57 protein-coding genes and 1 pseudogene (1 of these 58 running past the window's edge) are annotated in these 56,189 nt (G+C 68.1%); 13 read left to right on the top strand and 45 right to left on the bottom strand.

Annotation, left to right across the window (positions count from 1 at the left end; genetic code table 11):
• Nucleotides 1–639 carry the 5' portion of a hypothetical protein gene (locus ACH427_RS04720; protein ID WP_398867921.1) on the bottom strand. The gene continues 165 nt to the left of window position 1, outside the view, so 639 of the gene's 804 nt are visible here — the first part of the coding sequence; the start codon lies at nucleotides 637–639; its stop codon lies beyond the left edge, outside the window.
• A gap of 441 nt (nucleotides 640–1,080) precedes the next feature.
• Between ACH427_RS04720 and ACH427_RS04715 the strand changes: the two genes are divergently transcribed.
• Entirely contained in the window at nucleotides 1,081–3,096 is a 2,016-nt protein-coding gene (locus tag ACH427_RS04715) for a GTP-binding protein (protein ID WP_398867920.1), read from the top strand.
• A 663-nt stretch (nucleotides 3,097–3,759) separates the two neighbouring features.
• On the opposite strand, the gene ACH427_RS04710 is transcribed toward ACH427_RS04715, so the two are convergent.
• Nucleotides 3,760–5,460: a PucR family transcriptional regulator gene (locus tag ACH427_RS04710; RefSeq protein WP_398867919.1), complete on the bottom strand. Its 1,701-nt coding sequence runs from the start codon at nucleotides 5,458–5,460 to the stop codon at nucleotides 3,760–3,762.
• A 241-nt stretch (nucleotides 5,461–5,701) separates the two neighbouring features.
• Between ACH427_RS04710 and ACH427_RS04705 the strand changes: the two genes are divergently transcribed.
• The 6 genes from ACH427_RS04705 (at nucleotide 5,702) to ACH427_RS04680 (ending at nucleotide 14,241) form a co-directional block, all read left to right on the top strand.
• Nucleotides 5,702–6,589, top strand: coding sequence for an FAD binding domain-containing protein (locus ACH427_RS04705; RefSeq protein ID WP_398867918.1), 888 nt, complete (start codon nucleotides 5,702–5,704; stop codon nucleotides 6,587–6,589).
• Nucleotides 6,580–7,128, top strand: coding sequence for a (2Fe-2S)-binding protein (locus tag ACH427_RS04700; RefSeq protein WP_398867917.1), 549 nt, complete (start codon nucleotides 6,580–6,582; stop codon nucleotides 7,126–7,128). The genes ACH427_RS04705 and ACH427_RS04700 overlap by 10 nt, the downstream gene beginning before the upstream one ends.
• A 3-nt stretch (nucleotides 7,129–7,131) precedes the next feature.
• A complete protein-coding gene (pucD, locus tag ACH427_RS04695; protein WP_398867916.1) occupies nucleotides 7,132–9,510 on the top strand; it encodes a xanthine dehydrogenase subunit D in 2,379 nt (792 codons plus the stop codon).
• A 180-nt stretch (nucleotides 9,511–9,690) separates the two neighbouring features.
• Nucleotides 9,691–11,151, top strand: a complete 1,461-nt coding sequence (locus tag ACH427_RS04690; RefSeq protein ID WP_398867915.1) for an NCS2 family permease — start codon at nucleotides 9,691–9,693, stop codon at nucleotides 11,149–11,151.
• Nucleotides 11,152–11,203: 52 nt separating this feature from the next.
• Nucleotides 11,204–12,358, top strand: coding sequence for an XdhC family protein (locus tag ACH427_RS04685; RefSeq protein WP_398867913.1), 1,155 nt, complete (start codon nucleotides 11,204–11,206; stop codon nucleotides 12,356–12,358).
• 98 nt (nucleotides 12,359–12,456) lie between these two features.
• Complete coding sequence (locus ACH427_RS04680) at nucleotides 12,457–14,241, top strand: FG-GAP-like repeat-containing protein (protein ID WP_398867912.1); 1,785 nt, start codon at nucleotides 12,457–12,459, stop codon at nucleotides 14,239–14,241.
• 22 nt (nucleotides 14,242–14,263) lie between these two features.
• On the opposite strand, the gene ACH427_RS04675 is transcribed toward ACH427_RS04680, so the two are convergent.
• On the bottom strand, nucleotides 14,264–15,250 hold the full coding sequence (locus ACH427_RS04675; RefSeq protein ID WP_398867911.1) for an endonuclease/exonuclease/phosphatase family protein: 987 nt from the start codon (nucleotides 15,248–15,250) through the stop codon (nucleotides 14,264–14,266).
• A 522-nt stretch (nucleotides 15,251–15,772) separates the two neighbouring features.
• Between ACH427_RS04675 and mgtA the strand changes: the two genes are divergently transcribed.
• Both mgtA and ACH427_RS04665 read left to right on the top strand, forming a co-directional pair.
• A complete protein-coding gene (gene mgtA, locus ACH427_RS04670) occupies nucleotides 15,773–18,511 on the top strand; it encodes a magnesium-translocating P-type ATPase (protein WP_398867910.1) in 2,739 nt (912 codons plus the stop codon).
• A gap of 44 nt (nucleotides 18,512–18,555) precedes the next feature.
• On the top strand, nucleotides 18,556–19,341 hold the full coding sequence (locus tag ACH427_RS04665; protein ID WP_398867909.1) for an MgtC/SapB family protein: 786 nt from the start codon (nucleotides 18,556–18,558) through the stop codon (nucleotides 19,339–19,341).
• Nucleotides 19,342–19,378: 37 nt separating this feature from the next.
• Here the strand turns inward: ACH427_RS04665 and ACH427_RS04660 are convergent, their stop codons facing one another.
• The 3 genes from ACH427_RS04660 to ACH427_RS04650 all read right to left on the bottom strand — a co-directional run bounded on the left by ACH427_RS04660 (nucleotide 19,379) and on the right by ACH427_RS04650 (nucleotide 23,398).
• A complete protein-coding gene (locus ACH427_RS04660; protein ID WP_398867908.1) occupies nucleotides 19,379–20,245 on the bottom strand; it encodes a DUF2127 domain-containing protein in 867 nt (288 codons plus the stop codon).
• A 241-nt stretch (nucleotides 20,246–20,486) separates the two neighbouring features.
• The gene (locus ACH427_RS04655) at nucleotides 20,487–22,184 is read right to left on the bottom strand and encodes an IucA/IucC family protein (protein WP_398867907.1); all 1,698 of its coding nucleotides are present in this window, start codon (nucleotides 22,182–22,184) and stop codon (nucleotides 20,487–20,489) included.
• A gap of 17 nt (nucleotides 22,185–22,201) precedes the next feature.
• Nucleotides 22,202–23,398 carry an acetyl-CoA carboxylase biotin carboxylase subunit family protein gene (locus ACH427_RS04650; protein WP_398867963.1) on the bottom strand — a complete coding sequence of 399 codons (1,197 nt, stop codon included), beginning with the start codon at nucleotides 23,396–23,398 and terminating at the stop codon, nucleotides 22,202–22,204.
• Between the two features lie 189 nt (nucleotides 23,399–23,587).
• Here ACH427_RS04650 and ACH427_RS04645 point away from each other — a divergent pair, with 189 nt between their 5' ends.
• Together ACH427_RS04645 and ACH427_RS04640 are read left to right on the top strand one after the other, a co-directional pair.
• Nucleotides 23,588–24,010 (top strand): hypothetical protein, encoded by a 423-nt coding sequence (locus ACH427_RS04645; RefSeq protein ID WP_398867906.1) that lies wholly within the window; start codon nucleotides 23,588–23,590, stop codon nucleotides 24,008–24,010.
• Between the two features lie 181 nt (nucleotides 24,011–24,191).
• Nucleotides 24,192–25,070 carry a TauD/TfdA family dioxygenase gene (locus tag ACH427_RS04640; protein ID WP_398867905.1) on the top strand — a complete coding sequence of 293 codons (879 nt, stop codon included), beginning with the start codon at nucleotides 24,192–24,194 and terminating at the stop codon, nucleotides 25,068–25,070.
• 252 nt (nucleotides 25,071–25,322) lie between these two features.
• Here ACH427_RS04640 and ACH427_RS04635 read toward each other — a convergent pair whose 3' ends face one another.
• From ACH427_RS04635 to ACH427_RS04610, 6 genes are all read right to left on the bottom strand, one after another.
• Nucleotides 25,323–25,520, bottom strand: coding sequence for a DUF6243 family protein (locus tag ACH427_RS04635; RefSeq protein ID WP_398867904.1), 198 nt, complete (start codon nucleotides 25,518–25,520; stop codon nucleotides 25,323–25,325).
• Nucleotides 25,521–25,800: 280 nt separating this feature from the next.
• Nucleotides 25,801–26,178: a nuclear transport factor 2 family protein gene (locus ACH427_RS04630; protein ID WP_398867903.1), complete on the bottom strand. Its 378-nt coding sequence runs from the start codon at nucleotides 26,176–26,178 to the stop codon at nucleotides 25,801–25,803.
• A 151-nt stretch (nucleotides 26,179–26,329) separates the two neighbouring features.
• Nucleotides 26,330–27,490 carry a magnesium and cobalt transport protein CorA gene (locus ACH427_RS04625; protein WP_398867902.1) on the bottom strand — a complete coding sequence of 387 codons (1,161 nt, stop codon included), beginning with the start codon at nucleotides 27,488–27,490 and terminating at the stop codon, nucleotides 26,330–26,332.
• A 199-nt stretch (nucleotides 27,491–27,689) separates the two neighbouring features.
• The gene (gene lysA, locus ACH427_RS04620) at nucleotides 27,690–28,979 is read right to left on the bottom strand and encodes a diaminopimelate decarboxylase (RefSeq protein ID WP_398867901.1); all 1,290 of its coding nucleotides are present in this window, start codon (nucleotides 28,977–28,979) and stop codon (nucleotides 27,690–27,692) included.
• A gap of 87 nt (nucleotides 28,980–29,066) precedes the next feature.
• Entirely contained in the window at nucleotides 29,067–29,471 is a 405-nt protein-coding gene (locus tag ACH427_RS04615; protein ID WP_398867900.1) for an SAV_915 family protein, read from the bottom strand.
• 247 nt (nucleotides 29,472–29,718) lie between these two features.
• Entirely contained in the window at nucleotides 29,719–30,549 is an 831-nt protein-coding gene (locus ACH427_RS04610; protein WP_398867899.1) for a response regulator transcription factor, read from the bottom strand.
• Between the two features lie 154 nt (nucleotides 30,550–30,703).
• On the opposite strand from ACH427_RS04610, the pseudogene ACH427_RS04605 reads away from it, so the two are divergent.
• Both ACH427_RS04605 and ACH427_RS04600 read left to right on the top strand, forming a co-directional pair.
• Nucleotides 30,704–32,107: pseudogene (locus ACH427_RS04605) on the top strand (AMP-binding protein); the annotation flags it as partial.
• 104 nt (nucleotides 32,108–32,211) lie between these two features.
• A complete protein-coding gene (locus tag ACH427_RS04600; protein ID WP_398867898.1) occupies nucleotides 32,212–33,753 on the top strand; it encodes an AMP-binding protein in 1,542 nt (513 codons plus the stop codon).
• A gap of 189 nt (nucleotides 33,754–33,942) precedes the next feature.
• Here the strand turns inward: ACH427_RS04600 and ACH427_RS04595 are convergent, their stop codons facing one another.
• From ACH427_RS04595 to ACH427_RS04435, 33 genes are all read right to left on the bottom strand, one after another.
• Nucleotides 33,943–34,524: a recombinase family protein gene (locus ACH427_RS04595; RefSeq protein ID WP_398867897.1), complete on the bottom strand. Its 582-nt coding sequence runs from the start codon at nucleotides 34,522–34,524 to the stop codon at nucleotides 33,943–33,945.
• A gap of 18 nt (nucleotides 34,525–34,542) precedes the next feature.
• Nucleotides 34,543–34,845 (bottom strand): hypothetical protein, encoded by a 303-nt coding sequence (locus ACH427_RS04590; protein ID WP_398867896.1) that lies wholly within the window; start codon nucleotides 34,843–34,845, stop codon nucleotides 34,543–34,545.
• Nucleotides 34,845–35,075, bottom strand: a complete 231-nt coding sequence (locus ACH427_RS04585; protein WP_398867895.1) for a hypothetical protein — start codon at nucleotides 35,073–35,075, stop codon at nucleotides 34,845–34,847. The genes ACH427_RS04590 and ACH427_RS04585 overlap by 1 nt, the downstream gene beginning before the upstream one ends.
• A gap of 192 nt (nucleotides 35,076–35,267) precedes the next feature.
• A complete protein-coding gene (locus ACH427_RS04580; protein WP_398867894.1) occupies nucleotides 35,268–35,408 on the bottom strand; it encodes a hypothetical protein in 141 nt (46 codons plus the stop codon).
• A gap of 96 nt (nucleotides 35,409–35,504) precedes the next feature.
• Nucleotides 35,505–36,740 carry a hypothetical protein gene (locus tag ACH427_RS04575; protein WP_398867893.1) on the bottom strand — a complete coding sequence of 412 codons (1,236 nt, stop codon included), beginning with the start codon at nucleotides 36,738–36,740 and terminating at the stop codon, nucleotides 35,505–35,507.
• Nucleotides 36,741–36,793: 53 nt separating this feature from the next.
• Nucleotides 36,794–37,144: a recombinase family protein gene (locus ACH427_RS04570; protein WP_398867892.1), complete on the bottom strand. Its 351-nt coding sequence runs from the start codon at nucleotides 37,142–37,144 to the stop codon at nucleotides 36,794–36,796.
• A 10-nt stretch (nucleotides 37,145–37,154) separates the two neighbouring features.
• Nucleotides 37,155–37,433, bottom strand: a complete 279-nt coding sequence (locus tag ACH427_RS04565; protein ID WP_398867891.1) for a hypothetical protein — start codon at nucleotides 37,431–37,433, stop codon at nucleotides 37,155–37,157.
• A gap of 114 nt (nucleotides 37,434–37,547) precedes the next feature.
• A complete protein-coding gene (locus ACH427_RS04560) occupies nucleotides 37,548–38,411 on the bottom strand; it encodes a hypothetical protein (protein ID WP_398867890.1) in 864 nt (287 codons plus the stop codon).
• Nucleotides 38,408–38,689 (bottom strand): hypothetical protein, encoded by a 282-nt coding sequence (locus ACH427_RS04555; RefSeq protein ID WP_398867889.1) that lies wholly within the window; start codon nucleotides 38,687–38,689, stop codon nucleotides 38,408–38,410. The genes ACH427_RS04560 and ACH427_RS04555 overlap by 4 nt, the downstream gene beginning before the upstream one ends.
• 71 nt (nucleotides 38,690–38,760) lie before the next feature.
• The gene (locus ACH427_RS04550) at nucleotides 38,761–39,594 is read right to left on the bottom strand and encodes a hypothetical protein (RefSeq protein ID WP_398867888.1); all 834 of its coding nucleotides are present in this window, start codon (nucleotides 39,592–39,594) and stop codon (nucleotides 38,761–38,763) included.
• Nucleotides 39,595–39,721: 127 nt separating this feature from the next.
• On the bottom strand, nucleotides 39,722–40,477 hold the full coding sequence (locus ACH427_RS04545; RefSeq protein ID WP_398867887.1) for a hypothetical protein: 756 nt from the start codon (nucleotides 40,475–40,477) through the stop codon (nucleotides 39,722–39,724).
• Nucleotides 40,478–41,395: 918 nt separating this feature from the next.
• Nucleotides 41,396–41,899 (bottom strand): hypothetical protein, encoded by a 504-nt coding sequence (locus ACH427_RS04540; protein WP_398867886.1) that lies wholly within the window; start codon nucleotides 41,897–41,899, stop codon nucleotides 41,396–41,398.
• Nucleotides 41,900–41,987: 88 nt separating this feature from the next.
• Entirely contained in the window at nucleotides 41,988–43,070 is a 1,083-nt protein-coding gene (locus ACH427_RS04535; RefSeq protein WP_398867885.1) for a hypothetical protein, read from the bottom strand.
• A gap of 114 nt (nucleotides 43,071–43,184) precedes the next feature.
• Complete coding sequence (locus ACH427_RS04530; protein ID WP_398867884.1) at nucleotides 43,185–43,523, bottom strand: Lsr2 family protein; 339 nt, start codon at nucleotides 43,521–43,523, stop codon at nucleotides 43,185–43,187.
• Nucleotides 43,524–43,739: 216 nt separating this feature from the next.
• Nucleotides 43,740–43,892, bottom strand: coding sequence for a hypothetical protein (locus ACH427_RS04525; RefSeq protein WP_398867883.1), 153 nt, complete (start codon nucleotides 43,890–43,892; stop codon nucleotides 43,740–43,742).
• Complete coding sequence (locus ACH427_RS04520; protein ID WP_398867882.1) at nucleotides 43,892–44,950, bottom strand: hypothetical protein; 1,059 nt, start codon at nucleotides 44,948–44,950, stop codon at nucleotides 43,892–43,894. The genes ACH427_RS04525 and ACH427_RS04520 overlap by 1 nt, the downstream gene beginning before the upstream one ends.
• Nucleotides 44,951–45,132: 182 nt before the next feature.
• Complete coding sequence (locus tag ACH427_RS04515) at nucleotides 45,133–45,570, bottom strand: hypothetical protein (RefSeq protein WP_398867881.1); 438 nt, start codon at nucleotides 45,568–45,570, stop codon at nucleotides 45,133–45,135.
• 264 nt (nucleotides 45,571–45,834) lie between these two features.
• Nucleotides 45,835–46,140, bottom strand: a complete 306-nt coding sequence (locus ACH427_RS04510) for a hypothetical protein (RefSeq protein ID WP_398867880.1) — start codon at nucleotides 46,138–46,140, stop codon at nucleotides 45,835–45,837.
• A gap of 611 nt (nucleotides 46,141–46,751) precedes the next feature.
• Complete coding sequence (locus ACH427_RS04505; RefSeq protein WP_398867879.1) at nucleotides 46,752–47,036, bottom strand: hypothetical protein; 285 nt, start codon at nucleotides 47,034–47,036, stop codon at nucleotides 46,752–46,754.
• A gap of 14 nt (nucleotides 47,037–47,050) precedes the next feature.
• Nucleotides 47,051–47,488 (bottom strand): NAD(+)--rifampin ADP-ribosyltransferase, encoded by a 438-nt coding sequence (locus ACH427_RS04500; protein ID WP_398867878.1) that lies wholly within the window; start codon nucleotides 47,486–47,488, stop codon nucleotides 47,051–47,053.
• 376 nt (nucleotides 47,489–47,864) lie between these two features.
• Nucleotides 47,865–48,230: a hypothetical protein gene (locus ACH427_RS04495; protein WP_398867877.1), complete on the bottom strand. Its 366-nt coding sequence runs from the start codon at nucleotides 48,228–48,230 to the stop codon at nucleotides 47,865–47,867.
• A 1-nt stretch (nucleotide 48,231) separates the two neighbouring features.
• Complete coding sequence (locus ACH427_RS04490; protein WP_398867876.1) at nucleotides 48,232–48,498, bottom strand: hypothetical protein; 267 nt, start codon at nucleotides 48,496–48,498, stop codon at nucleotides 48,232–48,234.
• A complete protein-coding gene (locus ACH427_RS04485) occupies nucleotides 48,491–48,805 on the bottom strand; it encodes a hypothetical protein (protein WP_398867875.1) in 315 nt (104 codons plus the stop codon). The genes ACH427_RS04490 and ACH427_RS04485 overlap by 8 nt, the downstream gene beginning before the upstream one ends.
• Nucleotides 48,806–48,935: 130 nt before the next feature.
• Nucleotides 48,936–49,322 (bottom strand): hypothetical protein, encoded by a 387-nt coding sequence (locus tag ACH427_RS04480; protein WP_398867874.1) that lies wholly within the window; start codon nucleotides 49,320–49,322, stop codon nucleotides 48,936–48,938.
• A gap of 86 nt (nucleotides 49,323–49,408) precedes the next feature.
• Nucleotides 49,409–49,912 carry a hypothetical protein gene (locus ACH427_RS04475; protein WP_398867873.1) on the bottom strand — a complete coding sequence of 168 codons (504 nt, stop codon included), beginning with the start codon at nucleotides 49,910–49,912 and terminating at the stop codon, nucleotides 49,409–49,411.
• A 3-nt stretch (nucleotides 49,913–49,915) separates the two neighbouring features.
• Nucleotides 49,916–50,134: a hypothetical protein gene (locus ACH427_RS04470; protein ID WP_398867872.1), complete on the bottom strand. Its 219-nt coding sequence runs from the start codon at nucleotides 50,132–50,134 to the stop codon at nucleotides 49,916–49,918.
• 377 nt (nucleotides 50,135–50,511) lie between these two features.
• Nucleotides 50,512–50,943 (bottom strand): hypothetical protein, encoded by a 432-nt coding sequence (locus ACH427_RS04465; protein WP_398867871.1) that lies wholly within the window; start codon nucleotides 50,941–50,943, stop codon nucleotides 50,512–50,514.
• A 332-nt stretch (nucleotides 50,944–51,275) separates the two neighbouring features.
• A complete protein-coding gene (locus ACH427_RS04460; RefSeq protein WP_398867870.1) occupies nucleotides 51,276–51,758 on the bottom strand; it encodes a hypothetical protein in 483 nt (160 codons plus the stop codon).
• Between the two features lie 2 nt (nucleotides 51,759–51,760).
• Entirely contained in the window at nucleotides 51,761–52,060 is a 300-nt protein-coding gene (locus ACH427_RS04455) for a hypothetical protein (RefSeq protein WP_398867869.1), read from the bottom strand.
• A 110-nt stretch (nucleotides 52,061–52,170) separates the two neighbouring features.
• Nucleotides 52,171–52,497 carry a hypothetical protein gene (locus tag ACH427_RS04450; RefSeq protein ID WP_398867868.1) on the bottom strand — a complete coding sequence of 109 codons (327 nt, stop codon included), beginning with the start codon at nucleotides 52,495–52,497 and terminating at the stop codon, nucleotides 52,171–52,173.
• Between the two features lie 382 nt (nucleotides 52,498–52,879).
• Complete coding sequence (locus tag ACH427_RS04445) at nucleotides 52,880–53,179, bottom strand: hypothetical protein (RefSeq protein ID WP_398867867.1); 300 nt, start codon at nucleotides 53,177–53,179, stop codon at nucleotides 52,880–52,882.
• 293 nt (nucleotides 53,180–53,472) lie between these two features.
• Complete coding sequence (locus ACH427_RS04440; protein WP_398867866.1) at nucleotides 53,473–53,655, bottom strand: hypothetical protein; 183 nt, start codon at nucleotides 53,653–53,655, stop codon at nucleotides 53,473–53,475.
• Between the two features lie 763 nt (nucleotides 53,656–54,418).
• A complete protein-coding gene (locus ACH427_RS04435) occupies nucleotides 54,419–55,234 on the bottom strand; it encodes a hypothetical protein (RefSeq protein WP_398867865.1) in 816 nt (271 codons plus the stop codon).
• Between the last annotated feature and the right edge of the window lie 955 nt (nucleotides 55,235–56,189).

The following is a 56,189-nucleotide window of genomic DNA, read 5'->3' as shown; positions in this document are numbered from 1 at the left end:
GCCCAGCTCTTCCCTTATGCGAAGCGACTCCGCGAAGCCGTACCGGGCCTCGGCGAGCTTGCCGTCGTGCTCGGCCATGGCCGCCACATGCCGCCAGGTGAAGGACAGCAGCAGCCGCTGGCCGTGCGCGGCCGCCCCCGCGTGGGCGCGCTGGAAGGCGGCGGTGGCGTCGGAGGGGTTCTCGGAGAGGTGCTGGGCGATGAGCCCGCGCCGGAAGTTCAGCAACGGCCGCGTCGGCGAGGCGGGAGCCAGCAGCGCGGCCGCCCGGCCCAGCGCGGACCGCGCCTCGTCGGCCCGGTCCCGTACGCCCAAAAGGGTGGCCGCGTAAGCGAGATGGCCCCGCTCGCAGGCCGCCGCGCCCCGTTCCTCGTCGTCCGTGGCGAGCGCCTCGGCCGACCGGAGCGCGTCCTCCGCGGCCCCCCAGCCCCGGGCGGTGTAGACGCACTGCTCGGTCAGCACCTCCGTCCGCCGCAGCGCGGCGCCCGGCTCCTCGGCGGCGTGCGGGGCGAGCAGCGCGGCGGCGTCGTCCCAGCAGGCGCGCGACCGTAGTCGCCATACGGCTCGTTCGAGGGGATCGTCCCCTTGCGGGTCCGGCCCGTGTGACCCTGGTGGCTCCTCCGACAACCCAGAATTCCGCATGGCGGTATCCGCCACAGTGCCCTCCCCAAGCGCGCCGTCGAGCTGGAAGCCGTGACCCGAATCTCAGCACGAAGACCCGGACGCGGCCAAGGGTCAGGTGTGAAGCAATTCACAAAGGGCGGGCGACTTCCAGCAGTAGCGGAAGATTACCGGAGAGTGAACGGACCTATGAGCGGCGGGGTGCTCATGTGGTGTGCGCGGAAAGGGTGTCTGAAGTCGCCCTCCCGTTCGCCTCGGTCCGCCTCGGCGGCCCCCGGCAGCACGCCCGGCACGCGGAAAATGCCTCGCTCTAAGTGGGATACGGCTGGCAGGATGGCCGGCGCCCGCGCCACCGCGGACCGCGAAGAACACAACAGACCTCGGGAGACACGGACATGCGCGGAAGCCTCGGAAACCCCCAGCGCCCCGACCGGACGACCGTTCCCGAGGACTTCTTCGCGTATGCACACCACCAGCAGCACCTCCCGCACCCGGGCCACCGCGAGTGACACCGGCCGCACCCTCAACATCGGCATCGTGGCCCACGTCGACGCCGGCAAGACCAGCCTCACCGAGCGCCTCCTCTTCGACACCGGTGCCATCGACCGGCTCGGCAGCGTCGACGACGGCAGCACCCTGACCGACAGCGGCGAGCTGGAGCGCCGCCGCGGCATCACCATCCGTACCGCCGTCGCCCCCTTCCGCGTCGGCGACCGCCACGTCAACCTCATCGACACCCCGGGCCACAGCGATTTCATCGCCGAGGTGGAACGTGCCCTCGGCGTGCTCGACGGCGCCGTGCTCGTGCTGTCCGCCGTCGAGGGCGTGCAGGCGCAGACGCGCGTGCTGATGAAGACCCTGCGGCGGCTGCGGCTGCCCACGCTGATCTTCGTCAACAAGACCGACCGGCCCGGGGCGCGTGACGCCGGGACGCTGGCCGACATCCGCCGCCGGCTCGCGCCCGCCGTCGTGCCGATGGGCACCGTCGACGGCATCGGCACGCCCGGCGCCCGTACGGTCCCGGCCTCCCTCGCCGACCCGGCCTTCCGGGACGCGGTGGGTGAGGCCCTGGCCGAGGCCGACGACGAACTGCTCGCCCGGCTCGTCGACGGCACGCCACCCGGCGCGGACGAACTGCGGGCCCTGCTCGCCGACCGCACCGCGCGCGGCCTGGTCCACCCCGTGTACTTCGGCTCCGCGCTCTCCGGCGACGGCGTCACGGCACTCCTCGACGGCATCGTCACCTGGCTGCCGGTACGCTCGGCCGAAGGCGACGGACCGGCCGGGACGGTCTTCGCCGTGGAGCGGGGCGCGTCAGGCGAGAAGACGGCGTATCTGCGCCTGTTCTCCGGAGAGTTGACGGAACGTCAGCACGTTACGCTGCACCGCCGCGAGGGGGACGGCGCGCGGTCCGGGCACTCCGGCCGGATCACCGGCCTCGACGTGATCGGCGCGGCGCCCGGCGACCGGCACCGCCTCACCGCGGGCGGCATCGCCAGGGTCCGCGGCCTGCCGCGCGTCCGGGTGGGCGACCGGCTGGGGAGCGGCGAGGAGGGCCCCACCGCGCCGCACTTCGCGGGCCCGAGCCTGGAGACGGTCGTCCGGCCCGTACGCGCCGCCGACGCGGCCCGGCTGCACGCCGCGCTCACCGCCCTCGCCGACCAGGACCCCCTCATCGGGACCCGGGCCCTGCCCGCCGGGGGCGGCACCTCCGTGCTCCTCTACGGCGAGGTGCAGAAGGAGATCATCGCGGCGACGCTCAGCGAGGAGTTCGGCGTCGACGCGCTCTTCGAACCCAGCAGCACGGTCCATCGTGAGCGGCCGGCCGGCACCGGCGAGGCGTGCGAGCGGATCGAGCGCCACGGCGGCCACGACTTCTGGGCCACGGTCGGCCTGCGCGTCGAGCCGGGTCCGCCGGGGTCGGGCAACGTCTTCCGCCGCGACACCGAACTCGGCGCCCTGCCGCTCGCCTTCGACCGGGCCATCGAGGAGACCGCCCACCGCACGCTTACCCAGGGCCTGTGCGGCTGGCCCGTCACCGACTGCGTCGTCACCCTGACCCGCTCCGGTTTCGTGGGCCCGGTGAGCACGGCGGCGGACTTCCGCCAGGTGACTCCCCTGGTGCTGATGGCCGCGCTGGCGGCCGCGGGAACGGAGGTGTACGAGCCGTGCCACGCCTTCGAACTGGAGGTTCCCGCAGGTGCGTTGAACGGTGTGAGCGGTGCGCTCGCTTCGGTGGGGGCGCGGATTTCCGATACGGCGGTCGGGGGTGCGGTCTGCGTTCTCAAGGGGGTGGTTGCCGCGGGGCGGGTGGCGTCGCTGGAGCGGCGTCTGCCGGCGCTTTCCGGTGGGGAGGGGGTGTGGTTTTCGATGCCGGCGGAGGATCGCCGTTGCGTGGGCTCGCCGCCCACGCGGGCCCGTACGGATGGGAATCCGCTGAATCGGGCGGAATATCTGCGGCATTTGACGGTGCTGTGATTCGCCGCGCCTGCGGCGGGCTTTTCCCCACCCCGCCCCTTCCCGGCTGCGTCCGATGTGCGGCTCCGCCGCGTGGGGGCGAGCCCCCAGACCCCCACAACGTGGCGCGCCCTGGAACTGGGGCTGCGCCCCAGACCCCGACCTGCGGGCCGGTTCGCCGCCTGCGGCGGGAGCGGCCTGCGGCCGCGTCCTCAATCGCCGGACGGGCTGAATGCGAACCCTGATGCGGACACGTCCCGCACTTGCTCTCCGGTGGGAGGGGGTGGGGCTGGAGGGTGGGGTTCTGGAACGCGGTGCGAATTCGGGGCACTCAATCCGCGTGACCCGCACCGCACCGCGTTCCAGGTCCCCAGCCCGGAAGACCCGCCCCCGGCACCCACCACAAACCAAGCCCGGCCGGCGATTGAGGCCGCGCCCGCAGGGCGCTCCCGCCGCAGGCGGCAACGGACCCGCACCAGACAACGGCGAACCCGCAGGGCGCTCCCGCCGCACCAGGCAACGGAACCCGCACCAGACAACGGCGAACCCGCAGGGCGCTCCCGCCGCACCAGGCAACGGAACCCGCACCAGGCAACGGTGAACCCCACCAGACCAAACCCAGCCCGGCCGGCGCTTGAGGCCACCCGAACCCCGACCACAAACCACCCGCAGAGGACAACAGCGTCAGCTCATCCGCAGAGCCAGGAAAAAGTCCAACTTGTCCTCCAGACGCGAAAGATCACGCCCCGTGAGCTGCTCGATCCGCCCCACCCGGTACCGCAAGGTGTTCACATGCAGATGCAACCGCGTCGCACACCGGGTCCAGGAGCCGTCGCAGTCGAGGAACGCCTCCAGGGTCGGGATCAGCTCGGCGCGGTGGCGGTGGTCGTAGTCGCGCAGGGGGTCCAGGAGGCGCGCGGTGAAGGCGCGGCGGACGTCGTCGGGTACGAAGGGGAGCAGCAGCACGTGCGAGGCGAGCTCCTGGTGACCCGCGGCGCAGACGCGGCCCGGGCGGGCGGCGGCGACGCGGCGGGCGTGCCGGGCCTCCTCCAGGGCGCCGCGCAGGCCCTCCGCCGAGTGCACGGGGGCGCTGACGCCGAGCGTGAGCCGGCCGTCGCCGTCGAGCCCGCGGGAGAGGGGCTCGTGGACGGCCGCGAGGAGGGCGTCGGCGTGCAGTCCGGGTGCCGCCGCCGGGGCGCCGTCCTCGGTGCCGGCGAGGTCGGGGCGGGCGGGCAGCGCCGGGAGCGGCACGAGCGCCACGGCCTCGTCGCCGAGGTGGGCGACGGCGATCCGGTCGGACGGCTCGGTGCCGGAGGCGTCCGGGTCGGCCAGGATCTCCTCCAGCAGGGCCTGGGCGACCGGGCCGCCGGGGATCTCGCCGCCGTCCCACTCGACCCGGGCGACGACGACCTGCCAGTGCGGGGCGGTGCCGAGGCCGGGCAGCAGGACGGGCGCCGCGACCCGCAGCCGGGCGGCGATCTCGGCCGGGGCCGCGCCCGTCTGGACCAGTTCGAGGACCTCCTGGGCGAGCCGGCGCCGCACCGTGCGGGCGGCGTCCCGCCGGTCGCGCTCGACCGCGATCAGCTGGGTGACGCCGTCGAGCAGGTCGAGGCGCTCCGCGGGCCAGTCGCCCGCGTCCGCGTCGACGGCCAGCAGCCAGTCCGACAGGACGGTCTCCCGGACGTCGCGGGCGGCGCCGCGCCCGGCCCCGCTGATGGGGAAGAGGGAGTAGGTGCTGCCCGCGGCGTTCACCCGGTGCGGGCCGCGGCGTCCGGTGCGCGCGGCGGCGAGGTGCTCGCCCGCGAGCGTGGCGCAGACGGCGGCCGGCAGCTCGGGCCCGGAGCCCGCCAGCGAGGACCCGGCGATGGGGCGGCCGGTGGGGGAGAGCACCCAGGCCCGCAGGTCCAGGTCGGAGCCGAGCAGGTCGAGCACGACCTCGGGGCCGCCGCCCGCCGGGCCTGAGGTCATCAGCCGCCGGTGCCGGTCCACGACCGCCGCCAGGTCCCCGGCCCGCTCGCTGGAGACCTGCCGCACCACGTGCTCGGTGATGGACGCGAACGACACGTCCTCGACCACCGAGAACAGCGGCAGCCGGTGCCGCGCGCACGCCTGCACGAGGTCGTCGGGGATCGAGCGCATCTCGGCCTCGCCCGCCGCGAGCCCGGCCACCCCGGCCGCGGAGAGGATCCGTACGAAGCGCTCGGAGTCCTCCGGCTCCCGCCGCCACGCGAGGCCCGTGAGCACCAGCTCCCCGCCGGAGAGATACCGGCTCGGGTCGCGCAGGTCGGTGGTCATCACGCCGCGCACGGAGCGGTCCAGCTCGTCCTCGCCGCCGAGCAGCCGAAGGCCCAGTGCTTCGGTCTCCAGGAGTGCGCGCAGCCGCATCGTGGTCGCCGCCGATCTGTCTTGTAACCAGTGGAATGCAGTGGGGTTTCTGAACCCCGTCTTTCGTTCGAATCTACAAGACGGGGCGCGCAGCCAGCGAACCGCTTCATGGTTTCGGTGACTGCACCCGGGTGCCCGCCCGGCCTTGTACTGGCTCCACGCCGCGTGAACAGGACATGAACCGCCCGGCCGGACCACCCCTCGCACCACCCCGCGGGACCCGATCGAGAAGAGAAGATCCATGGACTTCCTGCGCCCCGGCAGCTGGGAGGAGGCGCTCGCCGCGAAGGCCGAGCACCCCACGGCTGTGCCCATCGCGGGCGGCACGGATGTGATGGTCGAGATCAATTTCGACCACCGCCGGCCGGAGTATCTGCTCGACCTGAATCGCATCGGCGATTTGTACGAATGGGAGATCGGTGACCGCGACGTCCGCCTCGGCGCGTCCGTGCCGTACACCCGGATCATGGAGGGGCTCCGCGATCCGCTCCCCGGTCTCGCGCTCGCCGCGCACACCGTGGGGTCCCCGCAGATCCGCAACCGCGGCAGCGTGGGCGGCAACCTCGGCGCGGCCTCCCCGGCCGGGGACGCCCACCCCGCGCTGCTCGCGGCGGGCGCCGACGTGGAGGCGGAGTCGGTGCGCGGCACCCGGCTGATCCCGGTGGAGGAGTTCTACACCGGCGTGAAGCGCAACGCCCTGGCGCCGGACGAGCTCATCCGGGCCGTACGGATCAGGAAGGCGGACGGGCCGCAGCAGTTCTCCAAGGTCGGCACCCGCAACGCCATGGTCATCGCGGTCTGCGCCTTCGGTATCGCCCTGCACCCGGCCGCCCGTGCCGTGCGGACCGGCATCGGCTCGGCCGCGCCCACGCCGGTGCGGGCCCGCGCGGCGGAGGACTTCCTGGCCGCCGCGCTGGAGGAGGGCGGCTTCTGGGAGTCGGGCGCGGCCCTCCCGCCGTCGCTGGCCCGGCAGTTCGCCGAGCTCGCCGCCGGCGCGTGCAACCCGATCGACGACGTGCGCGGCAGCGCCCGGTACCGGCGGCACGCGGTGGGCGTCATGGCCCGCCGCACGCTTCGCTGGACCTGGGACGCGTACCGCGGCAGCGAGAGGAACACCCGATGCGCGTGAGTTTCGAGGTCAACGGGCGGCCGCAGCGGGCCGACGACGTCTGGGAGGGCGAGAGCCTGCTCTACGTCCTGCGCGAGCGGCTGGGCCTGCCCGGCTCGAAGAACGCCTGTGAGCAGGGCGAATGCGGGTCCTGCACGGTCCGCCTCGACGGGGTGCCGGTGTGCGCCTGCCTGGTGGCCGCGGGGCAGGTCCAGGGCCGCGCGGTCGACACCGTGGAAGGGCTCGCCGACTACGCGAAGCGGCGGGCCGGCGGCGCGGGCGGCACCGGCCCCGACGTGGCCGCGCAGTGGCGGCCCGGCCAGGCGGCCACCGAACTCTCCCCGGTCCAGCAGGCGTTCATCGACGCGGGAGCCGTCCAGTGCGGCTTCTGCACCCCCGGCCTGCTCGTCGCCGCCGACGAGCTGCTGGAGCGCAACACCGACCCCACCGACGCCGACATCCGCGAGGCGCTCTCGGGCAACCTCTGCCGCTGCACCGGCTACGAGAAGATCCTCGACGCGGTGCGCCTCGCGGCCGCCCGCGCGGGAGAGGCGGGCTGAGAGATGGCCACCGCACGCGTCCCCACCGAGCTCACCCAGGGCAGCCGCACCCGTGGCGGCGTCGGCGAGTCCACCCAGCGCCCCGACGGCACCCTGAAGGTCACCGGCGACTTCGCCTACGCCTCCGACCTCTGGCACGAGGACATGCTCTGGGGTTTCACGCTCCGCAGCCCGCACACCCACGCCCGGATCCTGTCCGTCGACCTCTCCGAGGCGTACGCCACGCCGGGCGTGCACGCCGTCCTCACCCACGCCGACCTCCCCGCCGAGACCCGCTACGGCCTGGAGATCAAGGACACCCCCGTCCTCGCCGACGGCGTGGTCCGCTACCACGGCGAGCCCGTCGCGCTCGTCGCCGCCGACCACCCCGAGACCGCCCGCCGCGCCGCCGCGAAGATCAAGGTGGAGTACGGGCAACTGCCCACCGTCACCGACGAGGAGTCGGCCACCGCCCCCGGCGCCCCCCTGCTGCACCCCGGCCGTGACGACCACCACGCCGGGCACGTTCCCCACCCCAACATCGTCCACCGCCAGCCCGTGCTCCGCGGCGACGTCGCCGCCGCCCGCGCCCGCGCCGAGGTGGTCGTCACCGGCGACTACGAAGTGGGCATGCAGGACCAGGCGTTCCTCGGCCCCGAGTCCGGGCTCGCCGTGCCCGCCGAGGACGGCGGAGTCGACCTCTACATCGCCACCCAGTGGCTGCACGCCGACCTCCGCCAGATCGCCCCCGTGCTCGGCCTGCCCGAGGACAAGGTCCGCATGACGCTCTCCGGCGTCGGCGGGGCCTTCGGCGGCCGCGAGGACCTCTCCATGCAGGCCCACGCCTGCCTGCTGGCGCTGCGCACCGGACGGCCCGTCAAGATGGTCTACAACCGCTTCGAGTCGTTCTTCGGCCACGTCCACCGCCACCCCGCCAAGCTGCACTACGAGCACGGCGCGACGCGGGACGGCACGCTGCTGTACGTGAGCTGCCGCATCGTCCTCGACGGCGGCGCTTACGCCTCGTCCTCCCCGGCCGTCGTCGGCAACGCCGCCTCGCTCGCCGTCGGCCCGTACGTCGTCGACAACGTGGAGAGCGAGGCTCTCGCCCTCTACACCAACAACCCGCCCTGCGGGGCGATGCGCGGCTTCGGCGCGGTGCAGGCGTGCTTCGCCTACGAGTCGCAGATGGACAAGCTGGCCGCCGCGCTGGGCATGGACCCGGTGGAGCTGCGGCAGCGCAACGCCATGGCGCAGGGCGCCGTCATGCCCACCGGGCAGATCGTGGACTCTCCCGCACCGGTGGCCGAACTCCTGCGCCGGGTCAAGGCGTTGCCCCTGCCGCCCGAGCGGGAGTGGGAGAGCGCGGGCGGCCCGCCCGATGTGCGGGCCCTGCCCGGCGGCCTGTCGAACACCACTCACGGCGAGGGCGTCGTGCGGGGCGTCGGCTACGCGGTCGGCATAAAGAACGTCGGATTCTCCGAGGGCTTCGACGACTACTCCACCGCGCGGGTGCGGCTGGAGACCGTGGGCGGGCAGCCCGTGGCCACGGTGCACACGGCCATGGCGGAGGTCGGCCAGGGCGGCGTCACCGTGCACGCCCAGATCGCCCGCACCGAGCTCGGCGTCAGCCAGGTCACCATCCGGCCCGCCGATACCCGCGTCGGCTCGGCGGGCTCCACCTCCGCCTCCCGCCAGACCTATGTCACCGGCGGCGCCGTCCGGCACGCGTGCGAGGCCGTACGGGAGAAGGTGCTGGAGCTCGGCCGCGCCAGGTTCGCGGCGTACCACCCGGCCTGGAGCCACGCCGAACTCCTCCTGGAGGGCGGCAAGGTCGTCACCGACGGGGGCGAGGTGCTCGCCGGCCTCGCCGACGTGCTGGAGGGCGAGGTGGTCGACGTCGAGCTGGAGTGGCGGCACAGGCCCACCGTGCCCTTCGACCTGAGGACCGGTCAGGGCGACGGCCATGTGCAGTATTCGTTCGCCGCCCACCGCGCCGTCGTGGAGGTCGACACCGAGCTCGGGCTGGTCAAGGTGATCGAGCTCGCCTGCGCCCAGGACGTCGGCAAGGCCCTCAACCCGCTCTCGGTGGTGGGCCAGATCCAGGGCGGCACCACGCAGGGCCTCGGGCTGGCCGTGATGGAGGAGATCGTCGTCGCGGCGGACGGCAGGGTGCGCAACCCCTCCTTCACCGACTACCTCATCCCCACCATCCTGGACACCCCCGCCATACCGGTCGACGTACTCGAACTCGCCGACGACCACGCCCCGTACGGGCTGCGCGGCGTCGGCGAGGCCCCCACCCTCTCCTCCACGCCGGCCGTCGTCGCCGCGATCCGCGCCGCCACGGGGCTCCCGCTCACGCGGGTGCCCGTCCGGCCGGAACACCTCACCGGCACCTGAACTACCGTCACCTGACGGAACATCAAGACCCCACCTCCCGTGCGTCTCCCGCCGGGCCGTGCGGGGGCAATCCCTTCATCTCGGGCCGTCCCCCGGGTTGTGCAGCCGCTCCACGTCCCAAATCCCGTGGCCGGGCCCACCGGCCGGCCACGGGGGCCCTCTGAACCTTGGGAAGGCATCATGACCCAGTCATCCGTGGAGACCGGGGCCACGGCGGAGGGCGCGGGCGCGGGCCCGTGTCCGCCCGCCGGGCGCTCCCCGCTCGACCGGTACTTCCACATCAGCGAGCGAGGCTCCACCGTCGCACGCGAGGTGCGCGGCGGCATCACCACCTTCATGGCGATGTGCTACATCCTGCTCCTCAACCCGCTGATCCTCTCCGGCCCCGACTCCACGCGGCACACCCTGGACCACGCCGGGCTCATCACCGCCACCGCGCTCGCGGCCGCCGTCAGCACTCTGCTCATGGGCTTCGTCGGCAAGGTGCCGCTCGCCCTCGCCGCCGGCCTCGGCGTCTCCGGCGTGCTCGCGACACAGGTGGCACCCCACATGACGTGGCCGCAGGCCATGGGCATGTGCGTGCTCTACGGCGCGGTGATCGTGCTGCTGGCCGTCACCGGCCTGCGGGAGATGATCATGAACGCGATACCGCTCGCCCTCAAGCACGCCATCACCATGGGCATCGGGATGTTCATCGCCCTCATCGGCCTGGTCAAGGCGGGCTTCGTGCACGCCTCCACGGGCGGCGGGCCGGTCACCCTCGGCCCCGCCGGCGAGCTCACGGGCTGGCCGGTGCTGATCTTCTGCGTCACCCTGCTGGTCGTCCTGATGCTCCAGGCCCGTGCGGTCCCCGGCGCGATCCTCATCGGCATCGTCTCCGGCACGGTCCTCGCCGTCGTCGTCAACGCCGTCGGCCACCTCGGCCCGGGCACCTGGCAGAACGGCGCGCCGGCGCTCAAGGGCAGCGCGGTCTCCATGCCGGACTTCTCCCTCTTCGGGCACGTCGAGTTCGGCGGCTGGGGCTCGCTCGGGGCCATGAGCGTGGGGATGATCGTCTTCACGCTGGTGCTGGCCGGCTTCTTCGACGCGATGGCCACCATCATCGGCGTCGGCACCGAGGCCCGGCTCACCGACGCCGCAGGCCGGATGCCGGGCCTGAGCAAGGCGCTCTTCATCGACGGCGCGGGCGGCGCGATCGGCGGTGTCGCGGGGGCCTCGGGCCAGACCGTCTTCATCGAGTCGGCGACCGGGGTGGGCGAGGGCGCCCGCACGGGCCTGTCCTCGGTGGTCACCGGAGTCTTCTTCGCCGCCTGCCTGTTCTTCACCCCGCTCACCCGGATCGTGCCCGGCGAGGTGGCCGCCGCGGCGCTCGTGGTGATCGGCGCGATGATGATGAGCAACGCCCGGCACATCGACTGGAACGACCGGGCGGTGTCCGTCCCGGCCTTCCTGACCGTGGTGCTGATGCCCTTCACCTACTCCATCACCGCGGGCGTGGGCGCGGGGGTCATCGCCTGCACGGCCATCAGGACGGCCCAGGGAAAGTGGCGCGAACCGGGCCTGTTCATGTGGCTGCTGACGGCGGTCTTCGCCGTGTACTTCGCGCTGCACCCGATCGAGCGGTGGCTGGGCGCGGCGTAGGAGGAAGCCGCGCGGCCGCCACCGCACCCACGGATCACCCGAGGAGAGAGACATGCTGGACCTCGCAGAGGAGCTGCACCGCTGGTGCGAGCAGGGCCGGGACTTCGCCGTCGCCACCGTTGTGTCCGTGCGCGGCAGCGCGCCGCGGCAGCCCGGCGCGGCCCTGGCCGTGGACGCGGACGGCGCCGTCGTCGGGTCCGTGTCCGGCGGGTGTGTGGAGGGCGCGGTCTACGACCTGTGCCTGGCGGCCCTCGCGGACGGTGGGAGCGTGCGCGAGAGCTTCGGCTATTCCGACGAGGACGCCTTCGCGGTCGGCCTGACCTGTGGCGGCGTGATCGACATCCTCGTCACCCCGGTCCGGGCCGGCGCCCCGGACCGCGGGGTGCACGCGGCCGCGCTGGCGGCCGCCGCGCGCGGTGAGACCGCGGCCCTCGCGCGCGTCGTGGACGGCCCGGCCGCGCTGCTGGGCCGCCCCCTGCTCGTACGGCCCGGCGGCACGCTCGCGGGCACGCTCGGCGGCCCCGCCGCGCTGGACCGCGCCGCGGGCCGGGAGGCGGCGGCCCTGCTGGACCTGGGGCGCACCGGGACGGTGGAGGCGGCGTACGGGGAGGAGCCGGCCCCGGACGGCGCGGGGACCGGCTCGCGCTGCGGTGAACAGGTCGTGCTGCTCGTCGAGTCCAGCCTCCCGCCGCCCCGGATGATCGTCTTCGGGGCGGTGGACTTCGCCGCGGCCCTCACCGGCGTCGGGAAGTTCCTCGGCTACCACGTCACCGTCTGCGACGCCCGCCCCGTCTTCGCCACCGCCGACCGCTTCCCCGCGGCGGACGAGGTCGTGGTGGACTGGCCGCACCGCTATCTCGACGCGCAGGAGCTCGACCGCCGCACGGTGCTGTGCGTCCTCACCCACGACGCGAAGTTCGACATCCCGTTGCTGGAACGGGCGTTGCGGCTCCCGGTCGCCTACGTCGGCGCGATGGGCTCACGCCGCACGCACGAGGACCGCCTCGGGCGGCTGCGGGAGGCGGGGGTGGCCGAGCGCGAGCTGGACCGGCTGCGCTCGCCCATCGGCCTGGACCTCGGCGCCCGTACGCCGGAGGAGACCGCGCTGTCGATCGCCGCCGAGATCGTCGCCGCGCGGCGGGGCGGCACGGGGGTGCCGCTCACCGGCGCGCACACGCCCATCCACCGGGACGCGCGGGCGGCCTGACCGTACGGAGGGAGCCGTTCCGGGACGGGCTTCCGACATGTTCACGCCAGTGTGGCAGGATGCCTCGATTGCAGGTTCAACCACCTCAGAGAGTCACCTTGTCACCTTTCAGATGGTCCCGCGCCGCAGCCGTCGCCCTCTGCGTGGCCGCGTGCGGCACGACCGCCACCGCCGCCGTCGCTGCCACCCCGGGCACGGCCGACGGCCGGTCCGCGGAGAAATACTGGACGGCCGAGCGCATGGCCGCCGCCAGGCCCGCCGACACCGGCCGCGCCGTCGCGCCCGCCCCGGGCGCCGCCCGGAGCCGCTCGCTCGTCGGCGCCGCCCCCACCGGCACGCCGCAGGGCACGTACGGCGACGGCATACCCATGGTCGGCACGTTCTTCAGCAGCACCGGCACCGACGGACCCACCTACTGCACCGCGAGCGTGGTGCACAGCCCGGGCCGCAACCTCGTACTCACCGCCGGGCACTGCGCCAAGTCCCTCGCGGGCGGCGGCCAGCGGGTCTTCGTGCCGCAGTACCGCAAGGGCCTGGACGCGGCCCACCAGCCGTACGGCGTCTTCCCCGTCGACCGGGTCTTCACCGACCCGCGCTACACGAAGAACAGCAAGGGCCCCGACTCCGACCTGGACTTCGGCTTCGCCCGCCTCTCCCCGAACGCCCAGGGCGCCAATGCGGAGGACCGCACCGGTGCCCTCCGGCTGACCCCGACCCCGCGCTGGACCAGCACCGTCACGGTCGTCGGCTACCCCGGCTCGCACAACCCGGACCAGAAGGCCGTCAGCTGCACGGTGCCGACCTCGCGGCTCACCGGCTTCCATCAGCTCCGGATGACGTGCGGCGGCTTCTACGGCGGCACCTCCGGCAGCCCCTGGATCACCAACTACGACGCCAGGAACCGCACCGGAGACATCGTCGGCAGCCTCGGCGGCTGGAACGGCGGCGGCAACGCCACCGGCGACGACTGGATCAGCTACTCCCCGGTCCACGACCACGAGATCCAGGACCTCTACCAGGACGCGGTCGCCGGCCGTACGCCCGTCCGCGCCCCGTACCAGCCGCCCGCCGGCAGCGCCCGGCTGCCCGGCGCCGCGTCGACCTGGAGCCACGCGAGGTTCCTCACCTCCGGCGACTACACCGGCGACGGCCGCGACGACCTGATGACGGTCTGGAGCGACGGCGAGGTCACCCTCTACCCCGGCGACGGCAAGGGCGGCTTCGGCGCGGAGCAGCAGCTCGCGAAGCCGAAGAGCTACTGGCAGCGCGCCCAGGCCGTGACCGCCGGCGACTTCAGCGGCACCGGCCGTCCCGACGTCCTGGTCCGCTGGGACACCGGCAAGGTCAGCTATTTCCAGGACGTCGACGCGGCGGGCTTCGGGGCGAAGAAGGAGTTCACCCTCGCGGCCGCCGGTTCCGCGTGGAAGGACGCCGCGCAGATCACGGCCGGCCGCTTCAACTCCACCGGCAAAGCGGCCGACCTGATCGTCCGCTGGGCCGACGGCAAGCTCACGCTGCACAGCGGCGTGAACCCGTCCGGCACCGGCACCGAGCGCCGCCTCGCCGACTCCGGCTCCTTCTGGCGCAATTCCACGGCCCTCGCCGCCACCCTCCCCGCGGGCCGGGACCGCTCACAGGTCGTCGTGCGCTGGTCCGACGGCTCGCTGGGCAGCTTCGCCCTCTCCGGCGGCGGGCTCTCCGGCACCCGGCTCCAGGCGTCCAACCCGTCCTGGGCGGCGCCCGCGATGACCGCGGGCGACTTCGGCGGCTCGGGACGGGCCGACGGCCTGGTCGTCCGCTGGGCCGACGGCGAGACCGCGCTCTACGACCGCACCGCCGCGGACACCCTCGGCACCTGGAACCCGCTGGTCAACACCGGCTGAGCGACAGTTGGCTGACGCTCCGTCAGCCATGCAGGGCGGCATCGACCACCAGTGCCCGGTGGTCGGTGTCCGCCAGGTCCACAAAGCGCGCCGCGCGCGGCTCGACCGCGGCGCTGACCAGCACATGGTCGATCTGCGCGCCCAGCGGCGGCGCGGTGAGCGCGGGCCATGTCGGCGTCCGCGCCCGGCCCGCCAGGGCGGCGCTGTCCCGCACCCCGGTGTCCAGGACGGAGCGGAACGCCGCGTGGTCCTGTGTGGCGTTGAAGTCGCCCGCGATGACCGTGGGCACCGCGCCCCGCCCGGCGGCCACGGCCCGCAGCCGCCCCAGCTCCCGCTGCCACAGCGCCACCTGGCCGGGCTCCGGCGGCATCGGATGCGCCACCTGGAAGCGCAGCGCCATCCCCGCCACGCGCACCACCGCCCGCGGCATCGCCAGCGTGCCGCGCACCTCGCCGTCCGGCTCCAGCGGGAACCTGCTCAGGATCGCCGAGCCCTCCGCCCGGCCGTTCCCGGCGATCCGGCGGTACGGGTAGGCCGCGCGCACCTCCGGCCCGTCGAGGGCGACCGCGCAGTTCTCCGGCGCGCACTCCTGCACCGACACCAGGTCCGGCTTCTCCCGGCGCAGCGTCTCCAGCAGCCCCGGCGTCGCGCCGCCGAACTCCAGATTCGCGGTGAGGATGCGCAGCTGGGCCCGCACCGGGCCCGGTGCGGGCGGAGGCGCCGCGTCGTACGGGCGGAGGAAGAAGGCGACGGCCGCGGTGGCGAGCAGCCCCCAGGCGCAGCCGACAGCCCACCGCGCGCCCGCCGCCAGCAACAGCGCGACGGCGGCAGGCACCAGCAACCACGGCAGGAACGCGAGGAGTTGGGGCACCGGCGTGAAGGCGTCGGTCCCCAGCGCCCGGCACAGCGCCACCACGCTCACGGGAACCAGCAGCACCCCCGCGCACCAGCGCGCCCGGCGCCGCCGCCCGCCCGGCAGCCGCATTCCCTTCCCGAGGTCTTCGCGCATCGTCCGGCCTTCGTATTACCCGCCCGGGGCGGACCCAGTTGACTTCCTATGGCAAGCTAGAGGCTGAAGGTGCCGCTCCGGCCGCGTTGACGCGTATTTTTACGGCGCGGCGCCTGTGCTGTCCGTGACGAGCGAGGAGGTGATCGGGATGACCAGTCGGAGTCCCGAGGGAAGTCCTCGCTACAGCCGGTCGGCCACTCCTCGCCGAGCGTAGGCGCTCCGTTTCTTCCTTTCCGGGCGCACGCGTTCCGTTGATTCTCCACTGAGCTGACCTGCGGCATCGCCTTTTTCCGGCGTTCATTGCCGCGCCGTTGTCGCGAGCCCTTTCCCTTGTCGGTGTTTCCGGCCTTCCCGGCCGTCGCATTCCCTTTTCCGTGCCCCGGGGCGCCCTTCGCCGTCCCGTCGCGCGGCCACCCTTCACTTTTCCGTGCCCCGGCGCGGCCGCGCCATGCCGTCATGTCGCCGTGCCGTCGCGTCGCCGTGCTGTCGCGCCGTCGTGTGCCCGGAGAGAGGTTTTTCGCCATGACCCACACGACCCTCACCCCCCAGAAGCTCGCACCGCCGGGCCGCGGCCGCCGCGACCGCAAGGCCGCGGAGCTGGAGGCCCGCACCCGCGAGGCCGGTGACCGGCTCGCCCGCTACAGCTCCCTGCCCGGCAGCCAGGTCCTCCAGGACGTGCGCGCCACCGCGCAGGGGCTGCGGCACGACGAGGCCACCCACCGCCTGGAGCGGCACGGCGCCAACGTCGTCGCCCACGAGCGCGCGCCCCGCTGGTTCACCCAGCTCGCCAAGGCATTCGTCAACCCCTTCATCGCCGTGCTCGTCGCGCTCGACCTCGTCATGCTCTGGCAGTGGCTCCGGGCCGCCGACGACGAGCCCTTCGACCCGGGCATCGCCATCCTCGCCACGATGGTGCTGGTCAGCGGCGCCCTGCGGTTCTGGCAGGAATACCGCTCGGGACGTTCGGCCGCCGCCCTGCGCGCCTTGGTCACCACGACCACGGCCGTGCAGCGCCGGGCGGGGCGGGGCGAGCGGCCCACGACCGTCGAGATCCCCATGGACCAGGTCGTCCCCGGCGACATCGTGCGCTTGGCCGCCGGCGACCTCGTCCCGGCCGATCTGCGGCTGCTCACCGCCAAGGACCTCATGGTCGGCCAGGCCGCGCTGTCCGGCGAGTCCCTGCCGGTCGCCAAGGCCGACACCCGCACCCACGACTACGGGCAGAGCGTCACCACCGACCCCGTCGAGGCCGACAACCTCTGCCTCATGGGCACCACCGTCACCTCCGGCACGGCCACCGGCGTGGTCGTCGCCACCGGCTCCGACACCTACTTCGGCTCGATGGCCGGCTCCCTGGTCGGCGAACGCCCGCAGACCAGCTTCGACACCGGCGTCCGCAAGGTCAGCTTCCTGCTGATCCGCTTCATGCTGGTCATGGTCCCCGTCGTCTTCGCGATCAACGGCTTCACCAAGGGCGACTGGGACGAGGCGTTCATGTTCGCCCTCGCGGTCGCGGTCGGGCTGACCCCCGAGATGCTGCCGATGGTCGTCACCACCAACCTCGCGCGCGGCGCCGTCGCCATGTCCCGGCGCAAGGTCGTCGTCAAGCGCCTCAACGCCATCCAGAACCTCGGCGCCATGGACGTGCTCTGCACGGACAAGACCGGCACGCTCACCGAGGACCGCATCGTCCTCGACCGCTACCTCGACGTGCACGGCCAGGAGGACACCGAGGTCCTCGAACACGCCTACCTCAACGCCCACTTCCAGACCGGGCTGCGCAACCTCATGGACCAGGCGGTCATCGACCGGGTGCTCGAGGCCGAGGAGGTTGTCGTCGACGCCCGCTTCACGATGGTCGACGAGATCCCCTTCGACTTCGCCCGCCGCCGGATGTCGGTGGTCCTGAGCCGCAACAGCCTCGCGGCGGCCCCCGAGCCGGGCGAGCACATCCTGATCACGAAGGGCGCCGTCGAGGAAGTCCTCGCGCTCTGCACCCACATGACGGACCGCGGGCAGCGGGTGGAGCTCACCCCCGAGCTGCGCCGGAAGGTCACCCGTACGGCCGAGGACCACAACCGGCAGGGCCTGCGCGTCCTCGCCGTGGCCACCCGTACGCTCCCCGCGGCGCGCACGGCGTACACCGTCGCGGACGAGGCCGAGCTGACCCTCCTCGGCTTCCTCGCCTTCCTCGACCCGCCGAAGGCAGACGCGGCGCAGGCCCTCCAGGCGCTCGCCGACAAGGGCGTCACGGTCAAGGTCGTCACCGGTGACAACGAGCTGGTCGCCGCGCGTGTCTGCGCCGACGTCGGCATCGACGTGGGCGAGGTCGTCACCGGCGCCCGGATCGACGGCCTCGACGACGGCGAGCTGCGCGCCCTGGTGCGGACCACCACGCTCTTCGCCAAGACCAACCCCGTGCAGAAGGCCCGGATCGTGCGCGCGCTCCAGGCCGAGGGGCACACTGTCGGCTTCCTCGGCGACGGCATCAACGACGCTGCCGCGCTGCGGGACGCCGACGTCGGGATCTCCGTGGACACCGCCGTCGACATCGCCAAGGAGTCCGCCGACATCATCCTGCTGGAGAAGGACCTGATGGTCCTGGAGCAGGGCGTGGAGCAGGGCCGGACGACGTTCGGCAACACCATCAAGTACATCAAGATGACCGCCAGCTCGAACTTCGGCAACGTCTTCTCGGTGCTGGTGGCCAGCGCGTTCATCCCCTTCCAGCCGATGCTCGCGATCCACCTGCTGGTGCAGAACCTCGCGTACGACATCTCCCAGCTGGCCACCCCGTGGGACCGGATGGACCCCGAGTATCTGCGGCGGCCGCGCACCTGGGACGCCAAGGGCATCGCCCGGTTCATGCTCTGCGTCGGCCCGATCAGCTCCGTCTTCGACATCACCACCTTCCTGGTGATGTGGAATGTCTTCGGCGCGAACAGCGAGGCGCACCAGACGCTCTTCCAGTCCGGCTGGTTCGTCGAGGGGCTGCTCTCCCAGACCCTCGTCGTCCACATGATCCGCACCCGCAAAATCCCGTTCATCCAGTCCCGCGCCTCGGCGCCGGTGCTGGTCATGACCGGGCTGGTGATGGCGCTCGGCATCGTCCTGCCGTTCTCGCCGCTGGCGTCGGCGCTGTCGATGGAGCCGCTGCCGATGGCCTACTTCCCGTGGCTGACCGGGATCCTGCTCACCTACTGCGCGCTCACCCAGGTGGTGAAGACCTGGTACATCCGGCGGTTCAGCACCTGGCTGTGACCGGCCGATAGGGATACGGACAAGAACGAGGAGGAACGTGCGGCATGGTCATCGTCAATGAGTGGCACATGGCGGCCAATATCGCGGCCGGTCTGGGCTTCGGTGCGATCATCGGGCTGGAGCGCCAGTGGCGGGCGCGCATGGCCGGACTGCGGACGAACGCGCTCGTCGCGGCGGGCTCCGCCCTCTTCGTCCTGCTGTCGCAGTACGGTTTCGCGTCGGCGACGAGCACCACGGGCTACGACGGCTCGCGGGTCGCCGCCCAGATCGTCTCCGGCATCGGCTTCCTGGGCGCCGGTGTCATCATGCGCGACGGGCTGAGCGTCCGCGGCCTCAACACCGCCGCCACGCTGTGGTGTTCGGCCGCGGTCGGCGCCCTGGCCGGGACCGGGCTGTACGTGGTCGCCATGCTCGGCACCGTCGGCGTGGTCGGCGCGAACACCCTGCTGCGGCCGCTGGCCCGGGGCCTGGACCGGGGCTCGCACGGCGTCGAGGTGGCCACCGACTACCACTTCGAGGTCGTCTGCACCGAACCCGAGGAGGCCCACATCCGCACCCTCGTCGTGCAGGCCGTCACCCGTCCCGGCTTCCGGCTGCGCTCGGTCCACAGCAGTGACGCGGAAACGGGCAAGGTGATGGTCGCCGCCGACCTCACCACCGAGCGCCGCGACGACAGCCTCCTCGAAGGGGCCGTCAGCAGGCTCTCGTTGGAGCCCGCTGTCTCGGCCGTGCGCTGGACGGTCCTGCGCGGGCCGGACGACACGGACGACGACTACCCGACGGAGACGCGCGGGCGGCGCCGGGTGCGGAACTTCTTCACGGGGCGGTGAGCGGGCGCGGGCGGCCCGCGCCGGCGCGCCTCAGAGGTCACGGAGTCCGTGGCGGGGAGGCGGCGGGACCGGGGTAGACGCGTTCGAGGGCGTGCCAGCCCGTGTCGTGCGCGCGCACGGCCTCCTCGGCGCGCCCGCCGCCGCGCAGGCCGAACAGCCGCTTGGCGAAGAGCAGATAGATCACGACCGCGAGGTTGATGATCAGGGTGAGGACCTTGGTCGCGCTGATGCGGCCGGTGAGTTCGTAGACCTCGGGCACGAGCAGCACCGTGGTCGCCACGAACGTGAGGTACTCCGCCCAGCGCCGGGCCCGCCACAGGCCGACCGCCTCGACGCCTTCGAGTACCGCGTACGCCGCGATCACCAGGCCGATGATCCACAGCGTGGAGGTGTGCGCGCGGAACGCCTTGTCGAGCTCGCCGAGCAGCCCGTGGCCGGACCGGCCGCTGGGGCCGCCCACGCCGTTCTGCAGGGCGTCCACGACGCGGTAGAACGGATCCCTCAGCCGGGCGCGCTCCCCGGCGAAGAGGAACACGGCGACCGCCAGCACGGCGAGCACCACGAAGTGCAGCATCCGGTCGACGGCGATCAGCCGCAGGACATACCGGTCACGCAACGGCCTGCCCCGCAGCGGAAGTTCGATCGCGCCCCGGTCCGGCGGCGTCTCACGGCCGGGCCGCTCCGGCGCCGGGTGCGGCAGCCAGGCATCACAGCGCAGGCACCGGTGCCAGCGCACCCCGCCCGCCCCTTCCTGCACGAACAGCGAGTCCTCGGGCCGCACCCGCGCCGCGTCGGTCCCCTCCAGCCGGTGCCCGTGCAGCCCGCACTCGATCAGCTCGTACCACAACTTCCGCTTCCGCGGCCGCACGCCGGGTGCGTGAACCGCCTCGGGCTCGTCCGCCACTGCTCCTCCTCGGTACCGGCTCACGAGCCCGGCGTCAGGGCCGGCCCCGCCACCACCCAGCGTAGAGGCGAAGAGGACCGCGGCCCAGGAGGAAGTCCTCCCGGAGGGGGCGTTCCCGCGGGGAAGTGCGCCGTGGGGCGATCGCGGTCTGCCGTTGGGGGCCCGGAAACCTCGTGGAGGCAGGTGAGCCGGGGGGCTGCCGATGCCGTCGGCGTGCCCCGGCAGGGCGGGGGGACAGCGGTCATGCCGGCCGCCCCGGATCGGTGGGGAGCAGGTAGTTGGGCCCGTCGGCGTAGTGCTTGTTGATGTCCGCGGCCCCCGAGCGGTCCTTGCTGAACAGCGTTCCGGCGGTGACCATCGCCTTGATCGGCAACCGGGGCGCCTCTAGCACCCGGGCGCGCAGCACCGCGGCCGGGCCCGGGGGAAGCCGGTCGACGGCTTCGGTGAGCCGGCCCCGGAGGAGGCCCAGCCAGGTGTCCAAGGGGTCCCCGCCGCGTTCGGCCAGTTCGAAGGCAAGGGCAGCCGCGCACAGGTGAACGGGCACGGTCGTGAACAGGTCGGCCAGCGGGCCGTCGTCGCTGACGAGAGCCCGGGGGTCGGTGAAGCCCAGCAGACCGGCGGCCGCGTCCCCGCCGATCCGTGCGGCAAGGCGCGCGGGGTGCACGCGTGGCCCGTCGTTGTCCTTGAGCAGCAGCCGCATCCGGGGGAGGCCGCCGTGGCCGTCGAGGACGATCGAGGTGTTCTGCTGGTGCGCCTCCAGCGCGATGCCATAGGAGAAGAGGGTGGTGTGCCAGTCCAGCAGCAGCCGGAGGTAGGCGTCGAACAGCGCGACCACCGAGCCCCCGTAATGGCATGCGGCGAGCACGTCGATGACGGGACGGCCGTCGGGGCAGGTGGCCAGCAGGGCGGCGACCGGCACCACATGGGCGTCGTCGAGGCCGGACGGGTAGCGGCGCACCAGCGCGGCCAGCAGTTCATGGCCCGCGCCGAGGTGGGTGCGTTCATCGGTGAGCAGTACGGTGCCGGCGAAGCGGGGCTCGCGAGCGGCGACCTCCGCCAGCAGTCGCTGCCCGCACTCGCCGTTGGGCAGGACGCCCGGTTTGATGGTGCGCCGGTTGAGCAGTCCCAAGGTGGACGTGGCCAGGGGGAGTTTGATGTGGACGCAGGGGTCCTCGACAACGGCGACGGTCCGCATGGACAGCGTGGGGACCACGGCCGGCCACGCCGTTTCGGCCAGTCGCGCGCTGCCGCCGAGGCCGGCGGCGGTGACGGCATCGGCGAGCGGGCCCTCGGCGGTGAGCGGGTGAACGGGCAGCGCCAGGTAACCGTCGCCGGACCGGGCCAGGCCGAGGGAGGCGGGGGCCGGCCACCAGCGCGGCAGCCGGGCCCGCCGTCCGAGAGTCAGCGCGTCACGCGGCAGAACGAGCCAGCGCAGGCCGAAGGCGGGCCGGAATTCCGGTGCGTACGCGAGGAGTTGGCGCTCGTCGAGGCCGTTGCGCACCCGGCCGGTGGGGTAGACGGGATGGTCCCGGAAGGCGGCCAGCGCCTCGAAGGCGAGGGAACCCCGCACCCCCGTCCACTCCGCCACGGGCCCGTGCTCCTCGGCCAGCCTCCCGGCCACGCGCGACCGCTCCCGCCCCTGCAACCGCACCATGGCCACAGCCTGGTCGCATTCGGCACGGAAGGCGTCGAAACCCGGCTGATCCCGCTCGGCCACGCCCTCGCGCAGCCGGTCCAGCACGGCACCGAGGCCGGGGACCGGGCGAACCCGGATCTCGCACTGGAAGCCGTCGGGGCGTACGGGAATGTCCACCCCGGGAAGGACGAGCCAGTCGCCGTCGGGCCGACGCTCGACGACCGCCCCGGGGCGCAGGCCGTACGGGTCCTCCCGCAGCAGGGCGCCGAGGGCCCGGGCGAGGACTCCGTCCTCCGCCGTCACGTGATCTCCCGGCGCCGTCACGCGATCTCCCAGCGATGGCCGGCGCGGAACGCCGCCACGACCCGTCCGATCCGGTCCTGGTCGGGTCCGATGGCCCGCATGACGCCGAGGTGGTCGCGGTCGGAGTGGTGAAGGGGGTGCTCCTCGCCGATCTCGCGCTGCGGCCGGTAGACCAGCCGCACCCCGTCCCGGTCCCACTCCGTGGGCCCCGGTGCGGACGTGAGGGCTCCGGCGCGCTCGGCATGCACGATCTCGATACGGAGCAGCCGTCCCGCTCTCCGTGCGCCGAGGTCGGCCGGGAGCGGGTGGCCGAGGTGGGTGCCGAGAATGTGCTCGAACAAGGGGATGCCGAGCACCTCGGCGAGACCGAGGTCGCCCTGGTCGCCGGAGGAGCGGTAGTTGACTTCGATCACGCGGACCCGCTCGCCCTGGACCACGAACTCGGTGTGGCAGGCGCCGAACCCGACACCGAGGGCCTTGAGCCGCGCGGTGACCTGCTCCACGTGCGCCCGGGGCGGCGCGGGCAGCAGATCGGCGCGCCGCAGGACGAAGTGCGGTGGCACGATGTCCACTTCATGGAAGGAACCGAGGACGTGCAGGGTGTGGCCGTCCCCCAGGGTCTCCAGGCTGCGCAACGGCCCCGCCAGGTAATCCTCGACGACCAAGGGCAGACCGGGCCGCCGGGACCACACGTCCCGGCAGTGGCGGAGCAGTTCCGCCCGGTTCTCGACCAGCTCGACGTCCTCACTGGCCACCCCTTCGCGGGGCTTGACCACGCAGGGGAAGGGCGGCCGGACCTCCTCCGCGTCCCCGGAACGGGTCAACTCCGCGCTCCAGACGGTCTCCAGCCCCGCCTCGGCGAGGGCCCGCCGCGTCTGCGCCTTGTTCTTGGTGAGCAGCGCGGCCCGCCAGCTCTTGCCCGGCAGGCCGAACCAGTCGGCAGTGAGCGCCGCTTGCACCTGGAGGTGATCACTGTTGGTGAACACGGCCTCCGGCCGGCGGTCGAGCGCCCCGATGCGGGCGATCACCTCGCGGAAGTCGCGTACCTCGCAGGGGACGATGTTGATCCGGGGCCACGCGTCCCCGGCGCGTCCCTCATAGGCCCGTCGGTGCGCTTCGGGTGCGTCGGTGAGCAGTGTGACGTCGAGCCCCAGCCGGGCGGCGGCCGGGAGGTAGCCCTCGGTGACGGAGTCGGTCGGGGGCAGCGCCAGCATATACAGCACTAGGGAACTGTAGAACCGGCATTGGTCATGTCAACCCCGCTGCGACGTAGCGCAGTTGGCCTGCCGCACGCCGCCCCGCCCGGTCCGCTCGCCCCGTAACCTCCGCCGCGTCCCACCGTTAGGCGGACGGTATGAGGAGCAGATCATTCAGCTCCGGAACCCGCGTTTCAAGGAGACCCCATGTCCGTACGGTCCTGGTTCGGCGCCGCGGTCCTCGCCGCCGCGACGGTCCTGTCCTGCACGCAAGCCGCCTCGGCCCACGGGGAGCACGGTTCCCACGAACCGCACGCGACGCGCCTCGTCGCCGAGAACGCGAACGCCAACCTCTTCCCGCCCTCCGTCGGCGTGAGGGCCTTCCTGAACGACGCCGAGACCGGCAGGCCGCTCAGGGGCAAGGGTGTGGAGTTCACGACCCCCGACGGCAGCGAGATCTGCCGCACCGTCACCGGTGGCGAGGGCGAAGCCGCGTGCGTCGGGCCCCTCCGCCTGGGTACGGCGAGCGCGGGCGCGCTGACCAACGGCTACGTCGCCACCTTCCGGGGCGACGAGCAGTACGGTGCGTCGCACGCGTTCGGCACCATGGGCCTGCTGGTCCGCCCCTGAGGCGCCTGCCTGACTTCCGGTCTTCCGGTCCTCCGGGAGGGAGGGCATCCTCTTCCGGCGAGGGGGCTACGACGCCCCCGGCATCCAGCTCGGGGAGATCACATGACCTCACCCCTGACGCATGTCCGGTCCGGTCTGCCCGGCGATGACAAGGGACCGAAAGACTGGAAGGAGCCCGCTGATGGACACACCGGTCGCGGCCGCGGGGCCCTCCGCGTGGCAGGGTGCGACGCTGGAAGAACAGGACTGGCTGGTCTCGTTGCAGCCTCCGCTGCCCGCCCCGGCACCCGGGCGAGCCACCGGCGACGCGTCCTGGGGCCCGGATGGTGCCGATGCCGTGGCCCGGGCCGCGCGGTGCCTGAGCCATGGCCCCGGGCTGGCCGTGGTGCGCGGCCTCGGCCTCGGCACGTCGACCGATGACGAGTGCGTCGAGGTGTGCCGGCGGTTCATGGCTCCGCTGGGCGACGTGCGCCCTGCGAACCCGGACCACCCGGGCGACAGCCTGGTGACGGCCGCGGCCCCTGCCCCCGCACTCCTGGCACGTCCGCACGGCCCCGACAGAGACCTCGCCCCGCACACCGACCGGGCGAGATTCCCCGGACCTCCGCGGCTGCTGGGCATGCTGTGCGTCCGCCCGGCGCGCCACGGCGGCGAATCGGTGCTGGTGAGCGGCCATGCCGTACACAACGCACTGCTCAGGTCCCGGCCGGATGCCCTGCCTCACCTCTACCAGGACTTCCACTTCGGCCGCGGGCCGGACTTCGAACACATCTACCCCGTCTTCCGGCGCGGCGCCGGCCGCCTGAGCGTGCAGTACAACCGCTACTGGATCACCCGCGGCCAGCCGGAGCACGGAATCCCCCTGTCCACCGCTCAGGTTGCCGCCCTGGACGCCTTCGACGAGGTCCTGGCGGACCCTCGCATGGCCCTGCGCGTGCGGCTCCGCCGCGGTGACCTGCTGCTGGTGGACAACATGACCATCCTGCACGGCAGGACTCCCTTCACCGACGCACCCCCACCGCACGCCGGCCGCTGCCTGGCGCGGGTGTGGGCCGACTGATCGTTCTCCAGCCTCCCGGCGTCGAAAGCGCCCTCGGCAGCCGTCCTCGATGTCATTCGCGTACGCGAAGTCGATCAAGGCGTCGCGCCCTCGCCGTCACAGTCCCCGTACCCCGCTGAGCGGTACAGGCCCCGCCCGGTACGGCAGCGGAGCCCTGATACGACGGCAGGGCCCGGAGCGTGCGTCGCGCTCCGGGCCCTGCCCATGCGGTGCCGCCCTGTGGCGGCGGTGCGTCGGCTCTGTGCGGTGGTGTTATTCGCCTGCCCCGGCGGCCTCGGCCGCGCGTGCCTTCTCGCGCATCTTGCGCACCAGCTCGGCCTTCTGGTCGGCGGCATTCCGGCGGTCGCGGTTGCGGTGCGGACCGTTGTTCTGCCGTTCGGCGCGGGACAGCTTCTTGCGCTGGCCGCCGCCCTGGCCCACGGGGTTGTTGATGTTCTTGCTGTCGGTCACGGGTTCTCCCGGTGATGCTGTGAAGTGATCTACGGATTCATCGGTGGGGGACGGGCGCGGCGACGTCGGAGCACGTCAGCGGGGGCCCGTCACGCTCTCACTCGTAAATCGGTGTCTGGAAGAACATGACGAAGACGTTACCTGGTCCCGCCGGCCCGCGCGCCAGGGTTTTCGCCGGGGCGGGCGCCTCCTCGGCACCCGCGGCCTGACCAACCGCGAACAGCGGCCCACGGACGCCGACGGGGCACGTTCGGGAGGAGGATAGCGACAGAAGAACGATTCAGGGGGCGAACGGCTCGATCTCTCCCGCGAAGACGATGATCTGGTCGATGAGGCTCCGTCGCAGATGGACGACATCCGTTCCCGCCAGGCGGGGGCCTCCCTCAGGCGTCGTGAAGACCCACTGGTAACGGGCCCATTCGTCAGGCATGTCCACCGCTGAGCAGCGCACCATCGTGCCGGTCCCCGCCGGGTGGCGCCGGATGTCCAGCACGAACCGCTCGACCGCCCCGATTCCTTCGCTGCGCCCCAACGGCCCCCAGAAGACCACGTCCGAGGTCAGGGCCTGCGAGAGCAGGGCAGTCACATAGCTGTCGTCCGAGGCGTTGAACGCGAAGATGAACGTGTCGATCGCGGAGCGTGCGGTCTCTTCCTGCATGCCCCAGTAATACCAGCCGTTTCGCGTGCGCTCGCCCCACGAGCCGTCTTCCGGTCACGGTGAACCACCCCGGTCACAGCACCGGGCAGCCTCCGAGGCACGATCCGTGATTCGCCGCTGTCAAGCGGATCAAGGGATCGCGCCTTCGCGGCTACAGCCAGTCCCGCCGCTTGAAGACGACATACAAGCTCACGCACACCACGGCCATCAGCAGGATCGCGAACGGATACCCGGCCGCCCAGTGCAGCTCCGGCATGCTGTCGAAGTTCATGCCGTAGATCGTCCCTACCAGCGTGGGAGCGAACAAAATCGCCGCCCACGACGAGATCTTCTTGATCTCCTCGTTCTGCTCGAACCCCGCCTCCGCCAGCGCTCGCATCTCCGCGTTCTGCTGTTGGGTGACGAGGGTGGCGTTGACGGCGAGGATGTCGGCGAGGGCGGAGCGGAAGCCGTCCACCCGCTCGCTGGTGTGGGTGACGTGGTCGGCGACGTCGCGGAGGTAGCGCTGGAGTTCGTCGTCGGTGCCGTATTTCGCGAAGCCCGCCATGAGGTTGTTGAGCATGCCCACCAGGGGACGGGTCGCGCGCTGGAACTCCACCATTTCCCGGGCGAGTTCGTAGATGCGGCGGGAGACCTCGGGGTCGCCGCTGAAGACCTCGGTCTCGATCTCGTCGATGTCGTTCTGCACGCCGGACACCACGGGGGCGTAGCCGTCGACGACCGCGTCGAGGATCGCGTAGAGGACGGCCTCCGGGCCCAGGGCCAGCAGCTCGGGGGTGGCCTCCATGCGGCGGCGGACCGCGGAGAGGTCGGGGGCCGCGCCGTGCCGGACGGTGATCACGAAGTCGGGGCCGACGAAGAGGTGGAGCTCGCCGAAGTCGACCTCCTCGGGGGCGTCCAGATAGCGGGCGGCCCGCAGCACCACGAAGAGGGTGTCGCCGTAGCGCTCCAGCTTGGGGCGCTGATGTGCCTCCAGCGCGTCCTCGACGGCCAGCTGATGGAGGTCGAACTCCTCGGCCAGCGAGAGGAGTTCGTCCTCCGAAGGCCGGTGCAGCCCGATCCAGGCCATCCCCTGCGGCTGCTCGCGCAGCTGCCGGTAGGTGTCGGCCAGCGAGGTGGGCGTGGCGGCGCGGTGGCCGTCGCGGTAGACCGCGGCGTGGACGACGCTCGAGGCGCCGCCGTCGGCGGAAGGGCCGGCGGCGGTCTCCGCCGGTGCCCGGCCGCCCGGCCCGTTGGCGCGGGTACCCGTGGGCCGCAGCCAGGAGTGCTTCTTCGGCAGGGACCGCTCGCGGCGCGGAGGGTTCTCGGGCATGGGACGCACTCCCTCTCGCTCGGCTTCGGACCGCGAACAGGATATACGGGCCAAAAGAAGCGTTCGGGGCAGGTGTGGCGGGTGAGGCCGATGTGAGCCGCGCCCAGCGCGCCCGGCCAGACGCTCACGGCCAGGCGCCCCGGCCCGGCGCCCCCAGCCGGGCACCCCCGCGCCCAGCGGCCAGGCCGCCCGGCGACCGTCAGTCCCCCACGTCGCGGCTGCGCAGATCCTCCAGCGTCTCCCGCCGTACGAGCAGCCGCGCGCGCCCCTCGGACACCGCCACGACCGGCGGCCTGCCCACCAGGTTGTACGCCGAGGCCATCGACACGTGGTACGCCCCGGCCGCCGGGACGGCCAGGATGTCGCCGGGCCGGATGTCGCCCGGCAGCTCCACGTCCTCCGCGAGGACGTCGCCCGCCTCGCAGTGCCGCCCCACCACGGTCGCGGTCCGCGCGGGCGCGCCCGAGGCCCGGCCCACCAGCCGGACGGTGTACCGCACGCCGTACAGCGCGGGCCGCGGGTTGTCGCTCATCCCGCCGTCCACGGCGACGAACGTGTGCCCACCGGTCGTCTTGACCGACAGGACGCGGTAGAGCGCCACGCCCGCCGGGCCCGCGATCCAGCGGCCCGGCTCCACCGTGAGCCGGGGCACCGGCAGGCCGAACCGGGCGCATTGCAGGGCGAGTTCACCGGTCACCCGCGCCGCGTACAGCTCCGGGTCGAGCACCGGGTCGCCGTCCCGGTAGGCGATGGCGAAGCCACCGCCGAGGTCCAGCTCGGGGAAGGTCACCCCGTGCCGGTCGCGGAGCAGGGCGAGCAGCGCGGTGAGCTTGCGGACGGCGGTGACGTACGGGCCGATGCCGGCGATCTGCGAACCGAGGTGGCAGTGCAGCCCGGCCAGTTCGAGCCGCGGCTGCGACAGGATCCGCGCCACCGCGTCCTCGGCCTCCCCGCCCGAGATGGGCAAGCCGAACTTCTGGCCCTCCACCCCGGTCCGCACGGCCGAGTGCGCGCCCGCCGCGACGCCGGGCACGACCCGCAGCAGCACCCGCTGGCGGGCGCCCGGCGGCAGCTGCGCGGCGAGCGAGGCGATCTCGCCGGTGCTGTCGATGACGATCCGGCCCACGCCCAGGCGCAGCGCGTCCCGCAGGTCGGCCGGGCTCTTGGCGTTGCCGTGCATGACGATCCGCTCGGCGGGGAAGCCGCTGAGCGCGGCGAGCTCCAGCTCGCCGGCCGAGCAGACGTCCAGGCTCAGCCCCTCCTCCTCGACCCAGCGGATCATCGCGCGGGAGAGGAACGCCTTGCCCGCGTACGCGACGTCCGCGTCCGGCAGCGCGGCCCGCCAGGCGCGGGCCCGGCCCCGCACCTCGGCCTCGTCGATGACGTACGACGGGGTGCCGAAGCGGTCGGCGACCTCCGCGAGGGAGACGCCGCCGACGGTCAGGCCGCCGGTCCGCAGCGGCTGGGTGGAGGCGGGCCACACGGGCATGCCCGAGGGGACTGTGCCGGGGCGCATGCGGTGAGGGGGAGGGACACGGGAGCCTTCTTCGTAGCGTGCGGTGCGGACGGGACGGCTTCAGTCTCCGGACGGGCCCGGACTCCCGTCCGGCAGCGTGAGCGGCCCCGTCGGGCGGGCCGGCGGGGCCGTGAGCTGCGGGTCCACGGACACGAGGTCCACCCCGAGCGGCGCCGCGAGGGCGCGCACGGCGGGCAGCGCCAGGCGGACGGAGACCTGATCGGTCCCCAGAACGTCCGAAAGCCGCCGCTCCGTGGTGAAAGCGACGGCGGTGCGAGCGCCCAGCGGCGATCGGAAGACCCGGAGGGAGAAGCCACTGGAGCAGCGCCGCACGGGTACGTAGAGCGGGAGTGCCCGGGCAGTGGCCGGGCCGGCCAAATGGTCGGGTTCCGATGGCTCTCCGTCGTCGCCCTGCGGGCTGTCGACCGCCGCGATCGCGGCTGCTTCGGAGGGGGTACGGCTCAAGTGCATGACGATCCTCGGAAGGGTGTCGGTACGGCGGGGTGGTGCCGCCGCTCGCACACGCTATGCCCGGGGGCCGGTCGCGGGAGCCGTTCATTGACAGCCTGTTGACCCCCCGTGCCGCTCCTTTGACGACCTGTTGACACGGCTGCGGCATGGGGTGTCATCGCCCACGGCCGAGGTCGCTGATGAGGGTGCGCTTTCGCCCGCCGCAGGCGCGTGACCTCCAAGCCCCCTGCACGCCCCTGCTTTACGGCAGCACTCCCGCCCGCCGGGCCGCCACCACCGCCTCCAGCCTCGTGTGCGCCCCCAGCTTCCGCATGCCCGAGCGCAGATAGCTCTTGACGGTCTCCGGCCGCAGGCCCAGCCGCTCCGCGGCCGCCGCGTTCGTCGCGCCGGAGGCCACGCACGCCAGCACGTCCACCTCGCGCGGGGACAGCTCCACGGCGGGCTCGGCGGCGCCGGGGGAGGCGGCCCGGGCCAGGCGGCCGCAGGCGGCCAGTAATTCCTGGCGCAGCCCGGGGTCCTGGACCCGCTGGGCCAGCGCGCGCAGCGACCCGTGGGCCTCGCGGACCTCCTCCCACATCGCCGGGTCCGCCGTGGTCGGCCGCTGTGCCACGGACAGCAGCTGATGGACCTCGTCCCGCACGGCGAGGGTCTGTTCGAGGTCCCGCGCCGCGTCCATCGCCGCGCTCAGCGAGCGGTCGCCGAGCGCGAGCGGCCGCCGGAGCGCGCCGTAGAGGACACCCCGCACCCGGCCCCGTACGACCACGGGCACGGCCATGACGGAACGCAGCCCCTCCGCGGCCACCGCCGCGTCGTACTCATGGCTGATGACGTGCGAGGAGTGATAGTCGGTGACGGACAGCGGCCGGCCCAGGGCGGCCGCCTTGCCGCCCAGTCCGCTGCCCGTGCGGATGGCCAGCCCGCGCAGCGCCGGTGTCGTCGTGCCGGTCATGTCCGATATCCGGAACTGCCGCGAGCTCGCCAGCAGTCCGCCGAAGGCGACCGAAAGCCCCGTGCTCCTGCGCATCCGCAGCAGAGCGGCCCGGACCTCGGCCGCCCCGTCAGGATCACCCATCACTGCCTCCCCATCCTGGATGCGAAGTCGGAATCTCCGTATCCCTGAAATGCGGCTACCCCCGTCCGGGGGTGGTGAGACTCAGATCACCGTCGCACGATGCTAACCAGCGGGCCGGTCACCCGGACCGCGAACTGGAGGACACATGACGCCCATGCAGCTGACGGACGCGGTGCGGGGCCCGGGCGGGCCCACGGCGGAGTTCCGCGCGGCGCGCGACTTCCTGCTCGCGCGGCGCACGGACTACGCGGCCGCGTACGAGGGGTTCGGCTGGCCGCGCCCGCGGGAGTTCAACTGGGCGCTGGACTGGTTCGATGTCATCGCCGAGGGCAACGACCGCACGGCGCTGTGGATCGTCGAGGAGGACGGCAGTGAGGCACGGCTGTCGTTCGACGCGCTGCGGCGCCGCTCCGACCAGGTCGCGAACTGGCTGCGCGGGCACGGTGTCCGGGCCGGCGACCGCGTCGTCGTCATGCTCGGCAACCAGACCGAGCTGTGGGAGACCGCGCTCGCCGCGATGAAGCTGCGGGCCGTCGTCATCCCCGCCACCCCGCTGCTGGGCCCGGCCGACCTCGCCGACCGGATCGAGCGCGGCCGGGCGGCGCACGTGCTCGTACGGGCAGAGGACACCGGCAAGTTCGACGGCGTGCCCGGCGACTACACCCGGATCGCCGTCGGCGGTACCACCGCCCCGGGCTGGCTCGCCTACGAGGACTCCGCGACCGCCGCCGGGACCTTCACCCCCGACGGGCCGACCCGCGCCGACGACACGCTGCTGCTCTATTTCACCTCGGGCACCACCGCCCGCCCCAAGCTGGTGGAGCACAGCCACATCTCGTACCCCATCGGCCACTTGTCGACCATGTACTGGATCGGGCTGCGCCCCGGCGATGTCCATCTCAACATCTCCTCGCCCGGCTGGGCCAAGCACGCGTGGTCCAACCTCTTCGCGCCGTGGAACGCCGAGGCCACCGTCTTCGTGCACAACTACACCCGCTTCGACGCGGCCCGGCTGATGGCGGAGATGGACCGCTGCGGGGTCACCAGCTTCTGCGCGCCGCCCACGGTCTGGCGCATGCTCATCCAGGCCGACCTGGGCGCCCTGCGCACCCCGCCGCGCGAGGTGGTCGCGGCGGGGGAGCCGCTCAACCCCGAGGTGATCGAGACCGTGCGGCGGACGTGGGGCGTCACGATCCGGGACGGCTTCGGGCAGACGGAGACCTCCGTCCAGGTCGCCAACCCGCCCGGCCAGCCGCTCAAGACCGGCTCCATGGGCCGCCCCAGCCCCGGCTTCACGGTCGTCCTCCTCGACCCCCTCACCGGCCTCCCGGCCGACGAGGGCGAGATCGCCCTCGACCTGCGCGAGCGGCCCGTCGGCCTGATGACCGGCTACGCGGGCGACCCGGAGCGCACGGCCGAGGTGATGGGGGGCGGCTACTACCGCACCGGGGACATCGGCTCGCGCGACGCCGATGGGTATATCACCTATGTGGGCCGCAGCGACGACGTGTTCAAGTCATCAAGATCAACGACAATACCTTTCCTAATGGAGATTGCCGCCTGACCTGCGCAAACGTGCATGCCATCCTTCGGCAGGGGGCATGCTCCAGGCCCCACCGCAAGGTAACGGGGCCTGGAGCACACCACATACAGGAGAGAACCGTGCGTACGCCCATGATGATCGCGGACTTCCTTGACCGTGCAGAGCTGGGGTTCCGCCACCACCCAGGGGTGATCGACGAGCCGCGCCAACCAGCCCCTCCCGTCTCCGATACGACGTACGGTCAGTTCGCGGACCGCGTGCGCGCCTGGCAGGCTGGACTGGATGCGCTTGGTGTGGGAGAGGGCGAGAGAGTCGCCGTCGTGAGCCACAACTCCTCACGCCTGCTGGAACTGCTATTCGCCGTGCCGATGAGCGGGCGTATTTGCGTGCCACTTAACTTCAGGCTCAAGCCCGAAGAGGTCGCCTACACCGTCAGGCAAAGTGGCGCCTCCATTCTACTCATCGACCCGGAGCTCGACAGCGCACTATCGAGTGTCACCGCGCGCCACCGGTTCGTCCTCGGCTCACAGACTGAAACCGAGCTCATGCGACCTGGAGTTGAGCCCAGAGCGTGGTCAAACCCTGACGAAGATGCCACGGCGACCATTAACTACACCTCAGGCACGACAGCCCGCCCAAAAGGAGTCCAGCTGACCCACCGAAACATCTGGGTCAACGGACTGACGTTCGGATTGCACACCCGTGCATGGGAGCAAGACGTCTACCTACACACCTTGCCTCTCTTCCACTGCAACGGCTGGGGAATGCCATACCTAATGGCGGGGCTCGGTGCCAAGCAGGTGATTCTGCGCAAGGTTGATGGAGCAGAGATTCTGCGCCGGGTTGAAGAGCACGGGGTCACCCTGATGTGCGGAGCGCCCGCAGTGTGGAAGGCCGTACTGGACGCAGCAGGAAGCTGGGTTGGGGAGATCCCTGGACGGGACCGTGTGAGGATCATCTGTGCCGGGGCACCGCCACCCAGCACTCTGATTCAGCGAGTAGGTGAAGAGCTTGGCTGGGAGTTCACGCAGATCTACGGCCTTACCGAGACTGCGCCCCTCCTCACCTTCAACCGTGCCCATTCTTCCGATGTGGAATTGCCAGGCCATCAAAAGGCCCAAAAGATGTCCAGGGCGGGTCTTCCAGCGCTGGGCGTGAAGGTTAAGATTTCTGACTCTGGCGAGGTGCTGGCTAAGTCGAACACCGTGCTCGATGGCTACTGGGAAAAACCTGAGGAGACATCAGTAGCCATGCAAGGGGGATGGTTCCATACCGGTGATGGTGGAGCGATCGACAAGGAAGACGGTCATCTGACGATTCTTGATCGTAAGAAGGATGTCATCATCACTGGCGGAGAGAATGTCTCGTCGATCGAAGTCGAAGATGTCATCTTCAGTCATCCAGCCGTCGCTGAGGTTGCCGTTATCGGTGTGCCTCACGAAAAATGGGGCGAAACGATTATGGCCCTCGTAGTGCTCGCGGAAGGGGCATCCGCGAGCGAGGGTGAGATTATCACTCACTGCAAGGAGCGGATCGCAGGTTATAAGGCTCCGACTACAGTAGAGTTCCGCGAATCGATCCCTCGAACGGCGACCGGTAAAATTCAAAAGTTCAAGCTTCGCGAGCCGTACTGGTCGGCCCTGGGAAGAGCGGTGAATTGATTAAGGTAGTAGCTCTCGCGGGCCATCGCGTACGAGACACGGGTGGCGACGCGCTTCAGCGAAGTGAACTTTAAGTTCACGATCGAGCTAGCCGTCTGACCTGCGGAAACGCGGAACAGGCGGCTGAGGCCCCCTCGGGCACCACCAGTGGTGGGCCATCGAAGGGGCCTCAGCTGTATCTAGAGCTGCTCAGTGAAGGAGCGAGGCGTCAGTCTCGTCGAGCGTCACCATGCCATCGAGCACGGCCCGGAGGACATCGGCCACAGGGCCGCCGTCGAGCTGCCTAACCGTGTCAGGGAGCTGTTCCAACAGGGCCATCGGCAGGTCCAATTCGACGCGCACCAAGCCGTGCTCGGCAAGCTCTGCGATCTCTGTGCGGGTTCGGGCCGCTTCCGTCTTGACCAGTTCACCCATCACTCTGAGCCTGTGCTGATTGTCCGCAGACGTAAGGTCAGTACCGCTGTTGGCCTCGTAAAGGTGTACCCCACGGTCTTCAGCGAACCATGCCAGCTGCAACAGCTGGCTTTCGCGACGCCCATACGTCTCCTCCTTGGCAGCTACCAAGAGGTCGTAGTTGCCCGATGCGATAGCCTCCATGAGGACTTCATCGGCAGGGCGTTCACTGTCGGTCAGCGTATCGACCACGAATGCGTTGTTAGCCTCAGCCCACTTCGTGCATCGGGCGACCTGGACGGCCATGCTCTTGTCTGCGCCCCATTCGCTGGCGTTTCTAACCTTGCAGTAGATCGCTGCGCGCTTCTTCTCGGTCATCTGGCCCCTCCTTGGGGTTTACCGGTCTAGGTAGGCGGCCAGGAGTAGTTCCGACTCCTGGGAGAGTGTGACGGCACGGAGCCAGTCGCCATCACGGTAGGTCAGGCTGCCGCGTACATCGTCGACGGCCGGGTGGTAGTCCCCACGGGAGATGCCGGAAAGGTTCTCAAGCCGCAGACTCTCGCGGGACATCAGTGAGAACATAAGGGGCGCGGCTAGGTTCACTGTTGGGTCCGCGAGCGCCGCGTTCACGAGGGCGCGAACCTCCTCCGCTGTCATCAGCCTCTGTCGCCTGGCCATGCGGTCCCCCTTCTCGTTCACTAGGCTTCCTCGATCATGGCTGTCTCAACGTCCTTAACGCGCAGTGCATTGACCTCCCGGATCCTCGCACGGGCATGGTCAAGTTGGGCCTGGAAGTGCTCGCGAATCTCCTGCTTCGCCCCCGTGAAGGTTTGGAGGCTTTCGTAGCTCCGAGCTTCATCCTTGTGCCGGACCTGAGGGAAGTGCGGATCTGACCAGTCCACCCAGTAGAGCTTGTGCTTGTCACTCATTCCCCTTTACCCCTCTCATGCGAAAGCCCCTCTCCGCCTGTGGAGAGGGGCCTCAGTCGTACCTAGGAGCTGATCAGTCGTCCTCGTCGTCCGCGAAGTACACGGGAACGTTCAGTCCGATCGCCAGCGGGAACTGCAACTCCTCCACGGTCAGGTACGCCACGTGGCCCCCGATTACCGCACGCGTGAAAGTCACGACGATGGAGCGCTCTCCCGTGGGATTTCCAGCTTCGTCCCCTCGTCCAACGTGTTCAAGTCCTCGCCCCGGACGAACTCAGGCGCCACGGAGTCCTCCCCGTAGTTGCCGGTGATGTACCTGTCCAGACCCTGCATCTCAGTTCCTTCCCTGTACTGTCCGGCTCGGGCGAGCAGAGACTTCACGACTTCGGCCAGCAGCCTTGGTGTAGATCGCTACACGTTTCTGCTCGGTCACTCCGCTTCCTCCCGCAGATGCTCTGGCAGTTCGAGGCTCCAGCCCTGGCCATCCGGATTCAGAATGTCGGCAGCCGCCGCGTACACCGCCCGGGAGGTCGTGCCGTCCTTCGGAGGAGTTGTCTTCGGGGCGCGGTCCGACATCTTCTGCATCAGCTCACTGTCCAGCCGTGCCTGCTCACGCCGCGTCTCCTGGACGACCTGTTCCAGCAGACCCAGCATGGTCTCGGCCGAGTCCTCCGGCACGGCCACGCGAATCCTCTGTTCCAACTGCGCCCGTGCGTCTGTCACCTGTGTTCTCCCCACGAATCCAGATTTGGTGTTGCTGTCCGGCACCAGTTCGTACACGAACTTCTCTCTATCGACAGGGGCCAGGTACCCGGCCTCTGCGAGAGTTGCAAGATCTTTGTTGAGGTCCGCTTGGTGATAACTCCCGTTATCGCCGTTCACAGTGGCGAGTGCTCCCCGTGCCCGTTTCCAATTCCATCTACCCCCGGATTCTCGGATGAGGGCGAGCAGCTGCGTTCGCCTGTGCGGGGGCTTTTGTGGAGGAGGCCCGGGTGATTCAACAAAGTCAGCGCCGGTACAGTCGATTCCGGCCAGCTTCTCCAGTCGGGCGACTCGCTCCTTCAGAGTCATCGCCGACTCCTTGACTGGCTCGCGCATCGCTGACGCGGTTCCCCATCCGTTGGCGCGGTCAACCCACTCCTGGCAGATGCCCTGGAGCCACTCTGGCGCCTCCTCGGTGGCTGCGAACAAGGTGGAGTACTCGCGGGTCGTAGTGACCTTCCCGTCCCTGACCTTGGGGCCCCAGACAGCGACGCTCGACACGCACCAGATCCGCGCCCGGTTGCGTATGAGGGTGATTGTCGCGGCCCTCGGCCGGACCATGTCGAACCCGGGCCCCCGGGTGTCCGGAGTGGGGTCGACCAGCTCGATGGGGATCACCCATCGTGCGTTGTCCGTGACGCGGTACTTGGTCCCGTTAGGCGATACGGGGTCTGGCAACGTACCCAGCTCCCAGCCCTTGTCCGTCAAGCTCTGCGCTCCCCCCTGCATGGCCTGGTGAGCGATGCCCATATCGACGAGCCGCGTGAGCACCGCCTCGGGGGAGCCGTAGAAGTAACCCGTGGCCGTGCGCACCGCGCGCTCGAATGCCTCGCGCATCTCCGCGTCCATACCGGTCATCGTCCGATCATCCGCCACCGTTGCAGGATCCTCTGCCTTCGGCATGTCCGCATCCCAGCCCTCGTCCGTCAGGTAGTACAGGCCATTTTGGCCCGAGGCTATCGATCGCTGGCCCGCGTAACGCTTGTCAACTCATGCCCGTACTTGGCCTCGAAGAGCAGGACGCCTGCTTCGGTAGCGACGTCGGTGACCTCGCGCTGCTGCTCGTCAGTTGCTCCGTAGATGTCGTTCTCAGCGGCGACCAGGGCGCGGTGCTTCTTGGAGCGGATCAGGTACAGGAGCCGTGTGTGGGCTTGCTCCTCCGGAAGCTCCGAATAGTCCTTCTCCACTACGTACCCATTACGCTCGGCCCAGTCGTGGCACGTTCTCTGCTGGGATATGAGGGATGTACCAACATCTTCGATGGTAAGCGCCTTCAGGTAGACTGCCACGGTTTTCTTCTCAGCCACTTGAGGGCTCCTAGTCCTGGATGATCTTTTCTTTGCGGATGCCGTTGCCGTCTGCATATAGGGTTCCGAGGTCGCCGAACCATGCGCTGGCGATGAAGTCGTCCGGACTCCAGGGGACAGGCGGGTCGGTGCGCTGCGAAAGTCCGGCAGTGAGCCACGCTCCCAGTCCTTTGAGCGCGATCTTCTCGGTAAGACCGTGCTCAGTCTTGATCGTCATGCGCCCGCCGCCCAGCTTTAGCCAGCCGGGGCCTTTCGGGTTGCGTACCCAGATTGAAACTAAAGTTTCCACTTGTTCTCCTCGGGCACTGGTCCTCCGGGCCGTCGTCGTAGACTTTTTACTTGTCACTCAGTCTCGGGCCCGATATTTGCCCCTATCCGCATCAGCCCTCCTGGCTGAGAGTATTCACGGGGTCCACGCCTCAGGGATATTGGTCAGCTTGATCTCGCCCAGGGTGAATTCATACCGCGCGTAGCTGGGGCGGGGGAAGTCGTCGATCTGCTCCTGGAACACCGTCCACGGCTTGCAGAACGAACAGAACGTCACCCGCATGTTCTTGCCGCCAGTGTCGTATCCCGACCGGGTCCACTCAACGGGAGACTTCAGCCGCTCCCAGGCTTCACCGGCCCGCAGCCCCTCGTCGTTGCCCATCTGGTTTGGGCGACGCTTGCAGGTCATCAGGTGCACCCGGGCGACGTGGTCGGCCTTGTTCCTGGTGTGCAGCTTCTTCGGCTTGTACAGGGCGATCACGCGCGGGCCGTGGATGGCGTCGAGTTGCTCTTGCTTCTCGGCCTCCTTCTTCGCCATGTATTCCTTGGCGGCGGTGCTGTGAGCGTGGAGTTTGGTAGCCAGCTCCGCCGTGCGGGCCTTGAGCGTGGCATCAACCGGAGCCCACGGCTTCATCGCCTCAGCGAGGTCTGCCAATGCCTCCCGTGCGGCGGCTTCGTACGTTGTCCGGGCCTCCTCCAGCCGGGCCCGGAAAGCTTGCTGCGCCTCTTCCATGCTGGCCCAGGCGGCGCGCCATTGGGCCATCTCCTGTGGCGTCGCCTCCACACACTCCCCGGACTTCACGAAGTGAGGCGGCTCGTTGCCAAAGGCATAGACGGTTAGCTCGTCCACGTCGTCTACGGTTTCGCCAGGCGGGTAGAAAGGGAGAAGTGTGTCAGGGATTTTGGGCGGCTCAGGGGCGAGGTTCTCCAAGTCGGCCCAATCGTAGTGATCGTTGGAGAGGCTGTATACGTATCTCTCATCCAGTTCGCTCTCGTTCACTGTTCCTCCTGGCTGTCGCGGTGCTGCTGGAGCATGTGCTCCTTTTCAGCTGTGAGCTTCTCCATGTCTATCCCGAAGTATTGGGCTAGGAGTTTGCTCACCGCAGAGTCCCCGGGTGGTACATAGACCGTTGGGTCATCCATGTCACGGTCGTCGAGCCGTACTTCTCGGCAGAGCCGGAAGTCGGTCCTGTCTTCCATCCAGGAGATGAACTCGTAGATTTCATGGGACAGTTCCTTGATTTGGTCGAGCTTGTCGTGCTCGGGATATCTGCTCACTGGTTCCTCGCAGACATTGCTGTGCCCTTTTTGGGGCACGTACCGTGATGACTTTCTCGCCATTGCTGAAGCTACTCGTCATCCATGTCCCATGCTGCATCCTCGTCATCGGACTCGAACGCGGCTCTGTCCGCCTCAGTGAGGTACTCCAGGTTGGCCTTCTCGATGTACCGGTTATCCCACACGTCACGCTTGACGATGTCTTCGGACCAGTTGCCGTGGAAGCCGCATCGCTCACCGTAGAAGTCGGTGAACAGCTTCATCTGGGGGAGGTTGACGGGGGTGATCTCCGGCCAGATGTCTGTCCAGCCCACGTCCCAGCGCGCGTCCGAACACCACTTCCTCATCTGCTCGACAGCGTCGCCGTGATGGATGTGAACGCGGGGATCATTCTGGTAGTGCGGACCAAGCAGCTCGATCACTCGGTCGTCGGCCTCCACCACGTCCACGTGCTTGACGTGGTCGTAGCTGAGCGCGGCGGCCAGCACCATGCCGATCCCAAGACCGTTGATGACCACGCGCTCAGCTTTGGTGTGTCCGATTACCATGACCGGCTCAGCGTGGTCCTGCCGTTCAGCTGTGGTGTCTGACATCCAGACCTGATCGCCCTCGCTCAGGCGCGTATACCAGCCAGGTTGGGGGGCGCGGTTGTCTCTCAGCATTCGGACGTATTCCAGGGGCGAGATGATGTCCTCGCGTCTCTCGTCCGCGTCAGTCCAGTCGTCGGGATCCTTGACCTCGAATTTCGTGATCTTCATCCCCCGGACCTCGCCCACTGGAATATCGACCTTCATGCGGTCGTAGATGTCCAACCAAGTCACTTTCTCCCTATCCTTCCATTTAGAGCCGAGCGGCTCCTCACCAATGTCGATGCCGCGACCGTCATTTAGGCGCGCCTTCTCCATGCGATCCCAGACGTTCTCCCGGTCGATCGGGCTCTCGTTGTACCAGCCTTCAACGACTCCCTGGCGATTTCCAGAACTTCTTCGGTAACGTCGTCAGCCGTGACGACCTTGCAGTCCTCAGGCCCGCTCACTGGCTCTCCATGTCGATCTTCTGCTGGATCCGACTGCGCAGGTTGGCGTAGATTTCGGGCTCTTCGGCGGCGTTCACTACTTTACTGGCGAGATAATCCGCTCGGGCGTGGCCGCTGGAGAGAAGTATTTCCAGCACCCATTCAGTCTCCAGAGGGGTGAAGAATGGCTGAGTGTCAGGGGTTACTGCTCGCTGCTCCACGATCCGCTGAGCTGGAAACAGGTCTCGCTTCTCTGCGGGAGCTGCTGGCTCGGGTGACGTTGAGATAGGGTGGCGCTTCTCGTCAAAGAGGAAGTCCTGTACCTCGGCACGACTTGACCCTTGCCCCATTGTTCCGTCGGGCTTGACCCACCAGAATTTTCGGGTGCCAGTAGTGAATGTAATTCCCTTAAAGGATTCACCGGAACCCGCTCTTTCGAAGCGGTATGCACGAGGGTGCAGCTGAGTGGCGAGCCTTTGCAGAGTTCCGGGAGGTAGAACTATCGGTTCACCAAGGTCGGCGAACTTGCGTTCCAGAGCCTCGATGATCTCCTGCTGGGCCTGGGCATCTCGAAGACTGGCTGTCTCCTGCTTAGCGTTGCGGGCGATGCCTTCAGGAGTAGTGCATCGGCGCCCGCGTTCTACGTAAACGCGCACCTCTCGGAGATCCTTCGCATATTGCACTCGGGCTCTAACTAAGCGGTTACGCAGTTCCGTCAGGTCGTCAGGGAGATCCTTCATGTAGGCCATGGTGTTTTCTTCGCTGCTTGCCACGCTATGTTGTTTCCTGCCCTAGCTTGTCGTAGTGCTCGGAGTACGTGAACTGGGATCCTACCGACGGCAGCCCGCCCCTTTCCCAGGAATCGGGAGACTGAAGGGGCAGACGGGGATATCCGGAGGTTCATCAGTGTCCTCCCAACTCCAGCGTCGGTACACGGCCACCGAGCGCCGTGAGGCCGCCGCCCGGGTGGTCCGTGAGCGCGGGCTGCTCGCCGACGTCTGAGCGAGGTACCAAAGTGATAGGCATGCTTTACGTACCCTCTCGCGCTCGTTCTGGAGTCCGCATGTCTCCTGTCATCTGCTTCAGCTGCATCAACATTTGTCTGAGCGCAGTGCTTCTTGCGTCCTTTTGCGGGCGCATTGCGCACGTTCGCTACTACGGCGCGATGGCCCTCCTCACGGGCCTCGCCACGGCTCTGGCCGTCTGGAGCCACTGGACAGCCGCAGCCGATATCCTCGCTGTCTCTACGGCGTGGGATGCGTGGAGATGGTGGACCAGCGGTGGCGGTGACGGTACCCGGCGGCGGCTGGAGTCCTGGGCGCGCCGCTTCCAGGGGACCCGCCGCACCGCCCCCTCCCACGCCTGACCTAACGCTTTGGCGATGATGGATTCGTAATGCCCGTCTTGCGATCTCGTCAAAGAGATGGTGACCGGATCGACTTGGTCTATCCGTTGTGGGTGGCGACTTCGTCCTCGTAACCGCCGAGGTGTCGGTACGTGGCACCGATCCCCGCCGTCTTGATCTTCCTCTTTGCCGCCTGCCATGCGGTCTCAGTCATCTTGTTCCTTCCGTTTCGGCAGGGTCGAATCCGGCTGCCGCATCGTATGGCCCATCGGGTGGCAGCCGGAGGCCCGTGCGCCTGCGGTGTCCTGCGGCTCCGGTACACCTTCTTGCGCCGCACCGAGGTCACTCATGATCCGCCCCCCTTCGGTCCGTACATCCGCGTCAGCGCCTGGGCTAGTCGCTGGTCCGCGTACGTGTCTTTCTGGCCTGCGCCGAGCACCAGGTAGGCGAGCAGCGACAGGTTGGCCGGGTTGCCCTTACCGGTCCGCTCGCCGAGGTAGCCTCCGTTGAGCAGAGACATGGTCATGGCGTGCTTGATCAGCCGCTCGCCGTCACGGAGCTGGATCACGTTGCTGCTGCCGTAGGCCCAGGTGATCGGGCCGTGGCTGGCGGCCAGGGCCAGTACCTCGCGCCGCTGCGCCCGAGTTGGGGTCGGAAGTTTCTCTGCCGGGGTAATCACGATGGTCCGGTCCGGGCCGACGAGGCTGATCTTGCCCGTGAGCGCGTCGGCGGTGAGGGTATACCCCCGTTGGAGGGCGAGGCGCAGAGTGTTGGTGACGGTCTTGTCGGGGTACTTCGTGTCGTTGTCGTCGACATGGCCACTGATGATGACGGTACTGGTGTATTCCATGGGACTCTCCTCAGCCGATCACGCTCTCGCGGGCATGGTCATTCTCCAGAAGTGCTGCGCGGTATGAGCGTTGCGGCTGTTTCAGCGATCAGGTGGGCTGCTGATTGGGGTCGGTCTGTTCGCGCATCAGATCCTTGTCGTCGAGCGCGACGATCAGGGTGCCCGTGCTGATGTCAGTGTGGCGCTTGCCGGGCTTGTTGCTCATGAGGGGCTGGGCGCGGCGGGGAGGGGCGGCCTGGTAGGCATCGACCGCGATGTGTACTTGCTGCTGGCCATCGACGTTCGGCTTGATGGCGGTGATCTGTCCGTGTCGCCAGAGGCCGGAGCGGTCACGATAGGTGACACGCATACCGACGGCGTAGGCGACACCGGAGCGACTGTAATGGCGCGGAGCGAGCTGAGGACGGGCAGGCGGCGCGACAGGCACCTCCGGGGCGCTCACTGGTTCTTGGGAAGCTGCGGCAGCAGGCTGCGGAGCTTCAGCAGCGGGCACAGGCTCTTCCGGGCCATCCTCATGGGCAGCCCGCTCAGCACGGGCTGCGCGTAGCTTGCGCACCCGTTCGCGGCGGTCGGGGGTGGCGCCGGTGATCTTGATTGCGAAGTGCTGGGAGGTCTCGGACTGCTCGAAGACCCACCCTTCGGAGGCGAGTGCTTCGACAGCGCGGTCCAGGACGTCCTCGTTGGCCACGGCGACGCGGACGTGGTCAGGCTGGTTGAGGACGGTGAACGGGGGGAGCGCGCCGGAGGGGGCGGTGATTCCGGCATCTGCCAGGGCGGTGCGAACCTGGGCTGCTGTGGGTACACCCTTGGGTCGTGCGGGCAGTTCGGAGCGGGCGCTGAGGTAGAGGGCGCCGCTCTCGACGTGCACGTCGTAGCGGGAGGCGAGGACGTCGGCGTACTCGCGGACGTGTACCAGTTTCATCGGGCTGTCCGGGACTTCGGTGACGTCGGTGTACCCACCCCGGTGCATGCGGTCGAAGAAGTCAGCGTCTCCCTCGCGGTGTACAACCGTCACGCCGGTGCGTCCGAATTTTCGGACGTAGAAGCCGCTGCGGGTCCGGGCCCTGTGGGTCTCGGTGTAGCGGGAGTGCTGGAACCCAGCGTCTTTGAGACACCTGATGACTGCGGTGATTGTGGGCTGACCGCCAGGGCGGGGCTGGATGCTGTTCATGGTGTCTCCCCGGATCTGGTGAAAGGTCACTGGCCGACGGTTCTCCATAGGATAAGAAAGGGGGGCCATCCCTGGTGTGGACGACCCCGGTACTTTCCTACGTGCTGAAGGCGGTCAGGCGTTGGCCTTTTCGTACGCCTCACGAATGTCGGCGGGCACACGGCCTCGGTCGTTGACGCTGAAGCCGTTCTTCTTCGCCCAGGCGCGGATCTCGGCCGTGTTCTGGCCATCCGCCGCACTGGCGGAGCGCGGCTTGCCCCGACCGAGCGAGGAACGTCCGCCGGTGCGGCGGCCTGCCTTCACGAACTCGGCGAGTGCCGAGCGCAGTTTGTCTGCGTTGTTGCTGTTGAGGTCGATTTCGTAGGTCTTGCCATCCAGACCGAACGTGACGGTCTCGTCGGCCTCGCCGCCCTTGAGGTCGTCGATGAGAAGGATCTGCACCTGCTGTGCCACTGAGCTGTCTCCTTGTGCTGGGGTCGCAGGGAGGCTAGCAGCCTCTGCGACCGTTCTTATTCGATTTCCTGAACTTATGGGAACATGCGGAATCGTAAGCTGGCGCCTACGGGTTCATGCGCGGCCTAGGCCCGGCTTCGGCCGGAGGGATCGTTGTGCCCGAGGTCATCCTGCGTCACGCGTAGACCGGCGACAGAGCCGCCACCCGGTGCGCAACTAAGAGGCGTCTGCGGGCTGTTCCAGTTCCTGCTCCATGACGACCCAGTCGCAGGCGGAGCTGGGGCAGTGCCACCCCTTGCCCGTAACGTCGTGGAACTCCACCATCTCGACGCCATCGTCTTCACACATCATTTTGGGTTGCTCGGTCATTAATCGTTCCCACTCGATTCCTTCTGGCGAAGCTTGACGTACTCGCGTCCGTAGCTGACACGAGGTCTGCTGTCTTGCCGTCTGAAGATCGCGCCGATGTCGTCCTCAATCGCCAGCTGTGCTTCCAGAGATACTCCGGCCGGACAGCTCGGCAAGTTGTCATCGGCGAGCGCGCCGCCGCTGGCGAGGTGCGCGACGAGGGCCTCGACGTACTGCGCATGGGGCGACTCATCGACAGATGCCTCGCGCACCTCCGACAGCATCCGCTCCCGCTGCTCATCGCTGTACTGGAAGGGCATGTGCCACGGCGGGGTGGCAATCAGTACGGCGTCGGCGTCCGTTCCCCTGACCTCGGTGCCCCAGCCAACAGCCGCCAGGGCCTTGGCATAGTCCTCAGGTCGGTGGAGAACGTCTGGGGCGCTCCAGCTCGTGCGGTAAGCGATCCTGACCGATGTGTCAGAGAACGCGCGCACCCTGAAACCCGCAACATCGTTCTCCCGGGGCGAGCGGACGTACTGGACATGCCCTTGCGAGGTAAGCCGCTCGACCACAGCATCGATCATCCTCTGACGTGCTGCGTCGCGCTTGTCCCGTTCGGCCTGCTCGGCTTCCCGCCGGGCCAGCAGCTCCTCCATCTCCTTCTTATGGGCTGCCAGTCGTGCCTGCTGCTCTGGTGCGTCGTCTCCGCTGTACGGACGGATGCGGCGGATGCCGTTCTTCGAGGGGTTGTAGGGGGTGATGCCCAGGGCCGCTAGCCGGTCCAGCACGGTCGACGCGGCGCGGGCCACAGCAGCATCAGCACCCTCAACGCCACCGCGAAGCGCATCCCCGCCGCCGCTTTCCGTCGAGTAGATATGGAGAGCCAGATCCGCGAAGTGACCAGCCAGCTCTCTGTTCAGGGACAGCAGGATGCGGTGCCCGAACCCGGCCTTGACCGTTTCGGCCTGTCGCCAGGCCCGGTAGAGGTCGCGCCTTGAGGCGTCCAGGCTGTGCGCGTCGTCTTCGGCGAGGGCCTCGTAGGCTCGCGCGAACACACCAGGAATCTGGATCGTGATCATCGCATCTCCGTCGGAGGCGGAACTTTCGGAGGCCATGTGTGTCAGTCCTGAGGATGTCGGATCTGCTGAATATGTTTTGCGAGGGAATTGTGGCAGGTGAGGCAGAGGAACATCACCCTCATGCGGAGCTGTCGTACACCGGAAGGATTGTTCCGTAGGTAGAAGGATTTCCTCCCCGCCCGTTACCTGCTGATGTTGTGATCGCGCTCGTACTTCTCCACAATCGGACGCAACTTGGTCACGACCTTATTCAGCTTAGCTTTCTCAGCGCGAATCTGCGCGAGCTGTTTCTCAACAAGCTCTTCCTGCTGCGTAAACCAGTCAATCCTGATCTGGCGTTCACGCTGATCCCGAAGGGCTGCTTCATACTGGGCGGCAGTGATCTCCGGGGCTTCCGAGAAGAGGCTTTCGAGCTCCGATTTCACGTAGTAGTACTGAGCGCCTATACCCTTCCCGGGGATTACCTTGCAAACCGGCTTCGGCTCTACAGCCTGTCGACGCCTCCACGCAGCGAATTTCTGACTGGTGAGACCCGTAAGGCTAAGGACCTCTTTGGACGAGATCAGCTCGTCCCACCGGTCTTTGAACTCTGGCCGGAGCCACTCCCCGCTCTTGGACATTAGGGACCTCTCTCGCATTTCAAGGCAGTTTTCTCCCCATATCCTAACGGCAGACGTCCAGCAGGCCAGGGCCTGTAAGTCCCTGACCAGGCACAACCGGCAGCTGCCCCGGCTAGTCCAACAGCCGGAGCGGCCACCAAAGGGTTGACAGGAACACCCACAGGCATCAACTACCGGTGCTGCGGGGCCGTTTGACGAGCGTACTCACGCGACGCAGACCAGACCAAAACGACAAGACCGCCGGTCCAGTCAGGGCCGTCGTACCTAGCGCATGGGCTCGTAGCCGGAGCCACGAAGATCCAGCTTGAGGAGCATGTCGGTGGCCTCGTCGATGGCCTCCAGCAGCGTGCGGCTGGCGTAGTCGCCGAGGAAGTTCCCCTCCGGGGCGCCTCTGCTGTACAGGTACCAGCCGGTGTCACCTTGCTCGGCCCTGGACCTCCGCCGCTTCTCCAGCTCGTACGTCACGCCGAACAGCTCGGCCTGGTACTTGCCGTTCTCCTGGCGTTCCCACCTGATGCCGTCGTCGCCTTCGATCAGCTTCTTGCCGCACCACTGGATGCGCTTACCCATGGGCTGTCCTGGAGGGAGGTAAGGGAGCGGAAACGTGCGCCGAAGGTGGCGGCGGCGGCCCCGATGTCGCTGTGGTTGGTGCCCAGGTCCCACTCCTGGGGAGTTCCCTCGGCCGAGATGGTGGCGACAACGAACTCGTTCTCGCTGCGCTGGGCGAGGATGAGGCGGCGACCGGCGACAGCCCCGATCAGCTTGACCTCCCAGCCTTCTGATCATCATCGGCACGGCCGGAGCCTGGGCGGGCGGAGCAGGCGGCACATAGATGGGCAGACCGTTGACACGCTTGTCAGAGAACGTGCCCCTGGCCTGCGGAGCGAGACCCTCGACGCCGGGCGGGTAATTCTCCTCCAGGGCTGCGTCGCTGGCTGCGGTGTAGGTGTCGAAGAGCACGCCGCCCGCCCGCATCACGCGCTGCTGATCGCTCTTCAAGGTGACGGCTGCCTCCTCGACGGCCCGCGCGAAGCCGTCGCCACCGTTGGAGTGCTGGACCAGGGTGTACTTCGTCGTCATTGTTTCTCCCAGAGTTTTCGGGCATGAAAGAGCCCGGCTGGGGATTCGAACCCCTACACCCCAGATTTCTCGGGCCGGGCAATGTCGTACCTAAGCGAGCGCTAGCCGGGCCTGACTTCCTGGCCGACGCCGTTGGCGTAAACCATGCCAAGGCCAGGAAATTCTGCGCCCGCTACCATGTCGACTCGGTCATAGTCCTGCCACTCGTATTGGTCGCGCACCTTCACGATGAAACGCCCGAGGAGTTCTACGGCATCCGATTTCTGAAGATCTTCGTTCAGATCGATCTCAAAAGCGCCCGTAGCTACGTGCGCAAACCCTGCACCCGAAAAATGCGGACCGTACAGGGTTACGTCGATGGTGTAGAGATCCGGTGTTGTGGTCATTTGCACTCCCGACACTAATCGATGCCCAGCAGCTTAGCGGCATACGCTGCTCCATGCCCCTTCGGGCCCTCGTACTTGTAGCCCAGGGTTCCCAGGATGGCGAGGTCCAAGTTCGGAGTCTTGAAGTCTGTGTCGCTGCGGTCCCAATTGAAGTCGCCGGTGGGCTCCACCTCAAAGACATGACCACCGGACTGCTGAGCGTAGGCAGCAGCCGTCTCCAGCTGGGTGGTGAAGTACACGTGCTGGGACTTGCCGACCTCGTCGCCCCAGGGGTTGACCTTGCGGCCGGGGTTGATCTGCTGGCCTTCACGCCAGTGGGCACCGCCGCCGTGGTAGAGCGGGCCTCGGACCTGATGTTCGCGGTCCTCGTAGCCGTTCTCTCCGAACACGGTCTGAAGCCAGCGGTAGGTCTTCGGTGTCCCGGCTGCCTGGACCGTTGCCGACTCGGTCACTGCATCCTCTCCTCTTAGGTTGCTGTGCTGGTGGTCAGCCTAGAGGTCTGGGCTGACAGTCGAGGCGCGTCGTACGTAGCGCCTGGTGCCCCAGGCCGGATTCGATCCGGCACCCTCGCGGCTGGACTGGGGCGGGAACGCCCTACTCTTCGGTGATCTCTACTCGGTGTGTACGAACTGCACCACTGGGATCAGTGCACTGGACCCTCAACCTCACGGGCTCATCCGAGACAGGAGACAGGGGCTCGACGGTGAGAATTTGTTGATACTGAGTTCCGTAGTGCTTACTCAATCCCTGATGAATGAGTGTCCGAAGTTCCAGGGGATTCATTGATCCTCGATTCCTGGTCTGGGGTGGGGGAGGCATTGGTGATGATCATGTTGCCTGGCTCAGTTCACACTCTTCGTACGTGCCTTCGGCTTCGGTCAACCAGAAGTGGATGGGCGCGCCTTCAGGAGGGACGAAGGTATCGCCGAAGTGCGAGTCTTCGTAGACCTCGGCGTTAATCTCCGTGTCGATCTTGTCGATGGTGGACTCGACCTCTTCGCAGAAACGGCACCAGTGACATGTGCATTCGCCCCACTCGGATGACCCGTAGGCGGGGCAATTGGTGTGCCAGTTGTCTCGCGACTCCTCAAGCTCATCCTTGAGGGAGGCTAAGGCGTCACCCAGACTGTCCACACAGTGCGGCTCGGACTCTGGCAGGTAGCCCGGGATATTCGTGCCAACGTGATAATGCATGTCACTCCTCAATCATGGCGTTAATAACGCTCGGGTTGCACTCCCGCTGGTCGAGCCCCTCGTTGTCGGCACACCGGCACCAGTAGTGCTCCTTGGTGTGGGTGCATGGCCGACCGATGATGATCTTCCCGCCGCTATTGCCTACGGGCAGTTTAGAGACGAAGAGGAAAACGGCCTTGTCCCCCCGGAAGTCGATAACCTCCTGGCCGGGCTGAATTATGCTGCCGGAATCCTTGTCGCGCAGGATGGCGTCGTCGTACTTAGGCATAGGGCAGAGTCCTTCCAGTGAGGCGCATTTCGCGCTCGTCGGTGTACATAAAGGCAAGCTCTTCGAGGGCGTAGCTGCTCACGTCGCTGCTGATCTTCTCGGGAGTGTGGCCGTAGTTCGCTGAGGCGTAACCTGCGTAGGCTTCAAAGTCCTTGGCAGATTGATGCTCTGCTTCCTCGACCCTCGAATCATCGACAGGCCGAGCAGAAAAGCTGAACACAGCGATGAGCGCGGCATGGCGGGCCAAGGCCATTGCAGCGCGCCGCAAGAGGCTATTCGGGCTGGGTTTGAGCATGGCAGAAGACATTGAGAACTCCAGGCATGCAGACACGAGAAAAGCGCGTCGTACCTAACGACGCGCTGTATATGCTGAGTGCCCCGGGCCGGAATCGAACCGGCCTGCAACCAACCCTCTATACAGGGCCGAGGCTATTGCGCTATTCGGCTAGCAGCTCGCTACGGATGTAGGTCCAATTTACGATTTTGAAACCGTCCGTGGGAGAGCCTGAATCTGCTGCTTCGCCCAAGAGATCCAGAACAATTCGCAGGTTGTGCTTGTCGTCCCTGGTCTTGGGAAATCCCTTACCCTCAAAGAGAAGGCCCTTCACGTAGTCGCGCAGCGTGTCTTCGTCAGCTCGCGCAGAGTTCCGGGCATCATCAATGAGCTTGCCCTCGTTGATGATCCATTCCGTAAGGCTGTGGGTAGCTAGATTCTGCCCGTCGTAGGGCCCTGAAATCTCGTTGTCACTCATTCTCGTTCCCTCCTGCTGTGCTTCGTCATCTTCATCGACGCCGAGACTTTCGTGAACCTCATCCCAGTCCACGGCCTGGAATTCATCCCGGGTAGGAGGCGTGCCATTCACGGTTACCGTCCCAGCCCTCACTCGTCGACAGGTCCTGCTCTACCCACTCAGTGACGGTTGTCCCGGTTCTGCCAGAACGCCTCGCTCGTGTACGCCTTACGGTCGTGGTCGTCGAGGCCGTCCACCCACTCGTCGCACGTTCGCTTCAGCTCTTCGTACGTGGAGATCGTGGGCTCACCCTTGGCGTAGTCGTAGACCCCGATAGCCTCGAACGGAGTGCTGTCGCCGGGCTCCATGAAGATGTCGATGTGAGAGCCGTGGTGCCACACGAACCGCATCCCCGAGGGATGGACGTACTCCATCTCCCGGTCCCACTGCCCGCTCGCGACAGCCTCCAGGGCCTCCTCGTACTCCTCCAGGATCTCGAAGGCCGGGTCCACCGGACCGCCCTCGGAGCCGTTGGTGAACTCCTCCCGCTTACTGCGCATGTGCGGGGCACACAGGGTCCGCTCCACCTCCCGGCGTTCCCCGTCGGAGAGGGTCCAGGCGAAGAAGACGCGGGCCACGGCCGGAGTCTCGTCATCGCAGAACTGGCAGAGCTTTACGGTCATGATTCAGACCTCTTCAATTACGTAGTCAATGGTGGCGATGCGAACGTGGTCCGGGGCGGCGCCCTTCTGGATCAGGCGTCGGGCGTGCTCCCGCACTGCGTCTTGATCCGTAGATGCGAGGTCCTCATACCAACTGCCATAAATCGCGCCCCAGATGAGCACCTGGTAATAGTGTCCGGAATCATCGTTCTGATCCGGCCGGTTCTCAAGTCCAAAGTGCATGTCTCTCCTCGCTTGGGACTACCTAACTAATGATCCCAGCCAGTGACGATCAGACGGAGAGTGAATTGCATAGTGCTGCTCCCGTCCTCTTTCCATGTGATGCCGTAAATCACCCTGTCTCCGCCCTCAGTCTCACGTGCCCAGTCACCTGCCGCCTGAAGAACGTCGGCAGGTGTGTGACCGGGGAAGCTGACAACGATCTCGTCGGAATGCACCCACCGGCTTGTGAAAGCCCATGCTCTATCTCTCCGTCCTACCTGTAAGTGCCCCTGACCACGGGGCGCCGTCGACGCTGCCGTGCATGCGAACAGACGTCGTACCTACGAGTGCCCCGCGCCGGATTCGAACCGGTCACCATCTCCTCACGGGGCGCCTGCTCACCCTCGACCTTGGGCCGCGTAGCAGTGTGTGCAGAAAGTCTTCGTGGCGGCGGGAACCCAGTCTCCACCATGCCTGACACGGTGGGCGCCGCAGTGCCACTTCGCGTTCTTGTCAGTAACGAACGTGATCACGTTCGCTGTGATCCCGCAGCCTTCGTTCTCACACACGCCCATCTCGCGAGAGGAGCCATCAGCTGCGTCGGGGGATACCGGGATGGCGCGCATCTCGACCGGGTAGTCAGTTGCCCGCTCGACCTCCTCCACCGTGACAAGTCGCGTGGTGCCGTCGGCCAGGCCGACCTCGATCTTGCCCGCGTCCGGGCTCGGGGCGTGGAAGACGAGGCGACCTCGGGCGTGCTCGCCTGTCGCCTTCACAGTCAGGTTGCGGCCGAGGTACTCGCGGCCGACGGTGCTAGCGGTGCCCAGCATGGTGTGCGTCCTCCTGGATGTCCGGTACACCGAAAGTATGGGCCGGTGCGTACCCAGTGCCACCCGCTCTCCCATGACGGAGATGCCGGACTGCTCCGGAGCGGGGGCCGGTGCCTTGCCTGAGACTCACGCGCAGTACAGGCAGTTGCATTCGTGCGTCTCATGGGAGCAGGGCTCACCCTCGCCCTGGTCCGACGATAGTCGGCCTGACAGGGCGCCTCACCATGGCAGACGGAATCTCCGGGGCACTCGGCTGGTCCCTTCCTCCCTGGCCTGCACCCGGCACGGGAATCGAACCCGCGCCCGCACCATGCCGGGCTAATCAGGCATCGTCAGATCTCCAGTCCGTTACTCAGGCGGCATCCGGGGCACGTGATCCGGTCCTCGTGATGGCCATACATCGGGTAGGACAGGTGGCCTTGGCCCCACCTCCGGCCGCCTGTGGTCTCCAGCAGCACTCCGCACTGTGTGGACTGCCAGGTCTGGTTCGTGGCCCGGTCCTTGAAACCCGTTGCCGACACGATGTGCTTGGCGTCCTCGGGCATGACCCAGGTCTTGAGCTGCTTCCGACCCGCAGCCAGCTCGCAGGCGCACAAGTTCGCGATGAACCCGATGTGCTCCCACACCCGCATGTAGATCCGCGTGTGCTGGCGATTCCGGCACACCGGCACGTATGGCAGCGTGGCCTGCTCACCGTCCAGAACGAAGTACGGGTTCCACCGGCCCGGATAGTTGACCGCTCCCGGGTCGAGCAGTGATATCCGGTCGCCAGCCTTGAGCGAGGCCAAAAGCCCGGTCGCTTCATCGAACGTCATAGTCACTTCTCCTCCTGAGCTTCCTCGAACTCCGTATGCGTCCAGACCCTGACCAGGAGCGCATCTCTCTTCGACAGCCACACAATCGGGCGCGGATGCCTCTTCGTGAGCTGCGGACGTAACTCAATGGCCAACACTTGCCATTCCGGGAAACTTTTACGAATCAGGTGGTAGTCACCCCATGGCCCGTTCGACGTCGGCCAATAGCGCACCAAGTCGCTCTCAGGTCCACGATGAGTCCTCGGGATTTTCTCAGATGCATCTTTCGGCGAAAACGCCTTGATGTAGTACTCGAACACCATCCCCTCGTACACCTCGCGCGAGTTATACGCACTCACAAGCGCCCGGTAAATCCGAACTCCTGAAGCCTGCTGCCGATGCTCAAACATTCATAACTCTCTGATCGTCTCGTCTACAGGTTGTTCCAGGCATCACGGACTGCCCGCCGTGCGGCATCCACTGCCTGACCATCGAAAAACTCACGACGTGCTAATCCGGCCGCATGGCCGTGACTGTTAGCCGTAAGCAGCAGCAGGGAAAGCGGGCTTTGATTGTCGCGAACCGCTTCGCACAGGTCCTCCCACTGCAAATCGCTTTCTTCATCGTCGTCAGAAGCGCGAACTATCTCAAGAACTTCGCGGTAGGGCAAAGGGTCGTCGTCGCGCCGATAATTCTCGTCGTCCGATATCACATAGAACGTGGCGGGGAACTTCACCAAGTTCGGACGGTACTCGCTCATCTGGATGTCTCCTGTGATGTGGCGTGAGGCGTCGGCTCGCCGAGATGGGAGGCATGGCTCACGCATTGGGGCTTCCGCCGGGCTATGCATCTGAGCTCACTCGGACACTAGCCTTGGCTTTCGTCGAACGCACTAAGAGACCAACTAAGTCATGCCAGTTGGTATCCACTGCTCGAAACGGGCAGCAAAAGGCCCCCGACCCAGCACCGAAATCGGGGGCCAAACTGTCGTATCTAGCTTTCTTACCAGTCGCCGTCGAATACCTCGGGCCAGTCGTATGCCTCTGCTGCCGCCTGCGAATCGATCTTGGTCTGAATTCCGCACGGCTCTGGGGGCTCAGGACACTCACGCAGCCCGTCGTTACACACCCAGCACTGCGGCATCAGCTCTCCTCGACCGCAAGCTGAGTCACGCCATCTTGATAGACATCGACACGCTTTGACACGGTCTTGTACGTACGCCATATCTCAGCACCAATGCGCGGACCTGAAGTCCCACGGTCAAAGTCAGCAAAGAACAGCCGGTCACGCACCCCCTTCTTCGTGCCAAGCTGCTCAGTCACGGCGACCTCTCCAGTAGCCTTGTTCTGGACCCGCACCCAGTAGGCCGTCTGCTTCTTCGGAGCAGCCTTCAACTGGCCGTAATCGTCCACGACGATTCCGCCCGGCAGTGAAAAACCCATCGCTTTCCCCTTCTGCTCAGCAAAAAGGCGCGGACCTGATTGGCCCGCGCCGACTTCCGTACGGCTTGCTCAGTGCTTACGCCGCCTCAGCCTCAGCATGCTCAGGGAAACAGCGCAGTCCGGGGACTGGATCTTCCTTAGTCATTCTTATTCTCCTTGTCGTTCGAGCTGACTTTGATGGGGCGAAGCGTGACGCGCGCCCCGTTCTCCCTTGCGGCTGCACGAAGGCATGAAAAAGCCCCTGCTGCATGCAACAGGGGCAGTTGTACCTACACCAATGGAGCCATCAAGAATTAGAAACAGGCATCACCACTGGGATACTCCAGCGTCTTCCGGCGCCTGTTTCCATACTTGTCGACTTGCACCAACTCGACGCTGTTATCCATATAGGCGACCTTCTCCTCGTCCTGCCATTCAGGCTCGACCTCGGATACGTAGCGCCACAAAGAGCGCAACCGCTGCTGCGCGTCATGCATGGCCCGCCAGTGTGCACTTGTCCACTCGTATCGGCAGAACGAATTGAAGGTTCCACGCATCGAGTAAGCCGACACCTCCCCAGAGTCAGGCAGCTGACCGAGATACACATCCTTCGGATGCATCAACTCGCCTCCGGGCCCCCTACTCCTGTGCCGATCAATCTCGCCACTACGAATAGCCCACCGCAACATCTCCAGACCAGAGTGGAACTCCACCGCCGGGGGAGTATCGTCCCGCGTGGCATGCTCTCCCTTCTCGTTCGTGTACCCGACCGTCCGACTCTTTCCCTTTACCGCATATGTCATCTGATCCCTCCCCTCGGATATCGTATCTACAGAAGCGCCCCGCGCAGGACTCGAATCAGTCACCTTCTCCACTGCATCAGCATTCCCTTCCGGATCGTGTACCTCCAAGCCTCAGAGCCACCTGTGTTGATCAAGAACAGCACAGGCAGTTGCACTTGAACGTCTCATGGGAGCAGGGCTCACCCTCGCCCTGGTCCGACGATAGTCGGCCTGACAGGGCGCCTCACCATGGCAGACGGAATCTCCGGGGCACTCGGCTGGTCCCTTCCTCCCTGGCCTGCACCCGGCACGGGAATCGAACCCGCGCCCGCACCATGCCGGGCTAATCAGGCATCGTCAGGTATCTGGGGTTCCGCCGAGGTAACAGGCATGTGAGGCAGGTGCAATGTTCGGGGAACTACCTCACAGATATCTAAGGGGTCGTGAGACACGCTCGGGACGCGAAGACACTCGGGCTTTACGCCAGTACCCGGTCGATGGTGGCGCGGCTGAGTCCCGTCAGCTCGTGCGCGCGGGCCTTGCTGACCTTGGCGGACTGGACGGACCACGTGAGGAGCGGGTTTCGCAGGGAGTTGACTGCTGCCCATCCGGCCAGCAGCTCCTGCGCGACGACGGTCGCGAGGCTCGTACCGTCCCCGTGCCAACCGTAGGTCTGGCGCGGGCACCCCCATCCGCTCAGGTCGGCGCCGTGTGCCTCGATGTCGGGAGCGAGGGTGAGCGCAACTCGCTGATAGTCGGCGACGGTCTGGGTGAGTCGGCTGATGATGCGACGGGCCAGGCCCGACCCGAAGGCGATGGGGTCCTGCGGTACCGGGGGCAGTCCGAGGACAGAGGGGCCGGTGGGCACCTCTGCCCTGGCAGCGTCGATTTCCTCGGGGAGCGCCGCAGCCTCGATCTCGTTGATCAGGTCTTCCCCGAGGGAGCTGAAGGCCCCCAGCTCCTGGAGGCTGTCCTTGGTGCGCTGCATGGCCTCGGCGGCCTGCCTGGGGTCTGTGAGCCGGGCGAGAGGGCGCAAGGTCCTGGCCCACGGGGTGATCTGGTCGCGCTTCTCCTCCCACCACGCCTTGGAGTCCATCCGGTTGGGACTCTCAATTTCGTGTGTGGCGAGCGGTCGACGGCCGTCCATGAGCCACACCGTGGCCCCGGTTGCCTGCCACGTCCCAGCGCCCTCCCGCCAGGTGATCCGGCCATGACGGGCGCTCAGGTAGAGGCCCTCGTCACGCTGGACCATGCCGTCCGCTTCCGTCATCTCAACGATTTCGATGGCGCTCATGGGTATTCCCCTTGGTCGTAGTCCCCCACAGCGGGGCTGACGTATCGAATGATACGCCAAGTGAGTATCGAACGATACGCCTAGGAGGGGCGCGTCGCAGCCCGCCAAGGGCTCCGTGTCGCCCTAAGTAGGCACAGGGAAGGGCCCCGCTAATCAGCAGGAGCCCAACCAAACACGATCAGCGCCTGACTTCACATGTCGTACCTAGCCCGGTGTCTCTTACTCGCTTACTCGGTGCAGTCAACGGCGCAAGGGTCGTTGGCGTGATTGGGACAGACGAAATCGCCAGTGGCGGGGTCGTAACCCTTCTCGCACCCCTCGCATACGAAGTAGCCGCACACAGGACACATCCCGGAGGCAATCTCTAGCTCTTCCAGATCTTCACAACAGACTGTGCAAATTCTAGGCGGATCAATAGGCTGTCGGTGTGCGGTTTTACCATCGAGGCACCGGACGAACATAAAACGACGGGTGGACTCAGGCATGGGTTAGCCTCTCTTAGCGAAGCGGCTGAGAAGGAGTGATGGGCACCAGAAAGTGGTCGCCTTCCTCATCTCGGAAGACGATGAACTCCCCGATAGGTTCCCGATACGTGCGAGCAATCTGAACATACGTAAACTTGGCGCTGCCCGCCAAGTAGATTCCGCCGGGCTGTATCAGCTCACCGGTTTCCTGATTTCGGATAGATTCTGAGTTTCGCATTGGTGCCATCCCCTCCCAAGGGGCGATGCCCGTCGTACCTACAAGTGCTCGGTTGCGGATTCGATGACGTACTCGTAGGAACCGAAGCGGTTACCGCCGCACGCAGACTGCGAACGCATACGATCCAGGCATTCGGTGCACAGTTCCACGTATTGCCTTAGTGCTCCAACGGACCGCATCTTGTACTCGACCAGAAGGACCGACCACATGATTCGGCACCACTTGCAAGGCTTGTTGATCCAGGCGTGCAAAT

The organism is Streptomyces sp. NPDC020379 (genome assembly GCF_044387105.1).
Lineage (GTDB): Bacteria > Actinomycetota > Actinomycetes > Streptomycetales > Streptomycetaceae > Streptomyces.
Note: the sequence above shows the minus strand (reverse complement) of the source record. Positions and strands in the feature narration are given on the sequence as shown.

Coding starts and splice junctions, on each gene's coding strand:
- ACH427_RS04580 (WP_398867894.1), bottom strand. CDS start 35,408: ATGCAGGGTCTGGACAGGTACATCACCGGCAACTACGGGGAGGACTCC.
- ACH427_RS04710 (WP_398867919.1), bottom strand. CDS start 5,460: ATGCGGCTGCGCGCACTCCTGGAGACCGAAGCACTGGGCCTTCGGCTG.
- ACH427_RS04645 (WP_398867906.1), top strand. CDS start 23,588: ATGTCCGTACGGTCCTGGTTCGGCGCCGCGGTCCTCGCCGCCGCGACG.
- ACH427_RS04595 (WP_398867897.1), bottom strand. CDS start 34,524: ATGACCGAGAAGAAGCGCGCAGCGATCTACTGCAAGGTTAGAAACGCC.
- mgtA (WP_398867910.1), top strand. CDS start 15,773: ATGACCCACACGACCCTCACCCCCCAGAAGCTCGCACCGCCGGGCCGC.
- ACH427_RS04685 (WP_398867913.1), top strand. CDS start 11,204: ATGCTGGACCTCGCAGAGGAGCTGCACCGCTGGTGCGAGCAGGGCCGG.
- ACH427_RS04485 (WP_398867875.1), bottom strand. CDS start 48,805: ATGTCTTCTGCCATGCTCAAACCCAGCCCGAATAGCCTCTTGCGGCGC.
- ACH427_RS04650 (WP_398867963.1), bottom strand. CDS start 23,398: ATGCTGGCGCTGCCCCCGACCGACTCCGTCACCGAGGGCTACCTCCCG.
- ACH427_RS04640 (WP_398867905.1), top strand. CDS start 24,192: ATGGACACACCGGTCGCGGCCGCGGGGCCCTCCGCGTGGCAGGGTGCG.
- ACH427_RS04460 (WP_398867870.1), bottom strand. CDS start 51,758: ATGACGTTCGATGAAGCGACCGGGCTTTTGGCCTCGCTCAAGGCTGGC.
- ACH427_RS04610 (WP_398867899.1), bottom strand. CDS start 30,549: ATGGGTGATCCTGACGGGGCGGCCGAGGTCCGGGCCGCTCTGCTGCGG.
- ACH427_RS04575 (WP_398867893.1), bottom strand. CDS start 36,740: ATGCCGAAGGCAGAGGATCCTGCAACGGTGGCGGATGATCGGACGATG.
- ACH427_RS04625 (WP_398867902.1), bottom strand. CDS start 27,490: ATGCCCGAGAACCCTCCGCGCCGCGAGCGGTCCCTGCCGAAGAAGCAC.
- ACH427_RS04445 (WP_398867867.1), bottom strand. CDS start 53,179: ATGGGTTTTTCACTGCCGGGCGGAATCGTCGTGGACGATTACGGCCAG.
- ACH427_RS04490 (WP_398867876.1), bottom strand. CDS start 48,498: ATGCCTAAGTACGACGACGCCATCCTGCGCGACAAGGATTCCGGCAGC.
- ACH427_RS04465 (WP_398867871.1), bottom strand. CDS start 50,943: ATGCTGGGCACCGCTAGCACCGTCGGCCGCGAGTACCTCGGCCGCAAC.
- ACH427_RS04455 (WP_398867869.1), bottom strand. CDS start 52,060: ATGGTGTTCGAGTACTACATCAAGGCGTTTTCGCCGAAAGATGCATCT.
- ACH427_RS04700 (WP_398867917.1), top strand. CDS start 6,580: ATGCGCGTGAGTTTCGAGGTCAACGGGCGGCCGCAGCGGGCCGACGAC.
- ACH427_RS04505 (WP_398867879.1), bottom strand. CDS start 47,036: ATGACCACAACACCGGATCTCTACACCATCGACGTAACCCTGTACGGT.
- ACH427_RS04440 (WP_398867866.1), bottom strand. CDS start 53,655: ATGCATGACGCGCAGCAGCGGTTGCGCTCTTTGTGGCGCTACGTATCC.
- ACH427_RS04535 (WP_398867885.1), bottom strand. CDS start 43,070: ATGAACAGCATCCAGCCCCGCCCTGGCGGTCAGCCCACAATCACCGCA.
- ACH427_RS04585 (WP_398867895.1), bottom strand. CDS start 35,075: ATGAGTGACAAGCACAAGCTCTACTGGGTGGACTGGTCAGATCCGCAC.
- pucD (WP_398867916.1), top strand. CDS start 7,132: ATGGCCACCGCACGCGTCCCCACCGAGCTCACCCAGGGCAGCCGCACC.
- ACH427_RS04510 (WP_398867880.1), bottom strand. CDS start 46,140: ATGGGTAAGCGCATCCAGTGGTGCGGCAAGAAGCTGATCGAAGGCGAC.
- ACH427_RS04450 (WP_398867868.1), bottom strand. CDS start 52,497: ATGAGCGAGTACCGTCCGAACTTGGTGAAGTTCCCCGCCACGTTCTAT.
- ACH427_RS04495 (WP_398867877.1), bottom strand. CDS start 48,230: ATGCATTATCACGTTGGCACGAATATCCCGGGCTACCTGCCAGAGTCC.
- ACH427_RS04715 (WP_398867920.1), top strand. CDS start 1,081: ATGCACACCACCAGCAGCACCTCCCGCACCCGGGCCACCGCGAGTGAC.
- ACH427_RS04665 (WP_398867909.1), top strand. CDS start 18,556: ATGGTCATCGTCAATGAGTGGCACATGGCGGCCAATATCGCGGCCGGT.
- ACH427_RS04705 (WP_398867918.1), top strand. CDS start 5,702: ATGGACTTCCTGCGCCCCGGCAGCTGGGAGGAGGCGCTCGCCGCGAAG.
- ACH427_RS04540 (WP_398867886.1), bottom strand. CDS start 41,899: ATGGAATACACCAGTACCGTCATCATCAGTGGCCATGTCGACGACAAC.
- ACH427_RS04525 (WP_398867883.1), bottom strand. CDS start 43,892: ATGACCGAGCAACCCAAAATGATGTGTGAAGACGATGGCGTCGAGATG.
- ACH427_RS04515 (WP_398867881.1), bottom strand. CDS start 45,570: ATGTCCAAGAGCGGGGAGTGGCTCCGGCCAGAGTTCAAAGACCGGTGG.
- lysA (WP_398867901.1), bottom strand. CDS start 28,979: ATGCCCGTGTGGCCCGCCTCCACCCAGCCGCTGCGGACCGGCGGCCTG.
- ACH427_RS04435 (WP_398867865.1), bottom strand. CDS start 55,234: ATGAGCGCCATCGAAATCGTTGAGATGACGGAAGCGGACGGCATGGTC.
- ACH427_RS04475 (WP_398867873.1), bottom strand. CDS start 49,912: ATGACCGTAAAGCTCTGCCAGTTCTGCGATGACGAGACTCCGGCCGTG.
- ACH427_RS04675 (WP_398867911.1), bottom strand. CDS start 15,250: ATGCGCGAAGACCTCGGGAAGGGAATGCGGCTGCCGGGCGGGCGGCGG.
- ACH427_RS04520 (WP_398867882.1), bottom strand. CDS start 44,950: ATGATCACGATCCAGATTCCTGGTGTGTTCGCGCGAGCCTACGAGGCC.
- ACH427_RS04470 (WP_398867872.1), bottom strand. CDS start 50,134: ATGCACTTTGGACTTGAGAACCGGCCGGATCAGAACGATGATTCCGGA.
- ACH427_RS04690 (WP_398867915.1), top strand. CDS start 9,691: ATGACCCAGTCATCCGTGGAGACCGGGGCCACGGCGGAGGGCGCGGGC.
- ACH427_RS04550 (WP_398867888.1), bottom strand. CDS start 39,594: ATGGAGAAGGCGCGCCTAAATGACGGTCGCGGCATCGACATTGGTGAG.
- ACH427_RS04630 (WP_398867903.1), bottom strand. CDS start 26,178: ATGCAGGAAGAGACCGCACGCTCCGCGATCGACACGTTCATCTTCGCG.